Origin of the sequence: Mucilaginibacter celer, assembly GCF_003576455.2 — a bacterium.
In the GTDB taxonomy this organism is placed as follows: domain Bacteria; phylum Bacteroidota; class Bacteroidia; order Sphingobacteriales; family Sphingobacteriaceae; genus Mucilaginibacter; species Mucilaginibacter celer.
The window spans coordinates 4,264,255-4,321,331 of record NZ_CP032869.1 but is presented as its reverse complement, the minus strand read 5'-3'; the positions used below and the strand labels follow the sequence as shown (position 1 = coordinate 4,321,331).

The 57,077-nt window shown below is 43.9% G+C and carries 56 protein-coding genes and 1 tRNA gene (2 of these 57 only partly in view); 24 read left to right on the top strand and 33 right to left on the bottom strand.

Going from position 1 to position 57,077, the window contains the following annotated elements:
• The 4 genes from HYN43_RS17470 to mazG all read right to left on the bottom strand — a co-directional run.
• A protein-coding gene (locus HYN43_RS17470) for an outer membrane beta-barrel protein (protein ID WP_119410574.1) crosses the window boundary here: on the bottom strand, positions 1-1,095 show its 5' portion. It extends 414 nt beyond the left edge of the window; only the first 1,095 of its 1,509 coding nucleotides appear in the window; its start codon is at positions 1,093-1,095; the stop codon falls past the left edge of the window.
• Positions 1,088-1,639, bottom strand: a complete 552-nt coding sequence (locus HYN43_RS17465) for an RNA polymerase sigma factor (protein WP_119410573.1) — start codon at positions 1,637-1,639, stop codon at positions 1,088-1,090. The genes HYN43_RS17470 and HYN43_RS17465 overlap by 8 nt, the downstream gene beginning before the upstream one ends.
• Positions 1,640-1,810: 171 nt before the next feature.
• Complete coding sequence (locus tag HYN43_RS17460) at positions 1,811-2,242, bottom strand: hypothetical protein (protein WP_119410572.1); 432 nt, start codon at positions 2,240-2,242, stop codon at positions 1,811-1,813.
• A gap of 80 nt (positions 2,243-2,322) precedes the next feature.
• Positions 2,323-3,126 (bottom strand): nucleoside triphosphate pyrophosphohydrolase, encoded by an 804-nt coding sequence (gene mazG, locus HYN43_RS17455; protein WP_119410571.1) that lies wholly within the window; start codon positions 3,124-3,126, stop codon positions 2,323-2,325.
• Between the two features lie 138 nt (positions 3,127-3,264).
• Between mazG and HYN43_RS17450 the strand changes: the two genes are divergently transcribed.
• Positions 3,265-4,095, top strand: a complete 831-nt coding sequence (locus tag HYN43_RS17450) for a hypothetical protein (RefSeq protein ID WP_119410570.1) — start codon at positions 3,265-3,267, stop codon at positions 4,093-4,095.
• Here HYN43_RS17450 and mnmC2 read toward each other — a convergent pair whose 3' ends face one another.
• Positions 4,096-4,770, bottom strand: a complete 675-nt coding sequence (mnmC2, locus tag HYN43_RS17445; protein WP_119410569.1) for a tRNA (5-methylaminomethyl-2-thiouridine)(34)-methyltransferase MnmC2 — start codon at positions 4,768-4,770, stop codon at positions 4,096-4,098.
• 516 nt (positions 4,771-5,286) lie between these two features.
• Entirely contained in the window at positions 5,287-6,636 is a 1,350-nt protein-coding gene (locus HYN43_RS17440) for an MBL fold metallo-hydrolase (protein WP_119410568.1), read from the bottom strand.
• 122 nt (positions 6,637-6,758) lie between these two features.
• On the opposite strand from HYN43_RS17440, the gene HYN43_RS17435 reads away from it, so the two are divergent.
• Positions 6,759-6,947 carry a hypothetical protein gene (locus tag HYN43_RS17435; RefSeq protein WP_119410567.1) on the top strand — a complete coding sequence of 63 codons (189 nt, stop codon included), beginning with the start codon at positions 6,759-6,761 and terminating at the stop codon, positions 6,945-6,947.
• A 14-nt stretch (positions 6,948-6,961) separates the two neighbouring features.
• Here the strand turns inward: HYN43_RS17435 and HYN43_RS17430 are convergent, their stop codons facing one another.
• Positions 6,962-9,043: a M13 family metallopeptidase gene (locus HYN43_RS17430; RefSeq protein WP_119410566.1), complete on the bottom strand. Its 2,082-nt coding sequence runs from the start codon at positions 9,041-9,043 to the stop codon at positions 6,962-6,964.
• Between the two features lie 388 nt (positions 9,044-9,431).
• On the opposite strand from HYN43_RS17430, the gene HYN43_RS17425 reads away from it, so the two are divergent.
• Complete coding sequence (locus HYN43_RS17425) at positions 9,432-12,107, top strand: valine--tRNA ligase (protein ID WP_119410565.1); 2,676 nt, start codon at positions 9,432-9,434, stop codon at positions 12,105-12,107.
• An 88-nt stretch (positions 12,108-12,195) separates the two neighbouring features.
• Positions 12,196-14,007, top strand: a complete 1,812-nt coding sequence (locus HYN43_RS17420; protein ID WP_119410564.1) for an ATP-binding protein — start codon at positions 12,196-12,198, stop codon at positions 14,005-14,007.
• A gap of 214 nt (positions 14,008-14,221) precedes the next feature.
• On the opposite strand, the gene HYN43_RS17415 is transcribed toward HYN43_RS17420, so the two are convergent.
• The 4 genes from HYN43_RS17415 to HYN43_RS17400 all read right to left on the bottom strand — a co-directional run bounded on the left by HYN43_RS17415 (position 14,222) and on the right by HYN43_RS17400 (position 18,233).
• Positions 14,222-16,033 carry a glycoside hydrolase family 2 protein gene (locus tag HYN43_RS17415; RefSeq protein WP_119410563.1) on the bottom strand — a complete coding sequence of 604 codons (1,812 nt, stop codon included), beginning with the start codon at positions 16,031-16,033 and terminating at the stop codon, positions 14,222-14,224.
• Positions 16,034-16,374: 341 nt separating this feature from the next.
• The gene (locus HYN43_RS17410; protein WP_119410562.1) at positions 16,375-17,283 is read right to left on the bottom strand and encodes an IS3 family transposase; all 909 of its coding nucleotides are present in this window, start codon (positions 17,281-17,283) and stop codon (positions 16,375-16,377) included.
• Positions 17,280-17,612, bottom strand: coding sequence for a hypothetical protein (locus tag HYN43_RS17405; protein ID WP_119406542.1), 333 nt, complete (start codon positions 17,610-17,612; stop codon positions 17,280-17,282). Before HYN43_RS17405 ends, HYN43_RS17410 begins: the two co-directional genes overlap by 4 nt.
• A 165-nt stretch (positions 17,613-17,777) precedes the next feature.
• Positions 17,778-18,233 (bottom strand): type I restriction enzyme HsdR N-terminal domain-containing protein, encoded by a 456-nt coding sequence (locus HYN43_RS17400; RefSeq protein WP_119410560.1) that lies wholly within the window; start codon positions 18,231-18,233, stop codon positions 17,778-17,780.
• Positions 18,234-18,369: 136 nt separating this feature from the next.
• Between HYN43_RS17400 and holA the strand changes: the two genes are divergently transcribed.
• On the top strand, positions 18,370-19,392 hold the full coding sequence (gene holA, locus HYN43_RS17395) for a DNA polymerase III subunit delta (RefSeq protein ID WP_119410559.1): 1,023 nt from the start codon (positions 18,370-18,372) through the stop codon (positions 19,390-19,392).
• A gap of 13 nt (positions 19,393-19,405) precedes the next feature.
• The gene (locus HYN43_RS17390; protein WP_119410558.1) at positions 19,406-19,828 is read left to right on the top strand and encodes a hypothetical protein; all 423 of its coding nucleotides are present in this window, start codon (positions 19,406-19,408) and stop codon (positions 19,826-19,828) included.
• Here the strand turns inward: HYN43_RS17390 and HYN43_RS17385 are convergent.
• The gene (locus HYN43_RS17385; RefSeq protein WP_162996534.1) at positions 19,800-20,450 is read right to left on the bottom strand and encodes a hypothetical protein; all 651 of its coding nucleotides are present in this window, start codon (positions 20,448-20,450) and stop codon (positions 19,800-19,802) included. The genes HYN43_RS17390 and HYN43_RS17385 overlap by 29 nt on opposite strands.
• Before the next feature lie 326 nt (positions 20,451-20,776).
• On the opposite strand from HYN43_RS17385, the gene cysC reads away from it, so the two are divergent.
• The 5 genes from cysC (at position 20,777) to HYN43_RS17360 (ending at position 25,062) form a co-directional block, all read left to right on the top strand.
• Positions 20,777-21,340, top strand: a complete 564-nt coding sequence (gene cysC, locus HYN43_RS17380; protein ID WP_119410556.1) for an adenylyl-sulfate kinase — start codon at positions 20,777-20,779, stop codon at positions 21,338-21,340.
• A gap of 92 nt (positions 21,341-21,432) precedes the next feature.
• On the top strand, positions 21,433-22,197 hold the full coding sequence (locus HYN43_RS17375) for a hypothetical protein (protein WP_119410555.1): 765 nt from the start codon (positions 21,433-21,435) through the stop codon (positions 22,195-22,197).
• A gap of 236 nt (positions 22,198-22,433) precedes the next feature.
• Positions 22,434-22,841, top strand: coding sequence for an EVE domain-containing protein (locus tag HYN43_RS17370; protein WP_119411266.1), 408 nt, complete (start codon positions 22,434-22,436; stop codon positions 22,839-22,841).
• Positions 22,838-23,974: a carbohydrate-binding family 9-like protein gene (locus tag HYN43_RS17365; RefSeq protein ID WP_119410554.1), complete on the top strand. Its 1,137-nt coding sequence runs from the start codon at positions 22,838-22,840 to the stop codon at positions 23,972-23,974. Before HYN43_RS17370 ends, HYN43_RS17365 begins: the two co-directional genes overlap by 4 nt.
• Positions 23,971-25,062 carry a family 10 glycosylhydrolase gene (locus HYN43_RS17360; RefSeq protein ID WP_119410553.1) on the top strand — a complete coding sequence of 364 codons (1,092 nt, stop codon included), beginning with the start codon at positions 23,971-23,973 and terminating at the stop codon, positions 25,060-25,062. The genes HYN43_RS17365 and HYN43_RS17360 overlap by 4 nt, the downstream gene beginning before the upstream one ends.
• Before the next feature lie 202 nt (positions 25,063-25,264).
• On the opposite strand, the gene HYN43_RS17355 is transcribed toward HYN43_RS17360, so the two are convergent.
• The 9 genes from HYN43_RS17355 to HYN43_RS17320 form a co-directional block, all read right to left on the bottom strand.
• A complete protein-coding gene (locus HYN43_RS17355) occupies positions 25,265-25,714 on the bottom strand; it encodes a MarR family winged helix-turn-helix transcriptional regulator (protein WP_119410552.1) in 450 nt (149 codons plus the stop codon).
• A gap of 57 nt (positions 25,715-25,771) precedes the next feature.
• A complete protein-coding gene (locus tag HYN43_RS30445) occupies positions 25,772-25,948 on the bottom strand; it encodes a C1orf53 family protein (RefSeq protein WP_162996533.1) in 177 nt (58 codons plus the stop codon).
• The gene (locus tag HYN43_RS17350; protein WP_119410551.1) at positions 25,948-26,886 is read right to left on the bottom strand and encodes an MBL fold metallo-hydrolase; all 939 of its coding nucleotides are present in this window, start codon (positions 26,884-26,886) and stop codon (positions 25,948-25,950) included. Before HYN43_RS17350 ends, HYN43_RS30445 begins: the two co-directional genes overlap by 1 nt.
• Positions 26,886-27,482 carry a dephospho-CoA kinase gene (gene coaE, locus HYN43_RS17345; protein WP_119410550.1) on the bottom strand — a complete coding sequence of 199 codons (597 nt, stop codon included), beginning with the start codon at positions 27,480-27,482 and terminating at the stop codon, positions 26,886-26,888. Before coaE ends, HYN43_RS17350 begins: the two co-directional genes overlap by 1 nt.
• Positions 27,482-28,426 carry a CdaR family protein gene (locus HYN43_RS17340; RefSeq protein ID WP_119410549.1) on the bottom strand — a complete coding sequence of 315 codons (945 nt, stop codon included), beginning with the start codon at positions 28,424-28,426 and terminating at the stop codon, positions 27,482-27,484. The genes coaE and HYN43_RS17340 overlap by 1 nt, the downstream gene beginning before the upstream one ends.
• A 272-nt stretch (positions 28,427-28,698) precedes the next feature.
• Complete coding sequence (gene yajC / locus HYN43_RS17335) at positions 28,699-29,022, bottom strand: preprotein translocase subunit YajC (protein ID WP_119410548.1); 324 nt, start codon at positions 29,020-29,022, stop codon at positions 28,699-28,701.
• 12 nt (positions 29,023-29,034) lie between these two features.
• Complete coding sequence (locus HYN43_RS17330) at positions 29,035-29,457, bottom strand: DUF1573 domain-containing protein (RefSeq protein ID WP_119410547.1); 423 nt, start codon at positions 29,455-29,457, stop codon at positions 29,035-29,037.
• A 9-nt stretch (positions 29,458-29,466) separates the two neighbouring features.
• A complete protein-coding gene (locus tag HYN43_RS17325; protein WP_119410546.1) occupies positions 29,467-30,414 on the bottom strand; it encodes a transcription antitermination protein NusB in 948 nt (315 codons plus the stop codon).
• A gap of 61 nt (positions 30,415-30,475) precedes the next feature.
• Positions 30,476-31,561, bottom strand: coding sequence for a Glu/Leu/Phe/Val family dehydrogenase (locus HYN43_RS17320; RefSeq protein ID WP_119411265.1), 1,086 nt, complete (start codon positions 31,559-31,561; stop codon positions 30,476-30,478).
• Between the two features lie 205 nt (positions 31,562-31,766).
• On the opposite strand from HYN43_RS17320, the gene HYN43_RS17315 reads away from it, so the two are divergent.
• The 8 genes from HYN43_RS17315 to HYN43_RS17280 all read left to right on the top strand — a co-directional run bounded on the left by HYN43_RS17315 (position 31,767) and on the right by HYN43_RS17280 (position 39,568).
• Positions 31,767-32,048, top strand: a complete 282-nt coding sequence (locus HYN43_RS17315) for a hypothetical protein (RefSeq protein ID WP_119410545.1) — start codon at positions 31,767-31,769, stop codon at positions 32,046-32,048.
• Between the two features lie 406 nt (positions 32,049-32,454).
• Positions 32,455-34,581, top strand: coding sequence for an AAA family ATPase (locus HYN43_RS17310; protein ID WP_119410544.1), 2,127 nt, complete (start codon positions 32,455-32,457; stop codon positions 34,579-34,581).
• The gene (locus HYN43_RS17305) at positions 34,581-35,483 is read left to right on the top strand and encodes a DUF3226 domain-containing protein (RefSeq protein WP_119410543.1); all 903 of its coding nucleotides are present in this window, start codon (positions 34,581-34,583) and stop codon (positions 35,481-35,483) included. Before HYN43_RS17310 ends, HYN43_RS17305 begins: the two co-directional genes overlap by 1 nt.
• 171 nt (positions 35,484-35,654) lie before the next feature.
• Positions 35,655-36,134 (top strand): type II RES/Xre toxin-antitoxin system antitoxin, encoded by a 480-nt coding sequence (gene parS / locus HYN43_RS17300; protein WP_119410542.1) that lies wholly within the window; start codon positions 35,655-35,657, stop codon positions 36,132-36,134.
• On the top strand, positions 36,131-36,589 hold the full coding sequence (locus HYN43_RS17295) for an RES family NAD+ phosphorylase (RefSeq protein ID WP_119410541.1): 459 nt from the start codon (positions 36,131-36,133) through the stop codon (positions 36,587-36,589). The genes parS and HYN43_RS17295 overlap by 4 nt, the downstream gene beginning before the upstream one ends.
• Positions 36,590-36,623: 34 nt before the next feature.
• Positions 36,624-36,932 carry a hypothetical protein gene (locus HYN43_RS17290; RefSeq protein WP_119410540.1) on the top strand — a complete coding sequence of 103 codons (309 nt, stop codon included), beginning with the start codon at positions 36,624-36,626 and terminating at the stop codon, positions 36,930-36,932.
• Between the two features lie 382 nt (positions 36,933-37,314).
• Positions 37,315-39,102, top strand: a complete 1,788-nt coding sequence (locus tag HYN43_RS17285) for an ABC transporter ATP-binding protein (RefSeq protein ID WP_119410539.1) — start codon at positions 37,315-37,317, stop codon at positions 39,100-39,102.
• 133 nt (positions 39,103-39,235) lie between these two features.
• On the top strand, positions 39,236-39,568 hold the full coding sequence (locus HYN43_RS17280) for a DUF3276 family protein (protein WP_119410538.1): 333 nt from the start codon (positions 39,236-39,238) through the stop codon (positions 39,566-39,568).
• A gap of 85 nt (positions 39,569-39,653) precedes the next feature.
• On the opposite strand, the gene mgtE is transcribed toward HYN43_RS17280, so the two are convergent.
• The gene (gene mgtE / locus HYN43_RS17275; RefSeq protein WP_119410537.1) at positions 39,654-41,024 is read right to left on the bottom strand and encodes a magnesium transporter; all 1,371 of its coding nucleotides are present in this window, start codon (positions 41,022-41,024) and stop codon (positions 39,654-39,656) included.
• Between the two features lie 235 nt (positions 41,025-41,259).
• Between mgtE and ychF the strand changes: the two genes are divergently transcribed.
• Entirely contained in the window at positions 41,260-42,363 is a 1,104-nt protein-coding gene (gene ychF, locus HYN43_RS17270) for a redox-regulated ATPase YchF (protein ID WP_119411264.1), read from the top strand.
• A 79-nt stretch (positions 42,364-42,442) separates the two neighbouring features.
• Here ychF and HYN43_RS17265 read toward each other — a convergent pair whose 3' ends face one another.
• The 4 genes from HYN43_RS17265 to HYN43_RS17250 form a co-directional block, all read right to left on the bottom strand.
• Positions 42,443-42,814, bottom strand: a complete 372-nt coding sequence (locus tag HYN43_RS17265; protein ID WP_119410536.1) for a hypothetical protein — start codon at positions 42,812-42,814, stop codon at positions 42,443-42,445.
• Positions 42,815-42,921: 107 nt separating this feature from the next.
• Positions 42,922-43,722 carry a helix-turn-helix domain-containing protein gene (locus HYN43_RS17260; protein WP_119410535.1) on the bottom strand — a complete coding sequence of 267 codons (801 nt, stop codon included), beginning with the start codon at positions 43,720-43,722 and terminating at the stop codon, positions 42,922-42,924.
• A 298-nt stretch (positions 43,723-44,020) separates the two neighbouring features.
• Positions 44,021-44,905 (bottom strand): oxidoreductase, encoded by an 885-nt coding sequence (locus tag HYN43_RS17255; protein ID WP_119410534.1) that lies wholly within the window; start codon positions 44,903-44,905, stop codon positions 44,021-44,023.
• 187 nt (positions 44,906-45,092) lie between these two features.
• Positions 45,093-45,908, bottom strand: coding sequence for an SDR family oxidoreductase (locus HYN43_RS17250; RefSeq protein WP_119410533.1), 816 nt, complete (start codon positions 45,906-45,908; stop codon positions 45,093-45,095).
• A 75-nt stretch (positions 45,909-45,983) separates the two neighbouring features.
• On the opposite strand from HYN43_RS17250, the gene HYN43_RS17245 reads away from it, so the two are divergent.
• Entirely contained in the window at positions 45,984-46,352 is a 369-nt protein-coding gene (locus HYN43_RS17245; RefSeq protein ID WP_119410532.1) for a winged helix-turn-helix transcriptional regulator, read from the top strand.
• 127 nt (positions 46,353-46,479) lie between these two features.
• Positions 46,480-47,868, top strand: a complete 1,389-nt coding sequence (locus HYN43_RS17240; RefSeq protein ID WP_119410531.1) for a sulfatase-like hydrolase/transferase — start codon at positions 46,480-46,482, stop codon at positions 47,866-47,868.
• A gap of 125 nt (positions 47,869-47,993) precedes the next feature.
• Here HYN43_RS17240 and HYN43_RS17235 read toward each other — a convergent pair whose 3' ends face one another.
• The 3 genes from HYN43_RS17235 to HYN43_RS17225 all read right to left on the bottom strand — a co-directional run bounded on the left by HYN43_RS17235 (position 47,994) and on the right by HYN43_RS17225 (position 51,366).
• Positions 47,994-49,574, bottom strand: a complete 1,581-nt coding sequence (locus HYN43_RS17235; protein ID WP_119410530.1) for an eCIS core domain-containing protein — start codon at positions 49,572-49,574, stop codon at positions 47,994-47,996.
• A 441-nt stretch (positions 49,575-50,015) separates the two neighbouring features.
• Positions 50,016-50,966, bottom strand: coding sequence for a polysaccharide deacetylase family protein (locus HYN43_RS17230; RefSeq protein WP_119410529.1), 951 nt, complete (start codon positions 50,964-50,966; stop codon positions 50,016-50,018).
• A gap of 4 nt (positions 50,967-50,970) precedes the next feature.
• Positions 50,971-51,366 (bottom strand): DoxX family protein, encoded by a 396-nt coding sequence (locus HYN43_RS17225; RefSeq protein WP_119410528.1) that lies wholly within the window; start codon positions 51,364-51,366, stop codon positions 50,971-50,973.
• An 88-nt stretch (positions 51,367-51,454) separates the two neighbouring features.
• On the opposite strand from HYN43_RS17225, the gene HYN43_RS17220 reads away from it, so the two are divergent.
• Positions 51,455-52,297, top strand: coding sequence for an AraC family transcriptional regulator (locus HYN43_RS17220; RefSeq protein ID WP_119410527.1), 843 nt, complete (start codon positions 51,455-51,457; stop codon positions 52,295-52,297).
• Positions 52,298-52,332: 35 nt separating this feature from the next.
• On the opposite strand, the gene HYN43_RS17215 is transcribed toward HYN43_RS17220, so the two are convergent.
• The 3 genes from HYN43_RS17215 to HYN43_RS17205 form a co-directional block, all read right to left on the bottom strand.
• Positions 52,333-52,404, bottom strand: a tRNA-Arg gene (locus tag HYN43_RS17215).
• Between the two features lie 144 nt (positions 52,405-52,548).
• Positions 52,549-53,142 carry an RNA polymerase sigma factor gene (locus tag HYN43_RS17210; RefSeq protein ID WP_119410526.1) on the bottom strand — a complete coding sequence of 198 codons (594 nt, stop codon included), beginning with the start codon at positions 53,140-53,142 and terminating at the stop codon, positions 52,549-52,551.
• Between the two features lie 190 nt (positions 53,143-53,332).
• Positions 53,333-54,160, bottom strand: a complete 828-nt coding sequence (locus HYN43_RS17205; RefSeq protein ID WP_119410525.1) for an alpha/beta fold hydrolase — start codon at positions 54,158-54,160, stop codon at positions 53,333-53,335.
• A gap of 212 nt (positions 54,161-54,372) precedes the next feature.
• Here HYN43_RS17205 and HYN43_RS17200 point away from each other — a divergent pair, with 212 nt between their 5' ends.
• Complete coding sequence (locus tag HYN43_RS17200; RefSeq protein WP_119410524.1) at positions 54,373-54,969, top strand: Crp/Fnr family transcriptional regulator; 597 nt, start codon at positions 54,373-54,375, stop codon at positions 54,967-54,969.
• 25 nt (positions 54,970-54,994) lie between these two features.
• On the opposite strand, the gene HYN43_RS30635 is transcribed toward HYN43_RS17200, so the two are convergent.
• Positions 54,995-57,077, bottom strand: partial view of a sigma 54-interacting transcriptional regulator gene (locus HYN43_RS30635; protein ID WP_119410523.1) — the 3' portion only. The gene runs 1,640 nt beyond the window's last position; only the last 2,083 of its 3,723 coding nucleotides appear in the window; the start codon falls outside the window, past its right edge — the gene reads right to left on this strand; the stop codon is at positions 54,995-54,997.

Genomic DNA, 57,077 nt, shown 5'->3' with positions numbered 1-57,077 from the left:
GGATACCTTGCTAAAATCGGCCACATTATTATATGCCGTAGTTAATGCCGGCGAAAACGATACAGCTTCGCGGGCATTTGATGGCTGCTGCTGATCGTAATTTAGCGTATTTTGCGCAATAGCCACACCGGTTGCAAGCTTAATGTTTTTACTCAGCCTGATCTCGGATGTAATACCCGCACCGGCGTTAACCTGGTTTTGACTGCCCTTGGCGTAGTTAAAAAATGTAGCTGCATATACGCCAAATTTTACCCGTTTATCGGCGAAATCTTTCTCCACTTTTTTAGGAGCATTATCTTCGCTGGCCAGCAGGGCTTCCATGCTGGTAATTTTGGGCTTCGGCTTTACAATTACAGGCGATACTGCTGCGTTTGATGCTGCATTACCTTTATTGATTTGGCTGTTAGATACCGAAGGCTGTACCACCGCCGGATTTACAGCATACTGAGGCTCATTTGCTTTTGGCAATGTTGATTTTACACTATCGGCATTTTTTGCAGGCGGTGTGATAACAATCGGGTTATTATTGCCTGCTTGTACACCCTGCTGTGTTGTTACTTTAGCAAGCGGCGCCTGTTGCCCCTGGTTTACTGTCGGAATCTGCACCGGCGTAAACGCCCGTACAACTACACCGGGCAGGCCGTTAGCCGGTTTAGATTTAGCCCCTCCGTTTTTGGTAATTGTATTTTGCAGCCCGTTTGTTGCAGCTCCAACTGTAGCCGGGCCTTGGGCAGGAGGCTGCTGGCCGGTACCTGCCTGATTTGAGTCGGCCGTATTTACTGCCGCTGTTTGGGATAAGCCGGTGTCAACAGCGTTATTTTGTTGCTGTGCAGATTGGACAGGTTTAACGGCAATGAGGCCATCACCGGTACGGGCATCTTTTTTATTCAAAACAACCCAGGTACCAATACTTAAAAACAACAGCACAGCCGCTGCCGCGCCCGCCCACCATAGGTAAACCGGACGGCGCTGTTTGTCCTGCACAGGGAAATTCTCCCTGAGCAACAGCCAGCCTTCATCGGCAAAAGTGTCTTCGTAATTATCAAACACTTCCCTGATGCGGTCTCTTAAGTCGTTATCCAACTGGTCATCCATGGTGTGCTTCTTTTCTTAATATATTTCTTAATCTTTCCTTAGCCCGGCTCAGGTAAACGCGCGATGAGCTTACCGGGATACTAAGCATAGTAGCAATTTCTTCATGATCGTAGCCATCAATCTCGTACATGTTAAAAATGGTGCGCTGTATGGCGGGCAGCTCAACCATTAATTTTAATATATCCTGGGCGTTTAAATTATCAACCGGGCCCATGCTGCTCCTGATGGGGGCGGCATTATCCAATTCAACATTTAATTGAAACTTCAGATCCTTCCGCCTCCTGTCTATAGCGGTGTTAACCATGATGGTGCGGAGCCAGGCTTTAAAGGGCTTATCGGTATTATAACTGCCAATGGCGTTAAACACTTTTATAAAAGCATCATTTACAGCCTCGAGGGCATCATCGCGGTTTAAACTGTAACGCAAACTTATACCCATAGCATAGCCATAGAACTGCTTGTACAGCAATTCCTGGTACTTTAAGCTGCCTTTTTTGCATTGCCTTACGATCTCTTCTTCGGTAATGCGAGGGGGTGGATGCATTAAATGTTCTTAGTTCCGCTAAATGTTGTTTTGTTTTATGCCTTTACGCAGCAAATAAACCGAATGATACAAAATAAAAATATTTTTTATAATGCAGATCATTCGCTTATCATAACTGAAAAAAGGCCGACCCTTTACAGGTATCGGCCTGGTAATTAAAACAATAAAAAATTAGTTTATTTTCTTTAAGCCGTACTGTATCCTTACAGTATCACCAGAACCCAGACGTTGCAACACCAAATTACTACCGTCATACCCATATTGGTAAACGTCCTTTAAATGAAATTTAGCTCCGTTACCGGAAGCCACAGTATTTGAATCCACAAACTGGATATAAAGGCTGTTATAAGCAAAAGCACCAAAGCTGGCTACGTGGTGAGGCGTTTCTGCCTGGACCACAAATCTGGATGATGCCGTCAAAGCCACTCTGAAGTTAGTATCCCTTATGGTATCATAGCCCCCAGTACTCTTTTTCAATACCGCTGCAAATACACCCTTAAAGTTACCCTGTGGTTGCGGTATCGGGGTTACATCGCTTTTAGGCGAGCAGGCTACACCTAATGTTAACAATAATGGAAGCAGGTAAAATAAATTACGTTTCATATTTGATCTTATTTAATCTTATCGATTTTTAACCATTACGCACTATAATTACCAAACGCTACAGCCGGTAAATTATTTTTTTAAAGTTTTTTTGCCTCGTCCCAAAAAACATCCATTTCGGCAAGGCTCATATCATGCAGTTGTTTGCCGTTTTCTTTGGCCTTAAGTTCGAGGTACTGAAAACGTTTAATGAATTTTTGATTTGTTTTTTCGAGGGCGTTTTCGGGGTTGATATTGATAAAGCGGGCGTAGTTGATGAGCGAAAACAGCAGATCGCCAAATTCGGCCTCGGCCCGTTCATGGTCTATCGTGCTTTCGTCTTCGGCATTAAACTCGTTCCTGAATTCCTGCATCTCTTCCTCAACCTTGGCCCAAACCTGGCTTTTCTCTTCCCAGTCAAACCCAACACCGCGGGCTTTTTCCTGTATGCGCGATGCTTTTACCAACGCAGGCAACGATGCAGGTACACCGCCCAGTACAGATTTGTTGCCTTCTTTAAGCTTAATCTGTTCCCAGTTGCGTTTCACATCTTCCTCGTTTTGCACTTCGGTATCGCCGTAAATATGCGGGTGACGGTTAATCAGTTTATCGCATACGCCGTTCAGTACATCAGTAATATTAAAATCGTTGGTTTCAGATCCTATTTTGGCGTAAAAAACCAGGTGCAGCATAATATCGCCCAGCTCTTTGCGTATCTCGGGCATATCATGGGCCAGTATGGCATCGCTCAGTTCGTAAGTTTCTTCGATGGTGAGGTGGCGCAAACTTTCAAGCGTTTGCTTTTTATCCCATGGGCAGTTGGCCCTCAGGTCGTCCATTATAATCAGCAGGCGGTTAAAGGCAATGGTAGCGGTTGGGGCGGTTTCGGGAGCTATTAAAGGCATAAATTATTTATAATGAAAATAATACCGTAAAGGTATGATATCGGCTTTAATGAAAACCTTAAGTAACATTAATTTTAAGCTAACATTAATTAATTTTATTAGCCAATTGTTAACACTACCTGTTTTAATCCATTTATTATGATGCGAAAACTATACTTCCCGGTTATTTTGCTGGTTTGCCTGTTTAACACAAGCTATGCACAGCAATCGCCGGGTGGCGATCTGAACAGTACTTTCAGCCAGCCGCAGCCATTTTTATTTACCGTGAGTACCCTTAACCCGCAGGGCCGTAACTGGAGCCTTAACTACTCGGGCGGATATGGCGAGCGTACCGTTACACCGCTTGGCTTTGATGGTGTGGATCAGAATTTTTCGGCCAAGGGATACCTGGGTAATAAATTTACATTGATGGCCATGCTGGGTACAGGTTTCAGTAATAACGGCGGTGTACGCACCCTGCAACAGGCCGAAGTGCTGCGCGATTTTATCGGCGGCAACCAACCCATGGGTTTCAGGGCCGGTGCAAGCCTCGGTTTCAGGCGCGAGTTTAACAGCGATGCGGTGGCTTTTAGCCGCATCACAGCCGCTTACGAGGTAACTAAATGGAAGCTTGGTGCCAATCTGCGTTTTGAAAAAGCTTTTGCTACCAACCGCGATGGCATCGACCTGATTACCAGCGTTGGTGTTCACCGCCATATTTCGGGCCAGTTGTTTGGCGGTTTTGAAGCCGTAGGCCAGGACCTGGAAGGTTTTTGGGAGGCCGACGAAGCCGAAGGCGGTGCCCGCTTACTTATAGGCCCATCACTAAACTATGCCCCGGTTAACTCGCCACTGGCATTTTCGCTTTGCGGCGGTCCCATAATTTATGCCACCCGCAGCGCCGCCACGCAAGGCCAGTTTGCCTACCGCGAGCTGCCAACCACCAATGGCTTCACCCTTAAATTTAACGTGGGCTTCAGGTTTCTATAATCAGAGTTTTACTGCCCGCAGCATTTCGCGTTTGCCAGGTGCTCCGGGCGCTTTTTCAACTTTAAAGCCCATGGCTTTCAGCCTGCGTTTAAGGTTGCCGGTAATGGCGTAGGTAACAAATACTCCGCCGGGTTTTAAAAAGCAAACCGTGTGGCCAATGGCTTCCTCATTCCACATTTCGGGTTGGTGGATGGCGGCGAAGGCATCAAAGTAAACAACATCAAACTGTTGCGCTGATTGAAAATTTAAAAGTGGGGTGTTTGCAATTTGCAGCCGCACCAACTCATTAATATCAACAGTGGCTTTTAAAGCCTGAGGGTAACTGTTGTTGAATTGTTCCCAAAGCAGGGCCGGCACATATTGCTCATAGCCGGTTTGGGCCATCATTTCGTTACCAAGCGGATAGGCCTCTATGCCGGTATAGTTAAGTTTTATTTTATTGTTAGTACATGCATCGGCAGTAAGCAAAAAATTAAGCCCGGTACCAAAGCCAACTTCCAGAATACTTACTGCATCGGTATCATTCCTATCCAAAAAATATTGCAGGCCCGATTTTACAAATACGTGCAAACTCTCCTGCAAAGCCCCGTGGCGCGAGTGATAATGTTCGCCCACTTCGGCATTGTAAATGGTGTTGGAGCCGTCGGCGGTGGTAACTATTTTTAAGTTTGACATGAAAGCTATAGTTGTGTAGCAGCGTCATTGCTTAGTACCCTATAGCGACGCGATTATAAGGTATTGAATGTTTGATATTTTTTTTCAAATGAGCGGTGGCCTGGCAGAAAAGCGGGCCGGGAGTATGGCCCCGCGGGCTGAAGCTTTTTTCTGTCTTGACTTTTGGGTTACTTTTGTGTCAAGACAAAAGTAACAGCCTCCGCGGCAAATGAGCGGCCAATGTTTGTATGATAGGATATGGCCGTTGTGAACCTCTGGAGCCGCCATTGCAAGAGAATTTCGTTTCTTAATTGTAATGTGGGCGTTCCCGTTAGCCAACGGGCGGGCTATCCGCTGCAAGTCCTCGCTTTCCCGGCGCAAATTGGCCACTACACGCTCCGGGCTTTACGCTCCTATCCCTAACGCGGCCTGCACACAGGCCCTCAAAAGTCAATTCTCCGGCAACGTCATTACATTTTTTCAGGACATCCTGATGGTTATTTGCAATGACGCTTTGTTGTGAGCCTCGTAATTTAGTTAATGAACTGCCTTCATCATCTCCGTAACCACCTCTCCCAGATCATAAACCGGCACATCTTCAACCACAGCCGATATAATACTTACCCCCGCAGCCGAGCGGTACCCCGCCGCGCAATGTACCACTATTGGCTTATCCGTGGCTATTTCACCTACACGCTCGCGTAATTCAGGCAGCGGAATATTGATGGCTGTGTTAAACACTTTACCTGCGGCAACTTCGCCCGCATTGCGGATATCAACTATGGTATAAGCTTCCTCGTTAGCCTTAAAATCGTCCAGATCAAGTACCGGCGAAACTTCGGTAGCTGCTGATAAAGGGATTAACAAGGCTGCTTTGATGTTTTGTTCGTAGCCTATTTTGGCTGCTTTTTCAATCAGGGTTTCCAGTTTTTCGTCGCTTTCGGCAATCAGGTAAAAATGCTCATCCGGACCGATGATCGAGCCCAGCCAGGTTTCAAATTTTTCACCGTCCATCAGGTTTATCGCGCCGTGCAGATGCCCGTTTCTGAACTGTGCCTTGGGACGGCTATCCACCACCAAAATATCTTTATCCAGGTTTGTTGCTGCATCAATACGGGGTACAGCTGCAATGCCATCCTCAAAATTTAAAACGCCTGCCTTGTTCAGCTCCACATCGCGGCCAAAGTATTTAGGCATAAAAGGCTGATCGGTAGTGAGGGTTTTTACAAACTCCAGCTCATCCATCAGTTGCAGGGCGTAATTTTCACGCAGCTCGCGACCAATGGTGCTTTCCAGATCAGGACTCATGTTTTTACCACATAACGAGCCCGGGCCGTGTGCCGGGTAAACCACCACGCTTTTGGGCAGTGTCATCAGCTTATGGCGGGTGCTCTGGTACATCTGGCGGGCAAGCTCCTCTTTTTTGGCGGTGATATTGCCTACGTTTTCGCGCAGATCGGGGCGGCCAACATCGCCTATAAATAAGGTATCGCCGGTAAAAATAGCGCTTTCACGGCCTTCTTCATCAATTAGTAAAATACAGATCGAATCGGGCGAGTGACCGGGGGTGTTGAGGGCCTTCAGTTTAATATCATTCAGCTCGATAACGTCGCCGTCATCAAACGTTTCGTGCGGGTAGGTGGCGCCGGTAAGCTTGCTGCAATAAATCACCGCGCCGGTAGTTTGGTGAATCTCGAGGTGCGAGCTCACAAAATCGGCATGCGGGTGCGTTTCAATAACGCCAACAATGGTGGCATCATGCTGTTGGGCAAAATTGTAATAAGGCTGCGGGTTGCGGGCCGGATCAATAACTATCATTTTGCCCGTACGGATCACGGCATACGAGCCATGAGCCAAACCCTTATCGTAAAACTGGTGGATAATCATACTTGCCGCAAAGATAATTGTTTGGGCGGGATGTTGGGCGGGGAGAATGTTAGTGGCGGGTAAAGATTGACAGATGGGAACAATTGAAGAGGTTATTTAACCGCAAATAGCTAAATTTGGGTATGAACACCATCGAATTAAAGCAGGAAATTAATAAAGTATTGGAAAACGTACCGGAAGAGGCCCTTGCCGATGTGCTTTTGTACCTGCAGCATTTGCAAGCCAAAACACCGGCCGATATTAAGTTAACTATCAATTTAAGGCAGATCCTGAACGAAGATAAGGAACTGCTTGAAAAGCTTGCCCAATGATCGTGCGGAGTTCTCTACCAAACCCTAATCCTCTCCTCCGGCTTTTTATACATCTTATCCCCCGGCTGTACATCAAACGCCTTATACCACGCATCAATATTACCCACCGGCCCATTGGTACGAAACTGCTCGGGCGAATGCGGATCTGTCAGGATCCTTTGCGCAGCCGATTCGGGGGTTTGAGATGACCTCCAGATTTGCGCCCATGATAAAAAGAAACGCTGATCGGGCGTAAAGCCATCTATCTTATTATCCGATTGGCCTTGCATGGTTTTGCGGAAAGCCTCGTAAGCAATGGTTAAACCGCCAAGGTCGGCAATGTTTTCGCCAAGAGTAAGGCGGCCGTTTACGTGCAGGGAATCAACAACGGTAAAGGCATTATATTGGTTAACCAGTTGGTTGGTGCGCATTTTAAAGTTATCAGCATCGTTGTTGGTCCACCAATCGCGCAGGGTACCGTCGGCATCAAAAAGCCGGCCCTGATCGTCAAAGCCATGAATCATTTCATGACCAATTATAGCGGCAATGGCACCGTAATTAACAGCATCATCGGCATTAAAATCAAAAAACGGAAACTGCATAATGCCCGCCGGGAATACAATTTCGTTATTCGCCGAGTTATAGTAAGCCTTTATAGTTGATGGCGTGATACCCCAGGCAGTTTTATCAACAGGTTTACCTAATCGGGCAATATTGATGGTGTAGCGCCATTTGCTCAGCGTGCGCAGGTTGCCAAAATAATCGTTGCGCTTTATTGCAACAACGTTATATTTTTCCCATTTGTCGGGATAGCCTATTTTAACGGCAAGGGTGCTGAGCTTTTTAAGTGCCTGTTGTTTTGTGGCGGAACTCATCCAGTCAAGGCGCGTAATACGGTCGCCCAAAACAGCTTTAAGGTTGTTTATCAAATTAAGCATGTATTGCTTGGCGGCAGGGCTAAAGTACTTTTCAACAAATAGTTGGCCTAACAATTCGCCCAGGTTGCCGTCAACCATGTTGCTCATGCGTTCGGCGCGTGGTAGTTGTACTTTTTGCCCGGTAAGCGTGCTGGTAAATGAAAAGCCTGCATTGGCAAAGTCGGCACTTAAGGCACCGGCGCCGGCTGCTCCCCGTAAAATATTCCATTGTAAGTAAACTTTCAGGTTAGCAACCGGGGTGGCGGCCAGCAGCGAATCGGCGGTTTTAAAAAATGAGGGCTGATTAACCAAAATGCTGTCCTGCCCGCCTGCATGAAGCGCGGGTAATATTTGGGTCCACTTTAAATGTGGTGTTTGCTTTTCAAAATCGGCTACCAGGAATTTATTGTAGGTAACATGCGGATTGCGCATGGCTACGCGGCTTAGCTGGGCTTTGGCGCAGGAGTATTCAATGTTGTAAACTATGGCTGCTTTTTTTGCGGCTTCGCCGGCGTTGCTTCCGGTTAGGGTAAACAGGGCAGCCGCATAATTTTTTAAAGCGTCCTGCGCTTTTTTTGCCCGCGTATCGTTTTTTAAATAATAATCCCTGTCGGGCAGGTTGATGCCGCCCTGGGCGAGGGTTATCACGTATTGATTTACATTTTTCCCGTCCGGCTCAACTCCAAACCTAAAAATAGGGGAGCCAATGCCGTTAACGCGTTCATAAATCATCTCATTAATAAAATCGTTGAAGTTTTTAATCCGGTCAATCCGTTGCAGGTCGGGTTTGGCCGGTTCATAGCCCCGTTTTTCGATGGTTAGGCTGTCCATTCCGCTGGCATATAAATCGCCCACGCGTTGTTTCAGGCTACCTTTAGGCTGCGATGCCGAAGTTTGGCTTACCTCATTAAGTAAGCCCAGCAGTTTGTCTGTATTTCCCTGCTGCACCATGGTAAAACTGCCCCAGCGGTTTGCCTGGGCCGGTATAGGGTTTTGTTTAAGCCAGCCGCCATTAGCGTATTCAAAAAAATCGTCGCCAGGTTTAATGGCCAGGTTCATGTTTGCGGGATCGATAAATTTTTTAGGTGCGGCAGCAATCTTATGTTTGGGCCTGTGATGTTTAGGTTTGTTTATTGCAAAAACATTTACCGATATGCCTAAGGCGGCAGCCAGCATAATACAGTTAAACTTTAATTTCATTTAAAATAAAAAATTAAAGTTAACGAATTGCGGTTGATAAGCACAAGCCGGGTAGATTAAACCGCTTAACGGTTAAACCAGCCGATAACGGCATCCAGTTTGGACCGTTTTAAAAAATCAAGCCAGAAACGGTGTAATGGCATCGTTTTCATAATAATCGCGTTGTTAGTGATATTATAACTGTTGGATTGCGGAAATATTGTTGTTAACTGTCTGAATCAGAATTTTCAGAATTTGAGAATGGACAGAATTTTTGGTGATATTATTCAAAGTTTATCTTTTTATTTTATGTTTTTTGGGATGATGCAGATCACTATTTATTCTGCAAATTCTAAAATTCTGTAAATTCTGATTCAGACAATCACTAACTATCGTATTTTTGCGCGTTATGAGTATTGCTAAAACATATATCCCTAAAGAAACCGAAGAAAAATGGTACAGTTACTGGTTACAGCACGGCTTTTTTAAGTCGGTGCCAGATGAGCGCGAGCCTTATACCATAGTCATTCCGCCGCCAAATGTTACCGGGGTTTTGCACATGGGCCACATGCTTAACAATACCATACAGGATGTGCTGGTTCGCCGTGCCCGTATGAAAGGCAAAAATGCCTGCTGGGTTCCAGGGACAGACCATGCCAGTATTGCCACCGAGGCCAAAGTTGTTGCCATGCTTAAAGAGCGCGGCATCAGCAAAAAAGACCTTACCCGCGAAGAATTTTTAACCTACGCCTGGGAGTGGAAGGAAAAATACGGCGGCATTATCCTGGAGCAGCTTAAAAAATTAGGCGCCTCATGCGATTGGGACCGTACCAAATTCACGATGGACGAGAACCTATCCGAAGCCGTAATAGATACTTTTATCCACCTGTATAAAAAAGGCTGGATTTACCGCGGCATCCGCATGATTAACTGGGATCCGCAGGGTAAAACCGCTGTGAGTGACGAGGAAGTTATCCGTAAAGAGGTTAATCAGAAGCTCTTTTATGTTAAGTATAAAGTCTCAAGTCTTAAATCTGAAGTCTTAAATCAGGATTCGACTTCCGACTCAGAGCTTCCTTCTTCCGACTTCTTAACCATCGCTACTACACGCCCTGAAACCATTATGGCCGATGCAGCTATCTGTATCAACCCTAACGACGAGCGTTACCTGCACCTGCATGGTAAAAAAGTATTCATCCCGTTAATTAACCGCGAAATCCCGGTTATACTGGACGACTACGTTACCATGGATTTTGGTACCGGCTGTTTAAAAGTTACCCCGGCACACGATTTAAACGACTATGAGCTGGGCCAACGCCATAACCTGCCCGTTATTGATATTTTAAATGACGATGGCACGCTGAACGAAAAAGCGCAGATCCTGGTTGGTGAAGACCGCTTTGCCGCCCGTAAAAAAATTGCGGTATTGCTTGAAGAAGCCGGTGTACTGGAGAAAGTTGAAGAATATAAATCGCAGGTTGGTTTCTCTGAACGTACCAACGCGGTTATTGAGCCTAAGTTATCTATGCAATGGTTTTGCAAGATGGCTGAGATGGCTAAACCCGCTTTGGATTATGTACTGAACGGCGAAATTAAACTGATACCTGATAAGTTTATCAATACCTACCGCCATTGGATGGAGAACGTAAGGGATTGGAATATCAGCCGCCAATTATGGTGGGGACAGCAGATCCCGGCGTGGTATTTACCTACCGGCGAGTTTGTTATCGCTAAAAATGCTGAAGATGCTTTGAAAGAGGCACAAGCTATCAATCCGGCATTAACTGCTGTCGACCTGAAACAGGACGAAGACGTGGTTGATACCTGGTTTTCATCATGGTTATGGCCTATCTCGGTATTTGATGGTTTTAAAGACCCTAACAATGCCGATATCAACTATTACTACCCAACCAATGACCTGGTTACCGCGCCCGAGATCCTGTTTTTCTGGGTAGCGAGGATGATCATGGCCGGCCACGAGTTTAGGGGCGAACTGCCTTTCCGTAACGTTTACCTTACCGGTATAGTGAGGGATAAACAAGGCCGCAAAATGTCGAAATCATTGGGTAACTCGCCCGATCCGCTGGATCTGATCGAGAATTACGGTGCCGATGGCGTGCGCGTGGGGATGCTGCTATGCTCGCCTGCAGGTAACGATTTGATGTTTGACGAAAGTTACTGTAAACAAGGCGCCGGTTTTGCCAATAAGATCTGGAATGCATTTAAACTGGTAAAAGGCTGGGAGGTTGATGAAACCTTACCAAATCCTAACGCCGTAGCCATCGAATGGTTTGGCAACCGCTTTAACCAGGCTTTAACCGAAATTGAAGCTAATTTTGCGCAGTACCGCCTTTCGGAAGCTTTGATGGATACTTACAAGCTGGTATGGGACGATTTTTGCGCCTGGTACCTGGAAATGATTAAGCCTGCCTATCAGCACCCTATTGATAAGGCAACTTATGAGGCTACTATTCAGTATTTTGAAAATATATTGAAGGTGCTGCACCCCTTTATGCCTTTCCTTACCGAAGAGTTGTGGCATGACGAACTGTTTGGCGAACGCACCGAAACCGACTGCTGTATTGTAGCGCAATTGCCCGCTATTGGGGAAATAAATTCACGACTGCTTACCGAGGTTGAAATAGTAAAAGACATAATCACAACCCTCAGGAATACGCGTAAAACAAAACAAATTTCGGATAAAGAACCGTTGGAGTTATTTGTACGCTCAAATTCGGGGATAGATTATAGTAATTATCAGGCTATTATCAGCCGGTTGGGTAATATAAGCAAGTTTGATACCGTTACTGATAAAGTTGAAGGCGCTATCAATTTCCTGGCCTCAACTGATGAATTTTATGTACCATTTGAGGAAGAAATTGACCCGGTTGCCGAATGCGCCCGCCTGAAAAAAGAGCAGGAATATTTGCTCGGCTTTTTAAAAGCGGTTAACGGTAAGTTAAACAACGAGCGCTTTATGGCCAACGCCAAATCCGAAATTATAGAAGTTGAGCAAAAGAAAAGGGCTGATGCCGAGGCTAAACTGGCCATCATTGAAGATAACCTGAAAGCTTTGGCTTGCTAATTGCAGGACTTACCAACTTTGCGTTACAAGTAACCGTGTGGTAAACACGGTTACTTGCTAATGGCAAGGTTAATGTCAAGTTCTGAATATGAGTGAAAAAGTAAGTTTTTTTAACTTATCGATCTATAAAATCCTTCGCAAGGAACAGCCGTTTCTTGACCAGGCCCGCATACGTTTATTGTATTATGGGTTCTTTTTAATATTTGTTGCCCTGGGGGCACTTTACCTGAGTGTTTATTTTCAAAATCAAACCATGCTGGCCAATACCAGCCTGGTATTGATGGGCTCGGTAGTGGTATTGTTTAAATATCTTACCTGGCGGCCGCACTGGCAGGGGGTATCGCACGCGCTGCTTATTGTTGGTACGCTGGTTAATACCAGTTTGGTGTACATCTCTATCCAAACGGTAAATATTATTACCGTGCAGGTTATCATCATTGTTATTGTATTCAGTTTTTACATGCTGGGGCAATCGTGGGGGCTGATTTACTCTTTGCTTAATACGGTACCGGTGCTGGTGTTCATGATCATCGAGTTTAACAACGGTTATGTTATCGGTATAAAGCCTAATAAAATTGATCAGTCAACCATTATTATCAGCCTGTTTGCCAATTTTATCCTGCTGATATTTATCCATAGTCATTTTTACACGGCCTTCCTGAAAAATATCAAGCACTTAAAAGATAGCAGCGAAGAGCAAAACAGGCTTTACAACAAAATGGAAGCGGCTATAGAAAAAGCCGAAAAATCGGCACTGGCCAAATCGGAGTTTTTGTCAACCATGTCGCACGAGATCCGGACGCCCTTAAATGCGGTGATCGGTATGAGCAATTTGCTGATGATGGGCAGCCCAAGGCCCGATCAGAAGGAAAACCTCGAGATCCTGAAATTCTCGGCCAATAACCTGCTGGCTATTGTGAATGATGTGCTTGATTTCAGCAAGATCGAGTCGGGCAAGGTGGTTTTTGAAAATATTAAGTTTAACCTTGTTGAGCTGATGAACAATATCTGCGGCGGGCAGATTTTGAAAGCCGAAGAGAAGGGTTTGTTATTTAAGCTGGATGTTGACAGTTCGTTACGAAGTAAGGTACTTTTTGGCGATCCTACCCGCATTACCCAGATCATTTTTAACCTGGTGAGCAATGCCATCAAGTTTACTGAGCGGGGAAACATTTGGGTGAGGGTTACCTGTGTTGAAGACCGTCACAATACCGTTACCGTGAATTTTTCGGTTAGAGATACCGGCATAGGTATTGAAAACGACAGCCTTGCCAGCATATTTGAGCCTTTTACCCAGGAATCATTAGCTACCACCCGCAAATATGGCGGTACCGGCTTAGGTTTAGCAATAGTAAAACGCCTGCTTGAGCTGCAGGGCCTACAGATGACTGTGAACAGTACCCGCGGCTACGGCTCCGAGTTTTTATTTAATATGGAGTTCCCGGTATCAACCGAGCCCATGCCCGAGCCTGTGGCAGCAGTACCGGCCAATGATCCATCGGCAGATGGCGGGCTTAGCGGCCTGAGGGTATTAATTGCCGAGGACAACATGGTGAACGTAATGCTGATGAAAAAGCTGTTGGGCAAATGGAACATTACCCCAACCATTGCCGAAAACGGCGAACGTGCAGTTGAGTTTATGCAATACGGCAATTTTGATATTATACTGATGGATTTGCAGATGCCGGTAATGAACGGTTTTGATGCCTCGAAAGAGATCCGCAAAATGGCCGATCCGCGCAAATCGCAGATCCCGATCATTGCACTTACTGCTTCGGCACTGTTTGATATCAAAGACCAGGTTTATGAGGCCGGCATGAACGATTACGTATCCAAACCTTTTAAACCCGACGATTTGCTGGAGAAACTGCATGCACATGCGCCGGGGAAAATGGCGTAAGCCCCACCCAAACCCTCCCCGGTAGGGAGGGCCTTAAAGAAATTCTTGCACTCGTTTGCAACGAGTGCTTAACTTGGGTTAGCGTTTGCAACGCGAATGTGGGTTTACGTTACAAACGTAAACCCACATTAAGCACTCATCACAGATGAGCGCAAGATAATTATTGTTCTTCTTCTTCCCGCCTCCTGAATCTTGATCTCCTGTATCTATAACCTCATTTATTCAAAGCCTCCCCGGCGCTAATCACTGCCTCATTCACTTCCTTCACCCTGTCCAGCTCCATTTTTTCAACGGCGCGGTCGTAAGTTAGTACGCCGTTCACTTCGTGCTCCACATCGGTGGTTTGGGTATATATGGCTACGCTGAGGCCTTTGTATTTCATCAGTTGCTCTACTTCATCAAGTAAAAAAACATAGCGGTCGGTAAGGCGTGAGCGGGTTGGCTCGTAGTCGTAGGCGTTGTTGTGAACCGGCCACATGTGGTTGCGTACAAACAGGCCTACACCCCCAAATTCGCCCAGCGACGCCGCCCGGTGCGCATCTGGCACTGATGCGTCGTAGGGGCCAACGTAAATATGGGTATCCACATAGTCGCCGTTGCCGGGATCGCCGTATGGTTTTTGATAGTCGGGATTGTTGTTAAAGCCCGAGTTACCGTTAACCAGGCGTGAAGGATCATATTGTTTAACCCAGTTGGTGATGCTTTTTACATCAAAGGCACCCCAGTTTTCGTTAAAAGGCACCCAGGTAATGATGGATGGCGAATTGTAATGATCGTCGATAATCGCCTTCAGCTCCTCGCGGTAAACCTTGCGGTTTTGGGTGGTATCTTCGTTTTGGTACCAGATGGCCGGCATATCCTGCCATACCAGCAAGCCCATTTTATCGGCCCAGTAGTAAAAGCGCTGGGGCTCGGTTTTCATGTGCTTGCGGATGAGGTTATAACCCGCCTTTTTGGTGTATTCGATATCAAACTTCAGGGCATCTTCGGTGGGGGCGGTTAACACACCATCGGGCCAGTAACCCTGGTCCAACAGGCCGAGTTGCATGATGAATTTGCCGTTGATGAGTGGCCGTACTACGCCGTTAAGCTTGCCTAATTTTATATCGCGCATACCGAAATAGCTTTTAACCTCGTCGGCTTCGCTGCCATCGGCGTTATAAAGGGTAAGCTTCAGATCATATAAAAACGGCGAATCGGGCGACCACAGTTTAGCATTATCTATCGGCAGATAAAAATAAGTCCCGCCGGCGGCCTCTGTTTGCGAAACTTCCTTGCCATCATTTAACGCCACAGCTTTAATTTTACCTTTACCTTCGGTATTAACCCATAGTTTTAAGCGCTTGCCTTCCAAATCGGGCAGCAGCCGGATATTTTTGATGCACGATTTGCTTACCGGTTCCAGCCAAACGGTTTGCCAAATGCCCGACGAAAAAGTATAATCGCCCCGCGGGCCGTTTTTGCCCGATGGGGTTTTACCGTCATTAGGGTCTTTAGCCGCTACAATAATTATATTGCTGCCTTTTTTAATAAAGGGCGTAATATTAAAACTAAACGAATCGTACCCTCCAGAATGAGTGCCGGCCTTCTTGCCATTTACAAAAACGGTAGCATCATGATCTACCGCACCAAAATGGAGGATGATCTGTTTGCTCTGCCATTTTGCCGGAAGCTCAATAGTGCGGCGGTACCACATGTTAATTTCCTGGTTGCGCTGGATACCCGACAGTACCGATTCGGGGCAGTAGGGTACCTGGATCTTTTCGGTTTTGCCTTCAAACGCGGCAGGCTTTTCGGGGTTTAAAGCGTTTGGTGTGTTTTTGCCGCCAAGGTAATCCCATTTGCCATTAAGGCAAAGCCAGTCGGCACGTTCCAGTTGGGGGCGGGGGTATTCGGAGAGCGGCGTTTCGGCCTGGATTGCTTCTTTTGTCCAGCGGGTGGGGAGTTTGACTTCCTGTGCCGAAACAGCACAGCCATATAACAATCCTGCCAAAAGCAGGGTTTTTGCCTTGAGATAGGTTTTCATGCGTAAATGTTATAGTTGATGAGGTTATGAATGCCTAATGTAGGGAATAGATAACTGTTATCATAACATTTGATAGTCTGAATCAGAATTTACAGAATTTTAGAATTTACAGAATAGCGTCTGAACTGAGATTTGGGAGGATTTTTGGGATGGGCACGATTTTTTTGTCTGAACTGACTCGTCCTAAAAAAGGTTGACAGTGATTTTATAAAAATAAAGATAATTATTGTTTGTTTGTCGTGTTAAGATGTGTGTAACGCGTAGCGTTATCCACATCTTAACACGTTTTTCTTTTTTTGCTTCTTTTTTTCTTTTTAAAAATGGGCGTTTGTTGTTGATAACTACCCGACTGTCTCCTCCTTTTTTGCAGGTTTACTTTTATAATTATTCCTCCAGAGGCGTTTGAGTTTAAACTTTCTGGTATGCACCAGTGCAGGTGTTAACATCGATATGCTGCTATGAGGTCGCATGTAATTATAGATATTGACTGCCTGTGTCACGGCGACTCTTGCATCTTCAATGTCTATGAATGATGGCTTTAGTAGTTCCATTTTCAGGATCCCGTTTACCCGCTCTGCAATCGCGTTATCTCTTGGATCCCCGCTTTGGGTCATGCTTATATCTATGTTGTTCGCCTGTAGTGTTTTTATATAATCGTGGCAACAATATTGCGTCCCCCGATCTGAGTGATGGATCAATTCTTTTTTATTCTGACGCCCCTCAATAGCCATTTTCAATGCTAATATGCTGCCTTCGGCTGTAAGGTTCCCGCTAACATGAAAACCAACGATCTTACGGCTATAGGCATCCGTTACAAGGCTCAGATAAGCAAATTCACTGCTGAGTTCAAGGTAAGTGATATCACTTACCCATAACTGTTCTGAGCGCGTAGGGACCATGTTTTTGATCAGGTCGGGATATTTCTTCATCCAGTGATTGGAATCAGTAGTTTGTGGTTTACCACGCCGCTTTTTGTTCAACAAGCCATACTTGCCCAGCATCCTGAAAAAGTGATCTCTACCCATTTTTAATTTATGGGCCTTGATAAAAGGGGCCAAAAGGAAGAATAGTTTACGGCCTCCGATACGGGGCTGTAAATCCCTGTAGCCGATAACCTGCTGAACCAGCAATTCCTCCTTGATGGGTTCCTCCTCTTCCAATAAACGTCGCTTATAATAGGCTTGGCGCGAATACCCAGACAGTGAACATAACAGGGATAAGCTACAACCCTGGCTTTGTTCTACTTTCATGACTGCCTGGGGCCAGCTTTTTTTCTGATATCGGTGCCATACTGCTCATCCGATATATCAATCATTGCTTCCAGTAGATGGATCTTCAATTGGGCTTTACGTAACTCTTCCTGTAAGGCCTTGATGTCCTCTGGCATGCCCTCCCGTTCTTTTGCCACTTGAAGGGATGCTGCCCTTTGCGCTATTTTATTATTCTTTTTCTTTTCTTCCACAACCCATCTTGATACGCTCGCGTTTCCGAATCCGTATTTCTGCCCTAATTTAGCTGATGTTGTGCCGCCCGCCAAATATTCTTCTATGGCAAGCGCTTTTCTTAATGTATAATCCATTGCTGACTTCTTTTGTGTCAACCTATAACAGGACAAGTCAAACTCGAATTTGGGGGAATTATTAGAATTTTTAGAATTTGCCTGGTATTCTGTTAATTCCTTAATTCGATAAATTCGGGTTCAGACAAAATATTCTGCTAATTCTAAAATTCTGTAAATTCTGATTCAGACACCCTTCACATACCCCGGCAACTCTTCAATAAACCGATAAGTACAGTTTTCATGATCAATGGCGCAATAGTAATGCTGCAAGCCATTGCTTACGGCAAGTAAGGATACCTTATGCACCATGTTATACCGCGCAATCTGATCGAATGTTTTTTGATCAATGGTAACCGAGGGAGCTTTGCATTCTACCATCAGTATCCGCTGGCCGTCCGGGTTAAAAACTACAATATCGGTGCGTTTTTGCAGGGTGTTGAGCTTAAGGCCGCCTTCCAGTTTAATAAGCGAGCGGGGGTAATTTTTTTGCCTGATGAGGTATTGTACAAAATGCTGGCGTACCCACTCTTCGGGGGTAATGATGATGGTTTTTTTGCGGATCTCGTCAAACAGGGTTAGCGTGCCTTCATCGTCGCTTATTTTAAAGGGGTAGGGCGGGAGATTAAGGGGCTGGAGCATTTTATAAAGTCTGAAGTATTAAGTCGGTAGTTCTGAGTCGAACTTCAAAAGTAAAAAAATATCCGCTTAGCATCCCTCTAAATAAAAATACATTCCACTTTTGGCTTACTACTTAGTACTTTTGACTTCATAAAAGATGACCGCGCCCGAGATACTCAAAGACCTTAAGAACCGTAAATTTAAACCCCTGTACCTGCTGCATGGCGATGAACCTTATTTTATCGACCTGATAAGCAATTACGTGGAGCACCACCTGCTGCCCGCACATGAGCGGGGCTTTAACCAAACGGTAGTTTATGGTAAGGATACCGATATCATGACGGTGCTTAACGCCGCCAAGCGCTACCCCATGATGGCCGATTACCAGGTGGTACTGGTAAAAGAGGCCCAGGATATGAAATGGGGCAAGGAAGACGATAACAAAAAAACGATAGACCCGGTACTCAGCTACCTCGAAAACCCGCTGCCCAGCACCATACTGGTTTTTTGTTACAAATACGGCAAGTTTGATAAGCGAAAAAAAACCTACAAGGCCATTGATAAGCATGGAATAGTGTTTGAATCTGCCGCTTTGTACGATAATAAAATTCCGGGCTGGGTTGAGGGTTATGTAAGCGAAAAGGGCTACAAAATAAACACGCAGGCATCGGCCATGATAGCCGAGTACCTGGGTAACGATCTGGCCAAAATTGCCAACGAGCTTGAAAAATTGATGCTGAACGTTACCGCCGGGCAGGAAATTACCCTGAAACACATCCAGGATAACATAGGCATCAGTAAAGAATATAACGTATTTGAGCTGCAAACGGCCCTCACCAAAAAGGATGCCTTTAAGGTTAACCAGATCATCAATTACTTTGAGGCCAATCCAAAATCAAATCCCATAGTGCTGGTGTTGGGCAACCTGAATAACTTTTTCAGCAAGGTACTGGTGTATCATTATGTAAAAGATAAAACCCCGCAAAACCTGGCTAAAGAGATGGGCGTGAATCCTTATTTTATTAAAGATTATGAGCAGGCGGCCCGGAACTATCCGCTCGGCAAAATATTCCAGGTGATCAGTTACCTGCGCGAGTATGATTTGAAAAGCAAAGGCGTTGAATCAAACGCGCCGCATGGCGAGCTGATGAAGGAATTGATGTTTAAAATTTTACACTGATTTAATAGCCGTTATGCACCTATCTGCAAAAGCAAAAGCCGGTATGGCTTCAAACCTCATCAGGATTTCGGCAGTATTAACGCTTGTTGATTACTACCTGGTTGCGGGCAAACCGAATTCTGTTTACACGGTTATAGCCATGTGTATAGCCTTAGCTATAATGCTTGTTTTAGCCATGTTTATACGTGCCGGGGCCAGGTGGCCAAAGTGGGTACTGCTGTTACTACTGGCAATTACGATAATTCCGGATTTGATAGGTCTCCCCTCTGCCTTCCGCCAAAATATAGCAGCCGCGCTGATTGCTATACTGATTGATTTGATGCAACTGGCGGCGCTGGTGCTGCTTTTTATAAAAGGTAAAGACGATGACCGGGAACCTGCAGATCCCGGTATTACTGCCAGGCAGGTTAACGATGAGCAGGCGGAAGGTGTTTAAATACCAATGAAAACGCAAATATCGCCGAAACGATAATTAGCAGAAAATAAAAGGTTGTGCGAAGATCTTTGATGTCGCGGTTTTCCTTTAATACCCAGAGCCTGAATGGTTCAACAAATAAGGTTAGCACAATAAACAAAAAGGCAAACGATAACGAAACCGGCGCGTAATCAAAAAAGCCGTCGATGTTATTGTTGATAAATCCTATCAAAATAGGTACATTCCATCCTACAATAAAAACAATGATGGCCGCTGTTTTAATAGGAAAGCGACCTTGTTCCTGTAGTTTTTTTACCTGGTATTGTACTGATTGATCATGTACTACCTCTTTATTAAAAAGGCCGGTTGCTTTTATATTTTCAATGATGTTGTTATACGGGGTGCTTGTTATAAAAACTATTTTTTGGGGATAAGAACTTACGGTGTGGTTTATCCTGATGCCGCTACCGCTCAGGCCTGATGCCGGCTCGATAGAAGTGATATCTCCGGCATTGAAAAATACCTGCCCGGCAAAGCCCAAATTTATTGATAGCATATTTGCGGTAACATTTAAGGTTGCTAAAGGCCATGTAGCTTTAGCGTTGCCTATATACCCTCCGCCGGTAATTTTAAACTCGTTCATTTGTGAAAACTGGTTTAGCGTATAAGGCTCAAAGTAATTATAAAAAACAATTGCCCGCAAGCGGCATATGGTAAATATTAACCGTAACAATTTCGTTAACTGTAGCGTTGCTTAGTGTTTGACCGTATAATGCCCTTGCCCTCAAAAACGCCCCTTCGTTGCATCTACGGCGGTTTTATATCCTGACTTTCGCTTTAACTGCTTCACTTGTAATTGATTATTTACAATGTAACAAAAATATTCAGCCAAATTATTCCCTAAGTTCACCATTATAAAATACAGCAAAAGCTAATCAGTGTATTATTTATTCACCTAAAACCAATGTGATGATACTTTTATTTTGTGGATTATCGGGGGCCGGGAAATCAACCCTGGCCAAAAGTGTTGCGGCCGAATTAAAAGATCTGAACATTAAGGCCGAGATTATTGATGGCGACGAGTACCGCGCCGCCCTATGCCGCGATTTAGGCTTTAGTAAGGAGGATCGGAATGAAAATATCCGCCGGCTGGGTTTTGTGGCCAGCCGTTTCAGCGCCCAGGGCATAGTTACCATTGTAAGCGCCATTAACCCGTATGATGATATTCGCCGCGAACTGGCCGAAAAATACGACCATGTAAGTATAGTGCATATTGATTGCCCTGTAAACAAACTGATTGACCGCGATACCAAAGGCCTTTATAAACGCGCCCTGCTGCCTGATGGCCACCCCGATAAACTGAATAATTTAACGGGAATTAATGATCGCTTCGATGTGCCCGTTAACCCCAATCTGTATATCGATACCTGCAATTATACTATCCGGCAAAGTACCTCTTCACTGTTATATTATATCATTAACAACCTGCAGCCTGTTAAGAAGCACACCTTTAAAATACCAAGCTACTCCTGATTTACCGCAGGGAATGGCTAAAACAGATTTATGCAAAAAAGAGTACTGATTATTGCAGGGATGCACCGTTCGGGCACATCGCTCATTACCCAATGGCTTACAAATGCGGTTTGCAAACGGGCGAGCAACTGGCCGCCGGCAATCATGGCAATGTAGAGGGGCATTTTGAAGATGTTGAGTTTTTAAAAATGCACGAGGAGATCCTGGCCGATCATAACCTGCCCATCTCGGGCCTCACCATAGAACATATTGACAGTTTTACGCCCTACGAAAAGGCCAAGCTGCAAAGCATCATCAAAGTAAAACAGCAACTGTACGACCAATGGGGCTGGAAAGACCCCCGTACCTGCCTTTTTCTGGATGTTTATAAAGAATTACTGCCCGGAGCCTGTTACCTGGTTATTTTGCGCGATTATCAATCGGTAGTAAGCTCGCTTTTACGGCGCGAGTTTAAGTATTTTGATAACAAATACATGAAACGCGGTTTGCTGCAACGATTGGCCTGGATTTACGTGCGTAAACCCAAACGGATAAACAAATTTTACCAGGCTAATGCTGCCGAATTTTTAAAGGTATGGATAGCGTATAATCATGATATTTTAACCTGTATAGAAAAGCTTCCGGCCGAAAACTACGCGGTAATCAATTATTCGATGCTGAAGCAGCACGATGAGCCGGTTTTTAATCAACTTAAAAACAAATGGAACTTTGCTATTAGTTACTCACGTTTTAAAGATGTTTTTAAAGAACACCTGATAGGGCCTGATATTGATATTGAACGGTATATTGATGATAAGGAGATGATTGAACAGGCTAAGATGTTGCAGGGGAGGTTGAAGGAGTATTTGTTGAAGTAGGGAACTGCGAACTAAATGTAGGACCGCAGAGCGAATAACTATTGCGCAGCTATAAATATTACCATTTCCGGGGATGCGCGAAATAATTGGAGACTTGTTTGCCGCAATCATCACCCCCCTACATTACTACTGCAAAGCGGTAATTTTAATGTAACAATAGCCTGGGTGGAGGTAAGGCATTTTAGTATATGCCCGCTTTTTTACATTTTTACGCTACATTAAAATACTACGTTTACATGCAGCATTGGTTAGTTAAGAGTGAGCCCTTTAAATATAGCTGGGAAAAATTTAATAAGGATGGCCGTACCTTTTGGGATGGCGTACGCAATTACCAGGCCCGCAATAACCTGCGCGCCATGCAGGAGGGCGACCTGGTACTGTTTTACCACAGCAACGAGGGTAAAGAGATAGTTGGCGTGGCCAAAGTAGTAAGAGAAGCTTACCAGGATCCTACCACCGATGATGCTAACTGGGTGGTTGTTGACCTATCGCCGGTTGAAACCTTGAAAACCCCGGTAACGCTTGAGCAAATTAAAGCCGACCCCAAATTGCAGGATATTGGCCTGGTAAAACAGGGCCGCCTATCGGTAATGGGTTTAAAGCGCGAAGAGTTTGATTATATTTTAGAGTTGGGCAGTAAATGAGCCTGAGCTTTCTGAGCCTCCGCCATTATATTAAGGCGGGGTGTATAGCTGTTTTATTGATATTGCCGGGTTTAGCTAAAGCTCAGGATGCGTTTAGCGAATTTGCCAATTTATTCACTGTGCCAAACAATTATGTGGTAAGGCATACTAAACAGGCACCGGTAATTGATGGCGATGTGGAAGATGCCGTATGGCAGCAGGCTAAATGGACTGCAGATTTTCAGGATATTGAAGGTGATTTGAAACCCAAGCCGCCCCTGCAAACCAATGTTAAAATACTTTGGGACGATAGCTGCCTTTACGTGGCGGCACGTTTGTACGAGCCGCAGGTGTGGGCTACGCTTAGCCATCATGATGATATTATTTTCAGGGATAATGATTTTGAGTTGTTTATTGACCCTGCAAATAACACCCATAATTATTATGAGATTGAGGTGAATGCCCTCAACACCATTTTTGATTTGTTTTTAACCCGGCCGTACCGTAACAATACCACGGCTGTAACCGGCTGGGATACGCATGGCTTACGGTCGGCGGTAAAAGTGCAGGGTACGCTGAACGAGGCCGCGGATATTGATAAAGGCTGGACGGTGGAGATGGCTATCCCTATTAAATCGGTGACGGGCGGATTTGGCAGAGCCAATGTTAAACATGGTACTGTATGGCGCATCAATTTTTCGCGCGTGGAATATGATACCAGGGTTGTGAATGGTAAATACGTAAAGCTGCAGGACACTGCCGGGCGTGATTTGCCCGAGCATAACTGGGTGTGGAGCAACCAGGGGCTTATCAACATGCATTTTCCTGAGCGCTGGGGCTACCTGTTTTTCAGCAATCACGAGGCCGATGATGTAAGCTTTGAAATGCCTTATGCCGAGGAGCAGAAACGATACCTGTGGCTGATATATTACAAGCAAAAACAATGGCAGCAAAAACATGGTGAATATGCCGTATCGTTAAAAAAATTGGGTATAGATAGCAAGGTAGCCGTTACGGGTAGCAATAACGAATTGAAACTGGAAGCCACCCCACACCAGTTTATAGCGTATATTACCGATACCAACACCAAACAAACCTATACCATTAACCAGGACGGACTGGTACAGCCAAAGCTAACTCCTAAACTAAAATGAATAAACGCGAATTTTTGAAAGCCGGTTTATTGGCCGGTGTGGCATCACAATTACCGCTTGCTGGTAATGCCGCCGTTGAAACTGCTAAAAGCAGCAGGAAAAAGGCAATGAAAAACTGGGTATGGATTAACCCCAACCCAAAGGATACCGACGATGAACTATCAACCCGGTATACGGCTTTCAAAGAATCGGGCATAACGGGTGTGTTTTTTGAGGCTGATAGCGAGCGCCATTTCCGCGCTGCCAAAGCCAAGGGCCTGGAAGCCCACCGCTGGATGTGGACTTTTAACCGTGCCGAACTGGTTACCGAAAAACCCGAATGGTACAGCAAAAACCGCAAAGGCGAATCATGTGCCGATCATCCGCCGTATGTGCAGTATTATCGCTGGCTGTGCCCATCGCGCCCCGAGGTGCAGGAGTATCTCACCAAAACTGTTGATGATATTTTAGCTAAAGATTATATTGACGGCATTCACCTTGATTATGTGCGTTATTGCGACGTAATATTACCGGTAAACCTTTGGGATCATTACAAGCTTGATCAAACCAAAGAACTGCCCGAATATGATTTTTGCTACTGCGAGGTTTGCAAAGCCAAATTTAAGGAGCAATACAATCTTGATCTCGACCAGATCCAATACCCCGAAGCAAGCCTTTCATGGCGTCTGTTCAGGTATAATAATATCACCCGGGTGGTTAACGGCATTTCGGCGGTAGCTCATCAGCATAAAAAACAAATCACTGCGGCCGTATTTCCAACCCCCGAAGTTGCCCGCCGTAACGTACGCCAGGATTGGACCAACTGGAAAATGGATGGCATTTGCCCCATGATATACCACGGTTTTTACAAAGAAGGCGTAAGCTGGATAGGCGATGCGGTAGCCGAAGGCGTACACTTTCTGGCGGGTAAATTTCCGCTGTATGCAGGTTTATATCTATCTGATTTTAAAAATGATGAGCAGATTCGTACAGGCATCCAGGTGGCGTTGAAGAATGGGGCGATGGGGGTATCATTCTTCGGGAATGTGAGGCCGGAAGTTTTGGCGATATTGAAGGATGAAGTGGCGGTGTTTAAGGCCTCGTCATAAGAAAAACTTACACTCATTTCGTAAAGAGAAGAGTTTCTATCCACCACGTCATTGCGAGGAACGAAGCAATCCCCGATTAGCAGGTCCGCCCTGTATAGTTCGAGATTGCTTCGTTCCTCGCAATGACGTGGTGGTTATTGTCTTTCGACTTTAACCTTTTCCCTTTCACCCCAAAAAGCCTTCCCCTTTCGCCTCAAAAAGCCTATCCCCGCAATTTGTCCAATAAATCGCTTAGGGTGGCGGCTTCGTCTTCGGTAAGGTTTTGGCTTAGTACCTCTTTGGTTTTAAACTCACTGTCCATTTTTGAAAGCGTGGCCAGGCCTTCTTCGCTGATGCGGATATCTACCGCGCGGCGGTCCTTATTATTAGTGCAGCGCGATACCAGGCCTTTCTGAACCAGGCGATCAACAATGCGTGAAGCATCCGACATTTTATCAATCATCCTTTCCTTCAGCAAATTGATGGTGGCCGGTTTGGGGTATTGGCCGCGCAAAATACGCAGGATATTGAATTGTTGTTGGGTTATATTGTGTTTTTCAAAATGGCAACGAAAATAGTTAGCCAGCCAACCTTGCGTGTAGGCCACGTTAATGGCTACTTTGTGGTAGTTGTCTTCAAAATTGGTACTTTGTATTTCGTCTTCTATCCGCATAGTAGTAGTAATGAATGGGATACAAATATGTTTAATTATTTTTAATTTAACATTGATTTATTTATCGCCGTCGTCCGCCTCTGCGGCGGCGTCGGTTAATTTAGGCTTGCCGTAATCCCATGGGCAATGCAGGCATTTGTTTTTGCAGCAGTAGCCACGTTTTAAGTGATACTCTTTGGTAAACACAAAATTGCCGTCCTCGTTAATATAATAATCAATGCCTTCCTGCAGCATCAGTTCAGTATTTTTACAAAGATATCATCTTTTAGGTAAGCCTGCAGGTGATTACCCTTACCGTGAAGTGTCCAAACCTGTTTGGGTTTGGTGTTGGTAATGGTTTGCAGGATATCGTTCCAATCCACATGGTCGGATATAAACAAGGTATCCTGGTTGTTTACCTGTAAGTTTTTCCATCCCGAGGCAAACAGGCGTTTTACACCGGTGGCCCTGATGTAGCTATCAAAAGTAAACGGCGGCACAATGTACACAAACTCATCCTGCACCTTCATCAGTTTACGTCCGTAGATCTGATATCTACCCGGCGAGAAGCCCATCTTTTCATAAATAGCATTAATGGGCATTATTTTATGATGCACCAAAATCTTTTTCTGCGGGGCATGTTCGGTTATCAGGTTAATCAACCTTTGACTTTTACCCAGCGCGTATGCACCCAATAAAATATTGGTTTTGATGTTGTTGATCTTGCTGATCTCGGCAACCGGATCGGGGTGGATCACCGCCGGGTCGGCAAAGGTACTCTCGGTGATCAGTACATCGGTGGTAACCCATTCAATGGGTTCGCAGGTGGCGTCGGGCTGCAGTTTGTAATCGCCGGTGTAGAGGTAGCGGGTGCCCTGGTATTCCATCAGGATCTGCGCCGAACCAAGCATATGGCCGGCGGGTATCAAGGTAATGGTTACGCCGCCAATTACAAAAGGTTTGTTAAATTCAGCTATATTAAAAACCTTAGCTGCTGTACGGTCATACCTTAGCTGCATAATGCTGGCCGTTGCTCGGGTACAGTAAACGTTGGTGTTGCCGCTCACGGCATGATCGGCATGGGCGTGGGATATGATGGCCGTTTTGGCGGGCTGTTGCGGGTCGAGGTGGAAATCGCCGTATTTGCAGTACAGCCCTTTCTCATCAAAGGAAACAAAATCGTCGAGTATCATTAATTGCGGGCGAGTGACAGGTAAAGCTCATGTAAACGCAGTATTTGCGGTATTACCAGTTGTTTACCATCATTTATAATTACATCATTGGCCAGTTTCAGTTTTTCTTCCTGCGGCATCTGGCGGGCCTCGCGGCTTTCAACATCGGCGCGGGTTAAATGATCGCGTGCTATTACCCGGTTAATGCGGGTTTCGAGCGGGGCGGTGATCATAATGGCCCTGTCGCACATTTTGTACGATCCGCTTTCGAACAAAATAGCTGCCTCACGAATTACGTAGGGGGCCTCATGGTGCTGCGCATCAAAGCGCGCAAAAGCCCTGAACACGGCGGGATGTACCAACGCGTTTAGCTTTTCAAGCTCGGCTTTGTTGTTGAAAACAATGTTGGAGATATATTTGCGATTGAGGTTGCCATCATCAAAATAAGCTTCGCTGCCAAAGGCCTGTTTAATGCCTGCAATCAGTACTTCATCGGTAACCATCACCTTTTTGGCTTCGTCATCTGCATAAAAAACCGGGATGCCCAGCAGTTCAAATACTTTGGCTATGGTTGTTTTGCCGCTGCCTATATTGCCTGTTAAACCTACTTTAAGCATTATTTTTTGATGATAAAATCGATATTGGCCGGCTCAATTTTTACCACCTTGCAAAAAGGCGGAATCCGGATCAGTTTTACCGGCAGGGTGCTGTAGCCCTTGTAGCGCCACAAATCCAAATCGGCAATGGCTTCAAATAAATCTTCGTTCATATCCGGGTACCGGCTTAGCGAAGTGGTGAACGTTACCTTTATTTTTTGGGGGAATACCTTTACATCGGTATAGTTGTTATTGATCAGTTTTACCGGAATCTCGAGTGTTTTTTCGGTAAATTCATCAACGGGGATTATCACCTGTACCGATTTGGGATAAATATTCAGGTTGCCTTCGCTGCTGGGCTGCAGGTTTACCCTTGCGTTAACAGTTTCATTGATACCCGATAGCTTGAGTGAATCGGTTTTCCAGGAGGTGATCTCCTTCAACCTTTCAACCGGACCGCTCACGGTAATGTAAGCCGGTTTAATAGTGATATTGCCCGATACCGCAAACTGCTTCTGATAACTAACCCCCGATAGTAACTGCACCGGCACCTTTTTTACCAGCCTGTTGCTGAAATCGAAATACAGCGTATCCGGATCGATGGCGATAACCTGGCTGATGCCTTCCTTCCCCGCGTCAATTTGCTTTAGCTGGCTGCTTAAAACCACATAGTTGCGGTTCTCCAGCGTCCGCAAATCAACCGTGAGCGGTTTGCTATCGCCATTCATTTTTGAAAACAGCATTTGCCAGCCGGTACCCCTGATGGTAACATTAACCGTATCGGGCTGCAACGAGTGAAAGGCGCGTTTTTGAGGCGCATTTTTAAACAGCAAAACCTCGCGTATGGTATAGGGAATAGGATCAGACAGGGTAGTAAAAATCCAGGCAACAACAGCCAGGGCCAAACAGGTAAAAAATACCGAAAGCCGCCTGCGTTCTGTTGCCGATAATTTTACTATTGCCATGTTTTTAAGCTGAAAGCTTAATGCTAAAAGCTGAAAGCTAAAAAATGTTTTGACATTGATTAACCTCCAGCTTTTGCTGTGTTTTTATTAAATATTCGCTTTAAGCTTTCAGCCTTCCGCTTTCAGCTCAAAATCCAGCTTTTGCTGTGTTTTTATTAAATATCTGCTTTAAGCCTTAAGCCTTCCGCTTTCAGCTCAAAATCCAGCTTCTGCTGTTTTTTATATTAAATATTCGCTTTAGGCTTTCAGCCTTCCGCTTTTAGCTCAAAAAATTAAGCTTTTTTCTCAACCACCGGTGTATTCAGCGCTTTTGATGCCTCGAGCGAAATGGCTGATTTATCGAAGCGGATTTTGCCGTTATCAACCTCAACCAAAAAAGTATTATCGTTAACATCAATAATACGGCCGTGAATACCTGCGTTGGTAATTACCCTATCGCCTTTTTTAAGCTCTTCAACGTATTTTTTCTGGTCTTTTTGTTTTTTAACCTGCGGGCGGATCATGAAAAAGTAAAACACCACGATAATCAGTACCATGGGTACCAACTGGCCATATTGACCTAAACCGCCGGCCTGTAATAAAATAGTAGCTATCATTGTTTAAATTAATTATTTCTTCTTTAAAACCTCGCCAATCAGGTGTACCATTGTTTCGGCAGGGATAGTGTTGGCAGTAACTGTAATTTGTTTATCCTGCAAACCACTTTTGCCGGCACTGTTAAAAGTAACGCTGATTACGCCGCTTTCGCCGGGTTTAACAGGGGCTTTAGGCCAGGTAGGTGTGGTGCAGCCGCAGGTAGCACGGGCATTGGTAATAATTAACGGCGATTTACCGGTATTGGTAAACTTAAAATCATAATGTACGCTATCGCCTTCGGTAATTTTGCCAAAATCGTGGCTTTCCTTTTCAAATTTGGCTACCGGGGCGTTTGCCGTTTTTGCGCTGCTATCGGCTTTGCTGCCGCTTCCTGCACCGTTGCAGGCTGATAATAACAAGCCTGCTGCTACTAAACTTAAAAACAGTTTTTTCATTTTTTGAGATTATTCTATAAGGCCACGGCCAATTTTTTTGATCTTGTTTTCGGCTTTCAGCTCAATCAAAATCTTGTCCAATATACCGTTTATAAATGAATTACTTTTAGGTGTGCTAAACTCTTTCGAAATCTCGAGGTATTCGTTTATCGTAACCTTAACCGGTATCGAGTTAAAGTTAATAAACTCGGTAATAGCCATTTTCATCAGCAGGGTATCCATCATGGCAATACGCTCGGGCTCCCAATTTTGGGTTTTGGCGGCGATGAGTTCCTGGTATGCGCCATCATACCTTACGCTTTGCTGAAACAGGTTTACTACAAACTCGCGGTCTTCAACCCAGTTACCGGTAATTTCGGCCAGCTGGTTAAGCTTGTAGTCATCGTGCGAGAAGTTTTTGAATGTTTTGGCGATGAGTGCCTGTAAAACATCCTTATCAACCGGCCAAAAAATAAACATATCCTCAAAAACCTGTTCGGCCAGTGATGATTTCAGGATCACTTTTTTGAAAATGAATTTGATGATATCCTTGTCGGTTTGCAGGGTATCGCCGGTTTTAGCCAGGTATTCGGCATACTCGGGCGAGTTGCGGAGACTGATGAAAAGAGTTTTGGCCAGTTCGGGCTCAAAATTCCAATCCACTTTGTACTTTTTCTTAGCCTGGATGTACTCTTTGTTGTCGTTAAGACTCAGGATAAACCTGTTGGTCAGGATCTTGAGGTTAGCATTCAGGTCATCGGCGGTGGGCAGGTGTTTGTTGGCACGTTCCTGCGCGTCGTTTTCTGAAAAACTTACCACTTCGCCAATAAGCGAGAGCATCCAGATATACATTTCATAAACCTGGTCGATGCTGTGGAGCATGTTTTTTTCGAAAAGTTTAACATCTTTCGTATCCGATTGATGATACGCGTACAGTGCCTGTAATACTTTTACCCGGAGGTGCCTTCTGTTTAACATTTTTGTAAGAACGATTTGGTTGCCTTTGATGGCAAACGGTGATATAACTAATTAATTGTATTTAATACGATGATTTTACTTTACGGATGTCTTCAATGCGTTTTTCGGCAATTTTATTGGCCGCGTTAATGGTTGAAATGTTTTCGGCTTTCGAAAGTTTTAATACGTTGCGCGTGGCCTCGTAAATGTTTTCGGTAAGCTGTAAAGTGCGCTTTTTATTAAAATTCATCAACTCAGAATAACCGGTGATGATACCGCCCGCGTTAATTACGTAATCGGGCGCAAACAGGATACCCTTATCAACCAGCATTTGCCCGTGAACTTTTTCATCAAGCAACTGGTTATTGGCCGAACCGGCTATAATGCCGCATTTTAATTTGGCAATGGTTTGCGTATTCACGGTGCCGCCCATAGCGCAGGGGGCATAAATATCGGCATCGATATCAAAAATGCTATTGTTTGATACCGGCTGGGCACCATATTTTTTCGAGATCTGGATCACGCGTTCCTCGTTAATATCGCTGGCGTAAACTTTCACGTTTTCATCGCGCAGTAAACGCACCAGGTTTTCGCCCACATGGCCAATGCCCTGTACTATGACCGATTTACCGGTGAGGCTGTCGCTGCCATACATTTCGCGGGTACAGGCTTTAATGCCCATCAGTACACCGAGGGCTGTAATGGGCGAAGGGTCGCCGCTACCGCCAATATTTTCGGGTGCGCCGGTAACATGGCTGGTTTCCATTTTAATGTACTCCATGTCGCGCGGGTTGGTGCCCACGTCTTCGGCCGCAATAAACTCGCCGTTCAGGTTTTTTACAAAGCGGCCATACTTGCGTAATAAAGCCTCGGTTTTATCCTGGCGCGAATCGCCGATGATTACCGAGTAGCCGCCGCCAAGGTTTAAACCGGCTATGGCTGCCTTGTAGGTCATGCTTTTGGCCAAACGCAATACATCGTCTAAAGCTTCACCTTCGGTACGGTAAGCCCACATGCGCACGCCGCCAAAGGCAGGGCCAAGGGTAGTATCATGAATAGCTATGATAGCTTTGAGGTTGGTATCCGGGTCGGAGCAAAAAACAACCTTTTTATGCCCAAAGGCATTAAGCTCATTAAATATGGATTCCGGTAGATGTTGCTCGGGCATTTGTTTCGGCAAAATAATATTGTTTTTAAGGCCGCACAAAAGTAGGGGTTTTTTTAGTTACGGCAAAGTAAAGATACGGGTGAATGATGAATAGGTATGATTTTTAGTGTGCGTTTATAATTTCGGTTGGTTATTTTTAGGATGATATTGATAATATATTGTTTTAAAGCTAACCGAATGCCATATATTCGGTTATAAAATACCGATGAAAACCTATATCATAAAAAATACCGGCGGAATTAGCTTAAGCGAATTTTACGACTGCCTTAACAAAGGCGGCAAAATAGTGATTTATGGCTATTGCATATCCTTAATAGCGCTCACCTACCGGTTAATATCGCCACCGCACCTTATTCGCCCCGGCGAATCGCAATCAAAATTTAAAAGACATTACAATACACTTTCGCTGATTTTTGGCTGGTGGGGCTTTCCATGGGGACCGATTTACAGCATTGATATGATTAAAGTTAATGCGAAGAACGGGTGAGGGGTGGATGTCACCAAAGAGGTGGTGCTTAAGGTTGCGGAGAGATATGAGGGGAGTGATTATGATGAAGTGCTGGCTGAGGGGATTGTTGTTGAGTATGGTGATGGGGAGCTTAGGAGGTAGAAGAGGTGGGAAATAAAACTCTCAGAGGTCAAATTTGTCGAATGTATCTTTTATTTACATGGTAAAGCCGGATTTGTATATTTATTACTTTAGATACGCGATAGGCATGGCGCGCGACAGCAGAAGGAAATAAGGCAGGCGTGTAAATGCGTTCATTTAAGACGATTAATAATTCGGGTGGCGTTTCGTACATTTACGTTATTGTATAGAGCCGTTATCAAAATTAATTGTTAATAGATTAACCTTATAATGGGCGGAGACCTCTATATATTAACAAAACATAATGGAAAGCAAAAGGATAATAAGACACATAGATCGGCTTTTACTTGATCCTAACAACTATAGGTTTATAGATAGACCGGAGTATAAACATGTTCCAGATAGCGAACTGGGAGATTCTCGCGTGCAATTACGCACCTTGAATTTTCTCCTTGGCAAAAACAATGATAATATAAGTGATTTGCTTAGCAGCTTCAAAACAAATGGTTTTCTTGATATAGACCAAATTCAGGTGAAACCTGTTGGCGATAACTATTTGGTTCTTGAAGGTAATAGAAGAACAGCTACTCTGAAATATCTTTACGAAGAATTTAAGAAAGGAAATGATGTTGGCAAGCTTGCTGAAAGTGACTTCAAGAGTGTTAATCTCGTAAATATAGAAAATGAAGATCCTGTACAACATCTGGTCACGATGGGGCTACATCATATTAGCGGGAAGAAGCGATGGAGCGCCGTAAACGAAGCGCAACTTATCGATGACCTTTTACATATTCATCAACGATCTGAAAATGATATCTGTGAGTCTTTGGGAATTAAGAAACACGCGTTAAGGCGCAGTATGCGTTCGCTTGGCCTGATTCAACAATACAAACAAAGTGATTACGGAGATCAATTTCAATCAGACATGTATTCTATTTTTGAAGCTGTGGTAGGTAACTCCACTATGAAGCGGTGGGTAGATTGGAACGACAATCAGTATGCCGCTTTAAACGAACGTAATATTGATCGTTTTTTTTCATGGATTTCTGAAACCGAAGATAACGAATGGAACGACGAAGGTAGAGAACGACCTATGAAAAGGGAGCCTATCATTACTCAGTACAGGCAGGTTAAAGAAGTTGCATCATTTATTTTTGATGAAAAAGCTTTAACCAGAATGGAGGATAGCCGAAGCATAAACGAGGGCTATATTTTTAGCGATGCTGTGGGGGAAGTTAAATTAAGGGATTCTATCGATAATTTAAAAAGCTTTACCCAGGTTGCTTATAATTTCAAAGATCTTATTAATGAGGTTGATGTTGATGAATTAGCTAAGATACGGACAAAGATTGACGAGATTATCCCCGTCGCGAAAGACCTTATTAGTTTAAATGAAAAAAGGGCTGCAATTTATTTCGCAGAAATTGGTAGGCAGTTTACAGAAATCAATATCAATTCGTATAGAAAGCTTCATAATATTAAAATAAGTAATATTAAGCAGGTAAATATTTTTGCAGGCGGTAATAATAAGGGTAAAACCTCTGTTTTAGAAGCTATTTATTTGCTTTCTCAGCTAAATGATATAACATCCTTTTTAGAATTAGAAAAATTTAGAGGTAAATTTCTGTCAGAATTTCATTCCAAATGGATAGAAAAGAACTTCGTTAACGAAATCGGAATCGCAGGCACTTTCAATGGTATAAATACTAATATCCAAATCCGAAAAGAAACTACCGAGGAAAATATTGAAAGGACAGGTTATTTAAATACACTGGTTTCGGACTCCGAAGTAGAAAATCAGTATTTATCAAGTTATATTCATTTATTTTCAAACAAAGAGCCCCAATTACATTATAGTAAGACTAACATTTTGTGCACTGCAGCTTTTACAAGCCCATATCGTTATAACGAAGTATTGCTGCACTCTGCACACAAGACGGCGATTGAGAATAAATATTTCGATAAGGTTATCGGATTTATAAATGAATATTTAGATCCGGATATTCAGAAAATTGATCTGGTTAATGACGATGGAGAAAATAGATTCAGAGTTACATCCTGGCGACATGATAAAGCTGTCGATCTTACAACTTATGGGGAAGGGTTGCAACGAGTTTTTGAAATCGCTTTGTTATTAGGTTATTGTCGCGATGGGATACTGTGCATTGACGAAATTGATTCAGCCTTGCATAAAAGCTTATTGGTTAACTTTACTGAGTTTTTACAACGGACAGCAGCTGAATTTAATGTTCAAGTTTTCATTTCCACCCACAGTAAAGAATGCATTGACGCTTTTGTTGAAAATGAATATCCGGATAATGATTTGACGGCGTACTCTTTGACCGAAGAAGATGGACATATTGTCTGTCGCTTCCTTGCTGGTACTAAATTAAAGCAATTGGTTGAATCAATTAATCTGGATATTAGATAATGGCAAATCAAATTATTACGGTGCTTTGTGAAGGCCCACATGATGTAGCCTTTATTTGTCGCATTCTGAAATCAATCGGTTATAAGAGTAATGAAGGGGTGAAAATCGGAGATTACCCAAGGCCATTTGACGCGTTGTTAAAGCGAGAAGCAACCAAGACGGATATTGAGCAATTAAATCTTACAGAACTTAGACGCAATTTACTACCGTCAAATGTTTTATTACGAGGCGAGAATCATGTATTCCTATATTCATTAGGTGGTGATGGAAAGGCAGATACAAGGCAAAGAATATTAATTGAGTTAAGAAGTTTGATTGTAGAAGAGGGTGAAATAATTGCAGATAGAAATAACAATGCGGTTTTGTCTTTGCTCTACTTCTTTGATTCCGATAATCACGGAGTTATGACCAGATTATCGCATATTAATGCTGAAATAAAGGCTGCATTACCAGAAGAAATAACCGCCGATTTATTCACAAAGAATGGTGACAAAACTAACGTGTCAAAACTAAAGCTCGGAGCATTTATATTTACAGGAGAAGATAATAACACGGGAAAATTAGAAGATATATTAGTCCCTTTAATGCGTCTCGGCAATGAACGTTTATTTGAAGCGGCGAATGTTTATCTTAGCGAGCATCATGAAGAAAATCGTTTGTTTCCATTGAAATTAAATGTTGGTGACAACGGAATTACTGAAAGTAGAAGCGTAAGGCAAAAGGAAAAAGGGAAATTTGATGATAAGAAATCGTTAATAGGAACTGTAGGGCAGTTGCAGCTATCTGGAAAATCCAATGTAGTTTGTATTAGTGATAGCGATTATTTGTCGCTCGATAAGATGTTAGAAAACGACAAATGCATAAAAATAATGCAGTTTTTTGAATTATTTGCTGGAGCTTAACCGTAATCCAAATTTTTTTGAGTCGGCTGCTCTCCTGCTACCGCAAGCGTCCTTTTATGGTCACTATGCCAAGTTATGCGGACGGGATAGCTTGTATAGACCTGAATGCAGGCCACAAGCGAGGAAATTCTTTATTTTTAAATCAGGACATTTGTCCTTATATTAGTGGACATGAAGTCTGTGTTTCATTCCCGAAAATTGAATATAGCCGATCTTGCTGTTAAGAAGCCGGCTGAAGAAAGTATTATTCCATTCTTCTTTTCGGGAAGTGAAGTCGTTTCCGGAGATGGTGATATAATCGACCATATCCGAGACGGACTCCCCAAACAAGCTATCGATAATGTTTTAGAAAAAACGGGCGTTTCCAAAACTCAACTTTCCAATATCCTCCATATCAGCACCCGTCAGCTTAACCGTTACGAAAAGGACGACAGGCTATCGCCCGAGCAATCAAACTTTCTTTATGAGTTTACCCGTATCTACGTTAGGGCATTGGATATTTTGGGAGATGCGGAAACTGTTACTAAATGGCTGATGCGCCCAAATATGGCCCTCGGAGATAAGCAACCCATTGATTTGCTGGATACAGGCGAGGGTTTAAGAATGGTTGACGACCTGCTTGCGCAAATTGAATACGGCTTTTATTCATGATCCTGTACCGAATTACGAGAGAAAAGTACGCGCAAGATCTTTCGGGCAGGGGAGGATTGTTATCGGCTGCGCGGTGGCATGATCATGTTCCGGTTATTTATTCGTCTGTCAATTCATCAACAGCAATTCTTGAAGTTTTGGTGCACCTGCAGCCCGAAGAAATTCATAATGATTTAATGATTATGAGTATTGTTGTGCCCGATGATGTAATCAGTGAAGAACTGGCGATTGCCGAATTACCCGCCGGATGGAACAATTATCCCGCCCCGGCAATTTTAAAACAAATTGGTAATGCCTGGCTGGCTTCAAAAAGCGCATTGCTGCTTTATATTCCAAGTGTGATTGATCCGTTGGCAAAGAATGTGCTGATAAATCCGTTGCATTCCGATGCTACCCAACTAAAGATAGGAGAATTGCAACCTTTTACTTTTGATAAGCGGTTGATAAAAAGATAGTTGTTTTTATCTTTAGATAACAAAAACCTGCATTATGAAAGTAATCCGCGTACAATACACCACCACCGCCCAATACGCCCCCATCAACCAGCAAAACATTGCCGGCATAGTAGCCGAACTAAAAACCCTAAACCACCCCGGCATAAAATACGGCGCCTGGCTGCTGCCCGACGGTAAAACCTTTATGCACTTTGACCAATGCGAAAGCGAAGAAGCTCATAACGTACTTACCAGTCTCCAATCGTTCAAGAAATTTGCCGATGAGCTTCATGCCAGCGGCCTGGAAGTTGAGCCCGAACTGGAACTGCTGTCGTTAGTGGCATCAACCGAAACGTATTATTAAACGGGCTTTTGGAGTATTTAGTGACAGAATGATGTCAGTGTTCCACTTTTAAAAAACGGGTGTTCCACTTTTTGTTTTTGAAAAATGTAAATACTTGATTATCAGATGCAAGGTGTTCCAATTTGCAAAAGAGACCTTTTTGTTGAATTATAAGTACTTGATTACCAGGTGTTCCATTTTGTGAAAAAGTATAAAGTGTTCCACCTTTAAAATTGGAACACCGGTAAGTTACGCTGATTAAACCCCAGCCGCAACATTGTAACATTCTTACATCCTCCCGACTTTTCCCCGCAACCACTCTGCCCAATTTTTAATACTTTTGATTATCCATGTCAGGTCTTTCCGACTTCCGGACTTACCCGACTTTCGGACTAAAACATACATGAAAGACCTCGCGTACCTCAATAAATTCTTTTACAAATACCGTTGGCGGTTAATACCCGGCGTACTGTTTGTAATTATCTCCAACGTGTTTGGCGTACTGCCCGCACAGGTTATCCGTGTTGCGTTCGATCTGGTTACCGAAAATATTGGCGCTTACCAGCTTTTTGCCGGCTTTAACAGGCAAAGCTTTATTTATGATATTTTTGGCACCAGTTTGTTTTTGTTTGGCACGCTGGTATTGGTGTTGGCCCTGCTGCGGGGGCTGTTCCTGTTTTTTATGCGGCAAACTATCATCCTGATGTCGCGCCATATTGAGTACGATCAAAAAAACGAAATATACAGTCACTACCAGAAACTATCGCTCGCCTTTTACCGCCGCCATAACACCGGCGATTTAATGAACCGTGTAACTGAGGATGTAAGCCGTGTGCGTATGTACCTTGGGCCGGGTATTATGTACTCCATCAATACCGTGGTACTGTTTATTATGGTTATATATGCCATGCTTACGGTTAATGTGCAGCTGGCCATATTTTCGGTGTTACCATTGCCCATCCTTGCCGGGGTTATCTACTACGTAAACAGCATCATTAACCACCGCAGCGAACAGATCCAGGAGCGGCTTTCGGGCTTATCCAGCTTTGTACAGGAAAACTTTTCGGGCATCAGGGTTATCAAATCATACGTACGCGAAGCTTATGTACGTCAAAATTTCGCCAAAGAGAGCGAAGATTATAAAGTGCATTCGATGGCATTGGCTAAGGTGCAGGCTTTGTTTTTTCCAACCATGTTGTTTTTGGTGGGGTTGGCCAATGTGATCACCGTTTATGTGGGTGGGGTAGAGGTTATAAAAGGTAATATCACCGCCGGTAATATTGCCGAGTTTATTGTTTACCTTAATATGCTCTCGTTCCCGGTTATTTCACTGGGCTGGGTAACTTCGCTGGTGCAGCGGGCGGCGGCATCGCAAAAACGCATTAATGAGTTTTTGCATACCGAGCCTGAAATTATCTCGCCCGCGGGCGAAAAACACCAGTTAAGCGGCCATATCCGGTTCGAGCATGTTTCATTCACTTATCCCGATACAGGTATTGAAGCCCTAAAAGATGTTTCCTTTACCGTGGAACCTGGGCAGATGCTGGCTATTATAGGGCGTACAGGTTCGGGCAAATCAACCATTGCCAACCTGGTAATGCGGATGTATGACACCACTGGTGGACAAGTGCTGATAGATTACCGCCCTGTAAATACGCTTCCGCTCGAAAACTACCGCTCGCAGATAGGCTTTGTGCCGCAGGAGGTTTTCCTGTTTTCGGATACCATAGCCAATAACATAGCTTTTAGCGCCGATATGCTGGATATGCCGGTTGTGGAGCAGGCCGCTAAAGATGCAGCGGTGTATAATAATATCATCGAACTGGAACAGGGCTTTACCACCCTGATTGGTGAGCGTGGTGTAACCTTATCGGGTGGGCAAAAGCAGCGTGTATCTATAGCCAGGGCAATATTTAAACATCCTCAGATCTTGATTTTTGATGATTGCCTGTCGGCAGTTGATACCCGTACCGAGGAAGAGATTTTGAGCAATCTTGGCCGCGTGATGCAGGGTAAAACAAGTATTATTATAGCCCACCGCATCTCCACCATAAAAAATGCCGATAAAATATTGGTAATGGATAACGGCCAAATAGTTGAGCAGGGCAATCACGACTACCTGATGCAGCTTAAAGGCACCTATTTTGAGCTTTACGAAAAGCAACTACTGGAAGAGGAACAAGATGCCTGAGGCATATTATGCCCACCTATACAAAAAAATGACACTTTTGTTTCAAAAACCTTAATAAAAACGAATAAAATACTTGCACTTTGAAAATTTATTTATATTTATGCCAACCAAAACTAATTACAGGTAAATATATATGGGAGATTTTGACAATAGAGAGCGTGAAGAGGTTTATTCGAAGAAAGTGAGGGCTGGGAAGCGGACTTATTTTTTTGATGTAAAAGCAACCCGTTCAAACGATTACTATGTTACTATTACAGAGAGCAAAAAGCGTTTGGAAGACGGTGTGTTTGTAAAACATAAGATCTTTTTATACAAAGAAGATTTCGAAAAATTTGCCGAAGGTTTAAAAGATACTATCGACTATATCAAATCGAACCAGGAAGTAGTTGAAAAACGCTACGAATACAACGAAAATCCTGAAATTGCCCGTGCATCGGCCGATGAAGATTTCTCGTTCGAGATCTAACAAAAACAAACAAAACCAAACTAAAATACAAAGCCCCGTTATCGAAAGATAGCGGGGCTTTTTTATGATGATTTTTTGCGGGGCTTTATAAAAGTATCCCATGCATAAATATTACCGCGATGGTAAAATAGATAATCAAACCGGTAACGTCAACCAGGGTGGCTACAAAGGGGGCTGATGAAGTGGCAGGGTCGGCACCAAGCCTTTTCAATAATAACGGCAGCATCGAGCCGGATAGCGATCCCCATAAAACAATACCTATAAGCGATGCTCCAACCGTAAAACCTACCAGCATCCAATGCGGCCCGTAAATAGTGCTGAACATGCTCCAGGCAGCTATGCGTAAAAAGCCTATTACGCCCAGGCATACGCCAAGCATCAGGCCCGAAAGCAACTCGCGGCGCATAACCCGCCACCAATCGGTTATAGTTACTTCACCAAGGGCCATGGCCTGTATAATAAGCGTGGAGGCCTGCGAGCCGCTGTTGCCCCCGCTGGAGATAATCAACGGAATAAAATAGGCCAGCACCACTACTTTTGATATTTCATCGCCAAAATAACCCATGGCTGTGGCAGTAAGCATCTCACCCAAAAATAAAATGATGAGCCAGCCTACGCGTTTTTTTACCAGTTTAAACAGGTTGATATCCAGGTAGGGTTCATCTAATGCTTCTGTACCACCAATTTTCTGGATGTCTTCGGTGTATTCTTCGTTGGCTATCCAGAGGATATCATCAACGGTTACAATACCCAGCAATACATCACTGTTATCAACTACAGGGAGGGCGGTACGGTTGTTCATCCTGAAAATGTTGATGGCTTCTTCCTGCGGATCGCTTGCGCTGAGGGAAATCAGGCGTCCGTCCATCAGCTCGCTTACCTTGGTTTCGGGTTTTACCAATAGGATCTCGCGAATCCGGATATCATCTAACAGTACGCCGTGCTCGTCAATCACATAAATAACATCAATGGTTTCGGAGTTTTTGCCGTAGCGGCGGATATGCGAAAGTACGCGGCTTACATCCCAGGTACGTTTAACGGCGATATAATCCGGCGTCATCAACCGGCCAACACTTTCTTCTTCGTAACCTAAAAGCTTCAGAGCTTCCTCGCGGTTTTCGCGCGAGAGTTTCTGGATAAGTTTTTGAACAGCATCACCATGCAGTTCGCTGAAAAGTGCTGTGCGGTCATCGGGAGGCAGCTCGTTAATAAGATCCTCTAATGTTTGGGCCGATAGTTTTTTGATGATACGCTCCTGTACCGGAAATTCGAGGATCCGGAACACATTAACCGAACGGTTAAGCGAAAGGGTTTCGATAAATTTGGGGCCATGTTCAGGAAGTTCGCCAATCAGTTCTTCAACATCCGATATGTTGAGGTTGTTCAAATATTCCTGTAATTGGGTGTCGTCTTGTTTTTCCAGCAACAATTCTACTTGCTCAACCATTTCTTCCATATATAGGCCCTCCTTTTTTACATCGGTGTTAAAATATTTTAGCTTCTTTTTTCGTGCGCAAAAGTCGTTTATTTTTTCAAATTATAAGGCAAAATTTTCTGTTATCTTTGCAGCCAAATTTGGGGGTGAGTAGTTGATAAGGTGAGTGGTTGATTAGGTTGGATTTATGCCTGCTTTAATCAGCTTTAAAACCAATCAACCTAATCAACTCAATCAACTTAATCAACTACAAAAAATGGGTTTACAATGTGGGATAGTAGGTTTGCCAAACGTAGGTAAATCAACACTTTTTAATTGCTTATCAAACGCTAAAGCACAGGCGGCTAACTTTCCGTTTTGTACTATTGAGCCAAACGTAGGCGTAATTACCGTGCCTGATGAGCGCTTAACCAAACTTACCGAAATAGTTAACCCTAAAAGCATAGTGCCCAACACTATCGAGATTGTGGATATTGCCGGCCTGGTTAAAGGTGCCAGCAAAGGTGAGGGTTTGGGTAACCAGTTTTTGGGTAACATCCGCGCTACTAACGCTATAATCCACGTATTACGTTGCTTTGATAATGATAATGTGATCCACGTTGATGGCTCGGTTGATCCGATCCGCGATAAAGAGATCATCGATACCGAATTGCAACTGAAAGATTTGGAATCGATAGAGAAAAAGATCCAGAAAGTTGAAAAGATGGCAAAAACCGGTGGTGACAAAGAGGCTAAAAAAACCTTTGATGTTTTAACCGTATATAAAAACCACATGCTTGCTGGTAAATCGGCCCGTACTGCACCTGTTGAAGAAGAGGATAAAGAATACGTAGCCGACCTTTGGTTGCTTACCGCCAAACCGGTACTTTACGTTTGTAACGTTGATGAAGGCTCGGTAAATACCGGCAATGCTTATGTTGAAAGAGTAAAAGAAGTTGTAAAAGAAGAAAACGCAGAAGTATTGATCATTTCAGCCCAGATTGAATCTGAAATTTCGCAGCTGGAAACCTACGAAGAGCGCCAGATGTTTCTGGATGACTTAGGTCTTGCCGAATCGGGTGTTAATAAATTAATCAAAGCAGCCTACAGGTTATTGAACCTGGCCACTTACTTTACCGCAGGTGTGCAGGAAGTACGTGCCTGGACTATTACCCAGGGCTTTACCGCGCCACAAGCTGCCGGTGTGATCCATACCGATTTTGAAAAAGGCTTTATCCGCGCCGAGGTAATTAAATACGATGATTTTGTGAAATTTAACGGTAATGAAGCTACCATAAAAGAAAACGGCAAGCTTGGCGTTGAAGGTAAAACCTATATTGTGCAGGATGGCGACATTATGCACTTCAGGTTTAACGTGTAATTTGGTGTTAAATATATAACATAATTCGCATGAGTAATTTTGTGCGAATTATATAGTTGTTTAAAGGATTGAAATTAATTTAAGGAGTGGGGGTATTTTCAATTTTACCTTCATTCTTATTTTTGTCTGGACTTTTGGATGCTGTACCGATATTGCTTTTCCCTTTAGTTGCATCTTTGTCGTCATTTTTACCTTTGCTCAAAGCAGATAAAACATAACCACAAATACCTCCAAGTAGGGTGGCAATAGTATCTCCTTTTAAGATATTCTCCATTCCTAAAATTATGATACACGGTATGACTAAGGAAATGCAGGTAAATTGTATTAGTCTATCACTGATGCCTTTTCCGCTATTTGAGCGGTTTTTAAACAACAAGATAATGAATGAAAACATTAGTATAACTAACGTAAATTCTATGATGCTTTGAGGTTGTAGGTCGAAACTCTTCATAATGTTCAGGTTGAATTAAAGATAGAGATTATGGATCGAAAATCCAACAAAAAACAGTATAATAAGTAACTTGATTTTTTTACACCCTAAGACTGCTTCTTCTGCCGCTAAACTGCCGACGGCGCTACCCCGTAAGCTTTTTTAAAGGCGAATGAAAAGTGGGAAAGGTCTTTAAAACCTACATCCATATAAACATCCGATACTTTTTCTCCTTTTTCTTTTAGCAGATAATAAGCATCTTTTAAGCGCTGGGTTTGGATCCAGCGGTTGGGGGAGGTGTTGAAGATTCGTTCAAAATCGCGCTTAAATGTTGCCAGACTTCGACCGGTTAAGTAAGCAAAACGACTGATATCAACATTAAACCGATAGTTTTTGCTCATGAAGGCCTCCAGGTCAATTTTACCGGGTTCTCCGAAATCAAACAGGACGTTTTTTAGTTCAGGATTAGTTTCCAGTAAAATCATTACGGCTTCTTTAACCTTGTGCCGGGTGAGTGCGGGGTTAATTTCATCAGCGGTTTTATCCATATACGGGCTTAGCGATTGGATATAATTGCTGAATAGCTCATTCGGCTTTAAAAACAAAGCACTTTCGCCGGTGTAATGTTCATTAGCCTGCAAATCCAACTCGGCGCTCAGAGCTTTTAGGGTATCCTGATCCATGCCAATGGTTATGGTTTTAAATTCGCCGCCTTTGGGAGGATGTTTTACGAACTTGGCCAGTTCGTTACGTTTTAAAAAACGGTAGTCGCCTTGTTTAAAATAATAGTTTTTGCCATTAACATACAGCTCCGAATCGCCCGAGAGGATGTAGCCGAATATGTGGTCGGCAATAAATTGCTCGCCCGCCCTGCTAACTTCCGAGTAGCAGGAATAAACGATGCGTGGTGATGTTTTGGGCGTTGGCATATTGATCAAATTTAATAATACAGGTCAAAACCTGCGAAGTTTTCAAAACTTCGCAGGTTTAATATTCTCTCCGCAAGGTCGTGTATCCACGACCGTTTGTATGCATTGCAGCAAGAACACCGGGTAAGTCAATTAGCGGTCGTGGAGACGACCGCATGGGAGAAATCCAATTCTTATCCTCATCTACCCCGGCGGGCGTGTCTTCACGTCCGTTTGCATGCCTTGCAGCAAGAACACTGGGTGGGTCAATTCGCGGTCGTGGAGACACGACCGCGTGGGTAGAATGGTGTAAAGGAAATTAACCTTTCTGCGCCGCTATTGCCTTACCATACTCCGTATCCATAAAATCGCCGGCCTCATCATGGTCTGTCGATTTGGTAACCGGTAACCATTTTTCAAATTCGGCTTTGCGGGCTTCATCGGCAAGTGTTAACAGTGCAGCAGCCTCGCTGCCCAACACCAGGTGCATTGGCGGTTCAGGGTTGTCAATCAATTCAACCATAACCTTAGCCGCCTTATCAGGATCACCAACAGGAACAAATTTACAGGTTGACATAAAATCGGCACGAGCATCAACAGTTTGTTCATAACCCTCAACCTTTGGAGCGTAGCTCATCGAATCGCCCGCCCAATCGGTGCGGAAACCACCCGGTTCAACACTGGTAACTAAAATGCCCAATGGTTTTACTTCTTTTGCTAATGCTTCAGTAAAACCGCTCAAACCAAATTTAGCTGCCTGATACATGCTTAACCCGGCATTACCAATACGGCCACCAACCGAGCTGATCTGCAAGATCCGACCCGAGCGCTGTTTGCGCATATAAGGCAATACGGCACGGGTTATCTCGATAGGGGCATATAAATTTGTTTCCAACTGGCTGCGTACCTGCTCATCAGTAAAAGCCTCGGCAGCGCCGATAATACCGAAGCCGGCATTATTTACCAATACATCAATTTTACCAAAATAAGCCACCGTATCGGCTACTGCTTTGTGCACCGCAGGGTAATCTGTAACATCTAATTTTATAGCATAAACCTGGTCTGGATATTTATCGGCCAAATCTTTCAATTGTTCAGGATTGCGGGCAGTAGCGGCTACGTTATCACCGGTTGCCAAAACTGCTTCGGTAAGTGAGCGACCCAATCCGCGGGCGCTACCTGTTATAAACCATACTTTTTTCATCTCTTTTTTATTTGTTTTGATGGTACAAAGTTAGGCTGATGGGACAGCGAACGTTTTGTTAAAAAGCTCAAGTTGTTTTGTTAAGAAGCTCGGTAGGAACCATGCTTCACTTGATTAGAGGATTTCTTGATAGATTGAACCGGGTCATCTATCATGGCAATCCTCTAATCCTAAAAACCGTGGTTCCTTAAAATAATTTTGCCATCTTCTCCAAATATTCCTCAATAGGCATGCTGCTACGCATATTCATTAACATATTCCCCATATCACCCAACACAGTACGGAACTTATTGCTCTTACCGGTTGCCAGATCATCTATAGCATTAACGATGATCATCGGGTCATCAAGCATCGATTCATCGCGCCCGCCCATCAGGTTTTTTAGTTTGTTGGTAAGCTCGTTGTAAGCGATTATATCATCATTCTGGTTCCATACCACGCTATCCACAAAATTATTCCCTTTTGATCCGCCTTGTTCAATCAGCCTTAAATGAATGTTAAGCGGCTTAAGTTCATAGTAAAGCCCTTCGGTTAATCCTTCCAAAGCAAACTTAGACATGTTGTACAGCGAACCCAAAGGCACGGCAGTAGTGATCCCCATAAATGAGCTGATGTTAATAAACATACCACCATTGTTCTGCCTGAAATGCGGCAGGAAAGCCCTGATGATATTAATAGGCCCGCGGGTATTTACAGCAAATTGCCAGTCGATATTTTCTTCTTTGGCAAGTTCTAAAGCCCCGTAAGTACCCATGCCCGCATTGTTCACCACTACATCAATTTTACCGAATGTGGCTATGGCCTGTTCTGTAGCGGTTTTAACCTGCTCAAGGTTGGTTACATCTAACTTAAATATCCTGATGTTGGGGTATTGAGTTAGTTCAGTTTCTTTTTCGGGCGAGCGCATGGTGGCGGCTACATTCCAGCCTTGTTGTGCAAAATGTTTGGCGGTTAATTTGCCCAGGCCGCTGCTGGTCCCGGTTATAAAAATTGTTTTTGACATTGTTTTTATTTTGATGATGCAAAATTATAACGCAAATGGTATAATTTTGTAACCAGTTACACAGAGTATACCAGTATGGAAGGAGAAACAATGTCACACCAGCGTAATCATGCCGATGAGCGGCAGGCGCTGCAGGATACCATGTATGTGATAGGCGGCAAATGGACACTACCCATCATCAATTCGATATGCAACGGCAACAGGCGTTTCCGAGAAATTGAACGCAGTATCCCCGGCATTACCACGCGCATGTTATCGCGCGAGCTAAAATCGATGGAGATGAACAAGCTGGTAAAGCGTACGGTTACACCAACCTCGCCGGTGCTGATAGAATACGAATCGACAGAGTATTGCCGCAGTTTTGGCAACATTATTTTAGAGATGATTAAATGGGGCAAAGAGCACCGGGAGATTTTGCGGAATGCAGACAAACAGCAAAGCTGATGTTTTTTGGGGCGGGAATTGGTAAATTAATTTGGCAAGCTTGGGATGGTGATTTGCATAAGCCGATCATTGTAAAAGTTAAGTTATCATTAGCACCTGTTTATGATAAAACTTATTTTCACCCGCAATGAAACATCTAACCAAATTAACCTTTAAAACTATCCTGTTGCTGATTTCGGTATTGTTGATCCATCCTGTATCGGCACAAAAAAAACAACTCCCCAATATCATTTTTGTATTAGCCGATGATATGGGCTACTCCGACCTGAGTTGTTACGGAAACCCGGTTATCCGCACACCATTCCTTGATAAAATGGCCCAAAAGGGGGTACGGGCAACCAACTATGTAGTAAGCAGCCCAACCTGCACGCCGTCGCGCGCCTCCTTACTTACAGGGCGTTATGCCTCCAGGATGAACCTGCCTTACCCAATCGGCCCCGGGTCATCGTTAGGAATCCCCGATCAGGAAGTTACCATTGCCGAAATGCTGAAGCAAGTTGGCTACAAAACGGCTATGATAGGTAAATGGCATCTTGGCGATCATGCCCCTTATAACCACCCGATGGCGCAAGGATTTGATTCGTACTATGGTTTGTTGTACAGCCACGATTATCGCGCGCCTTATGTGCAAACTGATACCACAATCAAAGTATTCCGCAATCATAAACCAGAAATCCTGAAGCCTGCCGATTCGTCGCTGGTTGACTTGTACAAGCGCGAAGCCATCAGCTATATCAAAAAACAAAAAGGGAGCGATAAGCCTTTCTTCCTGTACCTGGCGCACAATATGCCGCATTTGCCGGTTGCCTTTGCATCATCAAAAAAAAATAAAAACCGCAGCGATGGCGGCCATTTAGGTGATGTGGTTGAACAACTGGACGAAAGCCTTGATGAAGTTTGGGCCGAGCTGGAAAAACAAGGCCTGGCGGATAATACCATCTTTATGTTCTCGAGCGATAATGGCCCATGGATTGATTTTCCTAACCGGATGCTGGGCGACAATGCCACCAAACATTGGGATGCCGGTACAGCCGGCGTTTTTCGCGGCAGCAAAGGCTTATCGTACGAAGGTGGTGTACGCGAGCCATTCATCGTGTATTGGAAAAATCATACCCCTGTTGGTGCAAGTATTACCAGCATGATGAGCAACCTTGACGTTTTACCTACCCTGACCAAATGGACGGGGGCCCAGTTGCCAAAAGGCCGTACGCTGGATGGACAATCAATTGCTGATGTGCTAACAGGTAAAGCGCCTAAACACCCATGGCATCGCCCAATTTACTACTATAACAACAGCGTTTGCGAAGCCGTACGCATGGGCGATTGGAAGTACCGCGAAGTAAAAGCCAATAACAATGTAGGCGGAGTAGCCGGCTCGCCGCTACCCGCCCAAACCGAATTGTTTAACCTGGCTTACGACCCAGGCGAGCGTACCAACGTAATTAAAGAATATCCGGAGATAGCGCAGAAACTGAAAGTGCTTTTTGATCAATATCCGGGGATGAAGGAGAATTAAAAATATACTTGTTGCTGCCGGGGCGAATCCGGTATAAACTGAAGCATAAGGTAAGGATTGGCAATTGTTGTTTTTTGGCGAAACCTGACAGGTGCCAATCCTTGTGTGGGTTTGTAATAAAAAAATTATTCGTCAACACTTACCGCATTCGGGCGAGCCAATAAGGTTTCATCCGTCATGTGGGGTAACCTATCGGCATTGCTAATCAGGTAATCAACTACTTCGCTGTTAGGTATTTTATAACGCGCTCCAAACTCTAATGTCCATAAGCGATATAGTTCTGCGAAAGTTACATAAGGATAAATTGTGTCCTGATCGCCGTAACCCGGTTTTTCTGCATAAAATCTGGTGGAGTTTTTAATACTGGTTCCCAATTCGTTTACGCATTGAAATCTTCCGCCTTCGGCAATAACTTTTGTCATGGCGTCAACACCTCGTTCCTGCTGGTAATGCGTGTTTCCGGTATGTGCCAACGCTATTTCTTCCTGAGCAGTTCTGGTACCGGTGAGATGGTGAGTACCGCTAAATGTAGCAATAGGCGTAGTTGCGGTATGTGTTGCCTCGCCATACGTGTCGCGGCGCTCAAGCGTGGCATTTATTAAAGGTGCTCCGCCACCGCCAGCTACTTCATGCATGCCGGTAACATATCCCCTAAAAGCCTCGGTAAAAGTAACTGTTGCGGTTAACGTACCTGTGCCATGAGGTACAGAAATAACCACCTTTAAAGGATCTTTTAAATGGATATCGGGATTATCAAGAAACAGCCTTAAGTTTTGGCGGGCCGGAGAGGGGTCGCCCAGAACCGGGCGGTATGTATTTATTTTTTGTTGATTAGTTGCCGGAATTTGGGCCGGCACGCTGCCATTATTCAGCAAAACATTATAAACCCGGGGCGCGTTGGCTGCATTTCCGTATGCATAAGTTCTCAAACTTCCGCGGGATAAAAATAGAGGGTCTCCCTGCAAACCGGTCCCTATTTCGGCGTACAGATCACGGATGTGAAGTAGGGCGTTTTCCTGGGTAGCAACGGGTGCGGCAGTAAAACGATATTCGGCTATACGTACCGGAGCCTGATCATCATTGGAGGGCGACATGCGTTCATAGTCAAGTTCGGTACCATCGGCAAGTTTAGGTACTACGGCCATTTTTTGTATTGTACCGGCAAGGTTAGCCTGCAGGCTCCCGGCAAACTTTGGCTGGGCCACTGCCGAAGTACTCATGGCTTTGGCACCCATCAGGTCGGCTTCCTGCTCCAGGCTGGCATCATCATTAATATTAACTTTATTTTTTAATTGCAGCGTAGGCTTTACCCTGCCTTGTTTTTGCTGTGCCACATGCCATGCCTCATGTGGCAAGTGCTTTTGCTGCCCTGGGGCCAGATGAATCTGCGAGCCCTGGGCATATGCATGTGCGTGTAATTGTGTAGGCTTCGACGAGTTGTAGTGTACCTTTACATCATCCATCGGGTGACCCGATAAGTGCTCTATCCCGTTTTTTAGTTTATCGGGCAGGCCTGTACCATTTTGCTTTTTTTGTACCGGGGCAGTTGCCAATCTGTAATTGGCTAAAGCTTCGGCCTGTTTTCGCTGCATTACTGTTTGCGGGCGGTTATCAGGAAGATATGCTCCGGCCGCAGCTATGGCTTTACGCTTCATGTTACCGGCCTGCTGTGTGCTTTCCGGTTTATTTTGATGATGCTTTTGCATGCGATTAGGTTTAATGTATTGGTTAACTCTAAGTTACATTTTATATAGTTTGCTATCAATAGCCTCAACTGTAATAATTGTTACCTGGTATATGGCTCAGTTTTTCCGTTCGCTCAGGGTCTCTCGCAGCTTTAAGTTTACCCATAAAAATCGGACCTGCTAAATGTCTTGTTTTGCACCTCTGGTGCAATAAATATGGGTGATTTGATATTACTACAAACCTTTTGCACCTCTGGTGCACCTATCATGGCGCTATAAAAGAAATAAAAAGATTGACAAATTATCAAAATCCCCCAGAGGGGGTAAAGGTTTGTAGAAAAAACACGCTACGCTCCTTCCGAACCCCAGAGGGGTTCAACTCAAGTTGCTATTCAATTTCACCAATGCTGTTTTGTGGGTTAACTTAAACTCGCAGAGGACCCTGAGCTTGCCGTCCACACCTCACCTTTCCCTTATCGTAGTTTTATCCGCTATCGCCATCCCCGCAATCTCATCCTTGCGTTTAAAGCTCACCTCTTTGTGCTGTTGAATGTATTTGATCAGCTCGGTAGTAGCTTTAACCATTTGCGGTGTGCCTCCAATCCTGTCGTGAAAGCTGATTGACATTTGGCGGCGTTTAAATTCAGCCTCGGCATAAAGCTGGTCGAAATCCATTTTTACCTGGTTGAGGAACTGATCCGTCGAGAAGTTTTTGCCCTCTATCAGTACAATATCATTGTTGCGGATGGTGTAGGGCACTACCACAAAATCTTTTTGGTTTACCGGGATTATGAAAGGCTCGTCGCGGCTCAAATCGTCAATATGATAAACAAAGCCAAGCTCCTGTAGTATTTTCAGGGTATTTTCACCCCGGCGCAGCCAGTTGGCATTGTAGCCTATCGGTGTAAAACCGGTTACTTTTTTAATAGCGTCGGCACCATCTTTTATAAATTGTTTTTCCTGCTCGTAGGGCATGGTGTACTCGGTTGCCCAGTTCATGCCATGGGCGGCAGCTTCGTGGCCGCGCTCAACAATCTCTTTAGCCAAAGCCGGATTTTTAAGCACTGCCGAACCCACCATGTGCGACGTTACTTTAATGCCCAGCTTGTCCCAGTTATCCAGCATCCGCGGAATGCCTTCTTTGTAGCCATACTGAAACCAGGTTGCGCCCGGCAAATCGATAAAGCCTTTTTGCATATTTTGCGGAAATGGGCTTTCGGCATTATCCGGCTGGCCGCCCGCTTCAAATTGCATGGATACTGATACTACCAGCCTCGAGCCATCGGCCCATTTTGAGGTATTGTTATTATTTACAGTCTTACTTTCTTGAGCAGATGCCGTTAAGTTGCTGCCCACCAGGCCGGCCAAACCAAGCACGCCGCCTTGTTTCATAAATTCTCTTCGTGAGCTCATGGTATTATTTTTTTAGCAAGAGGTTATCTAAAGCGTAAGTATTATTAGCCGCAAACTGAAGCAGTACAGCAAAAAACGCGGCGTGGATTAATTGTGATGGAATGATCTCCCAGTTTTCAATCATACAGCTGCCAAAAATTAATATCATCATCACTACGCCGCCCCCAATTAAAGCAGATTTGGTGAATAAGCCGGAGATGAGCAGTAAACCGATAGTAAACTCGGCAATGGGAAGCAGGTAACTGAACGGAGTTACCATTGCTTTGGGCAGCATTGATTTCTGAAAAGTGCCTACCATCCAGTTACTGAACATAGCCAGTTTTGGTAAGCGAACCAGGCCGTGGCCAAACATGCTGGCACCAATGGCCAGCCTTAAAATTAAAAATGATGTGGTGTTCATGTCGTTGTTTGTTTTGATATGTCAAAGTTCCGTATTATCGGGGCGGCGGCTTTGTACATTTCGGGGTATGATATGTACCTTTAGAGGTATGGAGATCAAAAATCTTTACCGCCCTTATGAGCTTGAATTGCTCGAAACGGATAATTATATAGCCAAACCGCACCGCAACACCTTTTTTGAAATGGTTTTCACCCTGCAGGGCCAGGGTATCCAGGTTATTAACGGGCATGAACTGCCTTATACTTCGGATAAGTTTTTTCTGATTTTCCCCGAAGATCAGCATGGTTTTGAGGTGCAGGAACTTACCCGGTTTTATTTTATCCGTTTTACCGATAGCTATCTTAAAACCCAAAGCGAGCAGTGGGTGAAAAAGATGGAATATATTTTTCATAACCACAATCACTTACCGGGCTGTATTTTAAAAACCGTTACTGATAAGCCATTGGTAAGGGCCATGATTGAGGCTTTGATCCGCGAAACATCAAACACTTATCCGCAACACAAAGAGGTGCTTGAGCAGCTCATGAATACCATTATAACTATTGCGGCACGTAATATTACGTTGCAGCAGCATGCCGATATTATCAAACAGCCCTCGGCAGTAACCCTGCCGCTGCTTAATTACATTCACGAATACATTTATCAGCCCGAGCGTTTAAAGCTGGAGAGCATAGCATCCTGCTTTAATTTTTCGCCAAATTATATCAGCGAATATTTTAAGAAAGTAGCCGGAGAAAGCTTGCAGCAATACATCACCAGTTATAAACTAAAACTGATAGAAACCCGCCTGCAATACACCGATAAACGGATGAGTGAAATAGCATACGAGTTTGGCTTTACCGATGAAAGCCACCTGAACAGGATTTTTAAAAAGTATAAAGGGGAGAACCCCACGGCGTTTAGGAAGCGGTATGCAGTAATGAGTAATTAACAAAAAAGGATAGTTAAATAACTATCCTTTTTTTGTGCTCCCGACGAGATTCGAACTCATATCGATGGTACCGGAAACCATAATTCTATCCATTGAACTACGGAAGCATGATGAAGCAAATATATAAAAATGCTGTAACCTATAGATTGTATTTGTAAAAATCATAACCGGTTAACGCTTTGGCATCGTCGGCTTCAGGATATTTACGCATTACTTTTAAATGGCATCAAACCCAGTTAATACAAGCGATATTAGTCGGTAAACAAACGTTGGATTAAAAAATTGCGCAACAACTCTTTTCCCCGGTAACAAATAACATAACAGTTTGAAGGCGTAATTTTTAATTCTTCGCAAATAGAACTAACAGAGCGATTATCGTAATAAATTTTAATTAATATGTCTTTGGTTTTTGACGGAATTGATTTTAAACCATCTTTTATCAGGTCATTAGCTAAATCTGCATCATCACAGCCGCTATCATATTTAATTTGCTCAATTAAAGCAGAGTCTTTATAGGAATCAAATAAGTTATCAGGCTCAAAAATATCTATAGCATGCCCCAAATGCCTTTTTTCCTTTGCCTGCCTGCGGTATTCATCATAAATCCGCCGTTTAAGTATAGCAATAAGCCATGTTTTTTCGCTGCACCTACCCATAAATTTTGATTGGGTCTCGAGCGCAATTAAAAAAGTCTCCTGTATCAAATCCTTTATAATATCAGTATCTGTTATAAGTTTTCGGGCAAAACTAAATAATGAGTGATAGTGATATTGCCAGTTTTGAGGTATAAAAGCTTCATGTTGGGAAGCACCTCCGTGACTTGATAAGGTATTATTTTTTTTCATTGAAAAAGGACCCGATGGAGAAAGTTTATATATGAAACCTGGTTAGGAGTACTGTTTTTAGAGCAACGTACTGTTTGGATTGACACATTAAAATTTAACCTGTCATCAAGATCAAATAGGTTTTAATAAATCAACATCGTCCCGTATTTTACTACGAGACGATATTGTTTATTTTAAGTCAATCAACTACCTATTGTCCTATTTTGGTTAGTAATATGGCTACCGAATCTGGTTTTGCCAGGAATGACGAGTGGCTGGTATTTAGCTGGTATACTGTTTTTACATTGCCGGCGGCAATCATCCTGTTTTGTAAACCGGGAGAAACCACACGATCCTGCAGGGTTTTGATATAAATTTTCGGTACCGAACCGAAATTAGCCGCAGTTAATGTTACCGGATTGGTAAATGGAATTAACGGCTCCGAACGGTAATTTTGCAGTACAAGATTCTTAGCCTGGGTTGAACCGTCCTTGATAAAAACGTTCGTAATTTGATCGTGCAGCACGTCGAGGATTCCTATGGCATCATTTTCTATCAATACTTTTTGTCCGTTAACTGTATCACCAAGGCTTGAGCCGGCATCAGTAAGCGCAAGGTCAAGTAAAGATTGGCCGGAGGTTGGCAAATAAGCCGACAGGTAAACCAGCTTCTCGATTTTAGAAGGATTTTGCTCGGCAACGGCAGAGATGATCATCCCCCCTAAGCTATGGCCCACCAGGATAACTTTGCCATTTACGTTTGAGATGGCACCAAGAACTTTGTCCCTGTAGCTGTTTAAAGTTAAGGTTGACGGAACTGTTTGATCGCTGCCATGGCCAGGCAATTCAACAACGGTTACATTGTTGCCTTCGCTAATGAGGGTAGCTTTTACAGCTTCCCATACATAAGGGGCTTGCCATGCGCCGTGCACCAATACATAATTTTTAGGACTGGGTTTTACATCATTCTTTTTAGAACAAGATGAAAACATAATGGTAGCAGTAGCTACCGCAAATAAGATGAATATGAGTTTTTTCATTTTTGGGGATGCCCAATTGTTTAGGCACCACAAACATCCCATTAAGCGATCTGGAAAAGTTTAACATGGGTTAAAATCGAAAAATAGCTTAAGCCCGTTAAAAGATTACCCGGTAAAGCAACCCGAATAACAATTGATAGGTAATAACGATAGCTGTTGATTTAGGCGGCGTATTAGTTTATCGGTGTTAATAAAATTGATATTTTTATCGCATGTCAGCAAACGGAACGGAGATTGAAATACTACGAACAATTTTAGGATCTGCCGGTATGAAACCGGAAGCATTCGATCTTTCATTGCCTTATTGGAAATTAAAGCAGTATAAAAAAGGTGAGTTTTACAATGAATACAAAAATGTTTGCAAGCATCTTGGGTTTGTGATTACCGGCGTGTTCAGGATCTACCGGGTAAACAGCGATACCGGCGAAGAAAAGAATATGCTGTTTTTTACTGATAATCAGTTTGTAGCATCTTATAAAAGCTTTTTGGCTCAAACGGCCTGCGATTATTATACCGAAGCGATGGTTGATTCGCTCATCTTATATATCCATATTGATCATCTGAATGAACTTTACAGGCAGTCGCACTCGTGGGAACGTTTTGGAAGAATAGTAGCTGAGACAGCCTTTCACGAGGTTATGGTTAATACAGAAGGATTTTTGTTTAAAACACCTGAAGACCGTTACCGGGAGATGATGGAGAAGCATCCGAATATTTTTAATTCGGTACCACTTTATCATATCGCTTCTTACCTGGGCATCCAGGGGCCGTCGCTAAGCCGCATTCGTAAAAGAATGGTTGGAAAATAACCAATGCGAAAGATAAACGGGATATTTAAAAATGTTCCCGCTTAATTTGAAGCCTTTTCATTTTAGAATAAAGCGTACCTGCCGGCACGCCAAGAATGCGGGCTGCGCCGCTATCGCCGGCCAATTTACCACCGCAATATTTTAATATGCGTAAAATATGATCCCGTTCATTTTCATCAATGGTTTTTAACGACACTTCATCCGGATTGGCAACCGTTGCGGTATGTTTGGTTGAAGGAAGATGAACCTGTTTAATGGTATCTCCCGACGAAATAAGCACGCTGCGTTCAATCAGGTGTTCAAGTTCGCGGATATTGCCCGGCCAATGATAGGAGATCAGATCCTGTAAAGCACGGCTGCTTAAAGTTGTAATTTGCCTGCCTGCCTTTTTTGCAAACCGGCGAATAAAATAGCTTGCCAACAGCGGAATATCCTCCCGCCGGTCGCGAAGTGCCGGTAAGTAGATCGGGAATATATTCAGACGGTAATACAGATCGCTTCTAAATCTTCCCTCAGCAACTTCTTTTTCCAGATCGCGGTTTGTTGCTGCAACTATCCTTACATCAACCCTGATCGTTTTTCGCCCGCCCACCCGTTCAATTTCTTTTTCCTGTAAGGCACGAAGCAACTTCACCTGTAAATCCAGGGGCATTTCTCCAATTTCATCCAAAAAAAGGGTGCTGTTGTTGGCCAGTTCAAATTTCCCTAAACGTTGTTCGGTAGCACCTGTAAAACTTCCGCGTTCATGCCCGAATAATTCACTTTCTATCAGGTTAGGCGGGAGGGCAGCGCAGTTCACCTTTACCATCAGCTTGTTTTTTCGTGGCGAGTTATTGTGAATGGCCCTTGCAATCAATTCTTTACCCGTGCCTGTTTCGCCCAATATCAATGCCGTGCTATCCGAAGAGGCGACCTGGGAAACTAATTTGAATATTTTCTTAATCACCGGGCTTTCGCCAATGATATCGCCATAATTCTGGGTTGTTTCTATTTCTTCTTTAAGATAGATCTTTTCCTCCTCCAACTGCTGTTTATATTTATTGATCTCGCCAAGCTGTTTGCTTATTTTTTCGTTTGCTGATAGATTAGCCACCGTTATGGCCAGCTGAGAACAAATACTATTAAGCAGGCTAAGCTGATCGGGAAGCGCTTTAAAGGAGTCTGAAAAGTCGAGAAACAAAACGCCTATTAATTCGTCTCCCAAACGTACCGGAATGCTCATGATGTCTATCAGGCCGATCTCTTTCCAAAATTGGGTGTACTTTGGGGCGTTTTTCATCTCCGCCAGTTTAGGTATGTTGTGCATCATCGGCTTGCCTGCCCTGATCATCACATCCATCACATTGTCATTAACAGCATATATCCCCGTTACCAGCGCGTTATAATTAGGGAAATTTGTCCATTCTGCACTTGAATCATATAAGTAGGGCCTATGTGTGGTTTTATCATCATTGATGATATGCATACTGTAACCTTTTATTCCCCAATCCATGAACTGCGTATTGATAATGGTAGATACTTCCCGCGTGGTTTTCACCGAAGCGATAGCATTACTGAAAGCCAGCAATCTTGATTTTTCCTCCTCCCGCCTCGAAATTTCATTATTGGCAATAATGTTGGATACCGCGATTGATATTTGATGGGATAAGCCTTTAATCAAATTTTGCAGGCCTATATCCCATACAATATCCTGATCGTAAAGGAGTATCCAAAATCCGAAAGCCCGGTCGTCCTTTGAAAACCGGATCACAACCATGTTCTTTAGGCCCGATTCATAATTAATTTTCAGGTACAATGGTAATTCTCCGTTGGCGGTCTCCGTCAGTTCCCTGAGGTTGAAAAGTAGTGGTTCGGGAGTGATGATACATTTGTCCAAAATATTATCCTGGATCGGGTACTTCATTTGATCGGCCTGCATGTATTGCGGGTGAGTAATAGATTTCGCCTCCGGATCACGAAGAAACCTGCTTACCGTGGCGTCGTCATTAATGGTTACCACACCGGTATGCGAAAACTTTAACAGGTATTTTAATCGCTGGCTTATCACATTCAGTAATTCGCTATTGCTGCGTACCGAAGCAATATCCACACTTAGCGATAAAAGCAAA

What these genes read in the sequence shown, in the direction of transcription:
- HYN43_RS17305 (WP_119410543.1), top strand. Translation starts at nt 34,581, where the DNA reads ATGGCAAATCAAATTATTACGGTGCTTTGTGAAGGCCCACATGATGTA.
- HYN43_RS17465 (WP_119410573.1), bottom strand. Translation starts at nt 1,639, where the DNA reads ATGCATCCACCCCCTCGCATTACCGAAGAAGAGATCGTAAGGCAATGC.
- parS (WP_119410542.1), top strand. Translation starts at nt 35,655, where the DNA reads ATGAAGTCTGTGTTTCATTCCCGAAAATTGAATATAGCCGATCTTGCT.
- HYN43_RS17450 (WP_119410570.1), top strand. Translation starts at nt 3,265, where the DNA reads ATGATGCGAAAACTATACTTCCCGGTTATTTTGCTGGTTTGCCTGTTT.
- HYN43_RS17315 (WP_119410545.1), top strand. Translation starts at nt 31,767, where the DNA reads ATGAAAACCTATATCATAAAAAATACCGGCGGAATTAGCTTAAGCGAA.
- HYN43_RS17265 (WP_119410536.1), bottom strand. Translation starts at nt 42,814, where the DNA reads ATGAAGAGTTTCGACCTACAACCTCAAAGCATCATAGAATTTACGTTA.
- HYN43_RS17460 (WP_119410572.1), bottom strand. Translation starts at nt 2,242, where the DNA reads ATGAAACGTAATTTATTTTACCTGCTTCCATTATTGTTAACATTAGGT.
- HYN43_RS17320 (WP_119411265.1), bottom strand. Translation starts at nt 31,561, where the DNA reads ATGCCCGAGCAACATCTACCGGAATCCATATTTAATGAGCTTAATGCC.
- HYN43_RS30445 (WP_162996533.1), bottom strand. Translation starts at nt 25,948, where the DNA reads ATGCTGCAGGAAGGCATTGATTATTATATTAACGAGGACGGCAATTTT.
- mazG (WP_119410571.1), bottom strand. Translation starts at nt 3,126, where the DNA reads ATGCCTTTAATAGCTCCCGAAACCGCCCCAACCGCTACCATTGCCTTT.
- HYN43_RS17400 (WP_119410560.1), bottom strand. Translation starts at nt 18,233, where the DNA reads ATGCTCCAGCCCCTTAATCTCCCGCCCTACCCCTTTAAAATAAGCGAC.
- HYN43_RS17430 (WP_119410566.1), bottom strand. Translation starts at nt 9,043, where the DNA reads ATGAAATTAAAGTTTAACTGTATTATGCTGGCTGCCGCCTTAGGCATA.
- HYN43_RS17435 (WP_119410567.1), top strand. Translation starts at nt 6,759, where the DNA reads ATGAACACCATCGAATTAAAGCAGGAAATTAATAAAGTATTGGAAAAC.
- HYN43_RS17330 (WP_119410547.1), bottom strand. Translation starts at nt 29,457, where the DNA reads ATGAAAAAACTGTTTTTAAGTTTAGTAGCAGCAGGCTTGTTATTATCA.
- HYN43_RS17285 (WP_119410539.1), top strand. Translation starts at nt 37,315, where the DNA reads ATGAAAGACCTCGCGTACCTCAATAAATTCTTTTACAAATACCGTTGG.
- HYN43_RS17205 (WP_119410525.1), bottom strand. Translation starts at nt 54,160, where the DNA reads ATGAAAAAACTCATATTCATCTTATTTGCGGTAGCTACTGCTACCATT.
- mnmC2 (WP_119410569.1), bottom strand. Translation starts at nt 4,770, where the DNA reads ATGTCAAACTTAAAAATAGTTACCACCGCCGACGGCTCCAACACCATT.
- HYN43_RS17375 (WP_119410555.1), top strand. Translation starts at nt 21,433, where the DNA reads ATGGCTTACAAATGCGGTTTGCAAACGGGCGAGCAACTGGCCGCCGGC.
- HYN43_RS17295 (WP_119410541.1), top strand. Translation starts at nt 36,131, where the DNA reads ATGATCCTGTACCGAATTACGAGAGAAAAGTACGCGCAAGATCTTTCG.
- HYN43_RS17355 (WP_119410552.1), bottom strand. Translation starts at nt 25,714, where the DNA reads ATGCGGATAGAAGACGAAATACAAAGTACCAATTTTGAAGACAACTAC.
- HYN43_RS17230 (WP_119410529.1), bottom strand. Translation starts at nt 50,966, where the DNA reads ATGAGCTCACGAAGAGAATTTATGAAACAAGGCGGCGTGCTTGGTTTG.
- HYN43_RS17210 (WP_119410526.1), bottom strand. Translation starts at nt 53,142, where the DNA reads ATGAAAAAAAATAATACCTTATCAAGTCACGGAGGTGCTTCCCAACAT.
- HYN43_RS17420 (WP_119410564.1), top strand. Translation starts at nt 12,196, where the DNA reads ATGAGTGAAAAAGTAAGTTTTTTTAACTTATCGATCTATAAAATCCTT.
- HYN43_RS17245 (WP_119410532.1), top strand. Translation starts at nt 45,984, where the DNA reads ATGGAAGGAGAAACAATGTCACACCAGCGTAATCATGCCGATGAGCGG.
- HYN43_RS17410 (WP_119410562.1), bottom strand. Translation starts at nt 17,283, where the DNA reads ATGAAAGTAGAACAAAGCCAGGGTTGTAGCTTATCCCTGTTATGTTCA.
- HYN43_RS17350 (WP_119410551.1), bottom strand. Translation starts at nt 26,886, where the DNA reads ATGATACTCGACGATTTTGTTTCCTTTGATGAGAAAGGGCTGTACTGC.
- HYN43_RS17370 (WP_119411266.1), top strand. Translation starts at nt 22,434, where the DNA reads ATGCAGCATTGGTTAGTTAAGAGTGAGCCCTTTAAATATAGCTGGGAA.
- HYN43_RS17240 (WP_119410531.1), top strand. Translation starts at nt 46,480, where the DNA reads ATGAAACATCTAACCAAATTAACCTTTAAAACTATCCTGTTGCTGATT.
- HYN43_RS17415 (WP_119410563.1), bottom strand. Translation starts at nt 16,033, where the DNA reads ATGAAAACCTATCTCAAGGCAAAAACCCTGCTTTTGGCAGGATTGTTA.
- HYN43_RS17225 (WP_119410528.1), bottom strand. Translation starts at nt 51,366, where the DNA reads ATGAACACCACATCATTTTTAATTTTAAGGCTGGCCATTGGTGCCAGC.
- ychF (WP_119411264.1), top strand. Translation starts at nt 41,260, where the DNA reads ATGGGTTTACAATGTGGGATAGTAGGTTTGCCAAACGTAGGTAAATCA.
- mgtE (WP_119410537.1), bottom strand. Translation starts at nt 41,024, where the DNA reads ATGGAAGAAATGGTTGAGCAAGTAGAATTGTTGCTGGAAAAACAAGAC.
- HYN43_RS17405 (WP_119406542.1), bottom strand. Translation starts at nt 17,612, where the DNA reads ATGGATTATACATTAAGAAAAGCGCTTGCCATAGAAGAATATTTGGCG.
- HYN43_RS17260 (WP_119410535.1), bottom strand. Translation starts at nt 43,722, where the DNA reads ATGCCAACGCCCAAAACATCACCACGCATCGTTTATTCCTGCTACTCG.
- HYN43_RS17235 (WP_119410530.1), bottom strand. Translation starts at nt 49,574, where the DNA reads ATGCAAAAGCATCATCAAAATAAACCGGAAAGCACACAGCAGGCCGGT.
- holA (WP_119410559.1), top strand. Translation starts at nt 18,370, where the DNA reads ATGACCGCGCCCGAGATACTCAAAGACCTTAAGAACCGTAAATTTAAA.
- HYN43_RS17220 (WP_119410527.1), top strand. Translation starts at nt 51,455, where the DNA reads ATGGAGATCAAAAATCTTTACCGCCCTTATGAGCTTGAATTGCTCGAA.
- HYN43_RS17310 (WP_119410544.1), top strand. Translation starts at nt 32,455, where the DNA reads ATGGAAAGCAAAAGGATAATAAGACACATAGATCGGCTTTTACTTGAT.
- HYN43_RS17325 (WP_119410546.1), bottom strand. Translation starts at nt 30,414, where the DNA reads ATGTTAAACAGAAGGCACCTCCGGGTAAAAGTATTACAGGCACTGTAC.
- HYN43_RS17390 (WP_119410558.1), top strand. Translation starts at nt 19,406, where the DNA reads ATGCACCTATCTGCAAAAGCAAAAGCCGGTATGGCTTCAAACCTCATC.
- HYN43_RS17365 (WP_119410554.1), top strand. Translation starts at nt 22,838, where the DNA reads ATGAGCCTGAGCTTTCTGAGCCTCCGCCATTATATTAAGGCGGGGTGT.
- HYN43_RS17290 (WP_119410540.1), top strand. Translation starts at nt 36,624, where the DNA reads ATGAAAGTAATCCGCGTACAATACACCACCACCGCCCAATACGCCCCC.
- cysC (WP_119410556.1), top strand. Translation starts at nt 20,777, where the DNA reads ATGATACTTTTATTTTGTGGATTATCGGGGGCCGGGAAATCAACCCTG.
- HYN43_RS17280 (WP_119410538.1), top strand. Translation starts at nt 39,236, where the DNA reads ATGGGAGATTTTGACAATAGAGAGCGTGAAGAGGTTTATTCGAAGAAA.
- yajC (WP_119410548.1), bottom strand. Translation starts at nt 29,022, where the DNA reads ATGATAGCTACTATTTTATTACAGGCCGGCGGTTTAGGTCAATATGGC.
- HYN43_RS17250 (WP_119410533.1), bottom strand. Translation starts at nt 45,908, where the DNA reads ATGTCAAAAACAATTTTTATAACCGGGACCAGCAGCGGCCTGGGCAAA.
- HYN43_RS17340 (WP_119410549.1), bottom strand. Translation starts at nt 28,426, where the DNA reads ATGGCAATAGTAAAATTATCGGCAACAGAACGCAGGCGGCTTTCGGTA.
- HYN43_RS17385 (WP_162996534.1), bottom strand. Translation starts at nt 20,450, where the DNA reads ATGAACGAGTTTAAAATTACCGGCGGAGGGTATATAGGCAACGCTAAA.
- HYN43_RS17255 (WP_119410534.1), bottom strand. Translation starts at nt 44,905, where the DNA reads ATGAAAAAAGTATGGTTTATAACAGGTAGCGCCCGCGGATTGGGTCGC.
- HYN43_RS17440 (WP_119410568.1), bottom strand. Translation starts at nt 6,636, where the DNA reads ATGATTATCCACCAGTTTTACGATAAGGGTTTGGCTCATGGCTCGTAT.
- HYN43_RS17425 (WP_119410565.1), top strand. Translation starts at nt 9,432, where the DNA reads ATGAGTATTGCTAAAACATATATCCCTAAAGAAACCGAAGAAAAATGG.
- coaE (WP_119410550.1), bottom strand. Translation starts at nt 27,482, where the DNA reads ATGCTTAAAGTAGGTTTAACAGGCAATATAGGCAGCGGCAAAACAACC.
- HYN43_RS17360 (WP_119410553.1), top strand. Translation starts at nt 23,971, where the DNA reads ATGAATAAACGCGAATTTTTGAAAGCCGGTTTATTGGCCGGTGTGGCA.
- HYN43_RS17200 (WP_119410524.1), top strand. Translation starts at nt 54,373, where the DNA reads ATGTCAGCAAACGGAACGGAGATTGAAATACTACGAACAATTTTAGGA.